General features: G+C 39.1%; 53 protein-coding genes and 1 tRNA gene (2 of these 54 cut by a window edge). 37 read left to right on the top strand and 17 right to left on the bottom strand.

What is annotated here, in order from left to right:
• From AC5NT5_RS11820 to AC5NT5_RS11790, 7 genes are all read right to left on the bottom strand, one after another.
• A protein-coding gene (locus AC5NT5_RS11820) for a sigma-70 family RNA polymerase sigma factor (RefSeq protein ID WP_032827217.1) crosses the window boundary here: on the bottom strand, positions 1-226 show its start. 332 nt of this gene lie to the left of the window's left edge; only the first 226 of its 558 coding nucleotides appear in the window; its start codon is at positions 224-226; its stop codon lies beyond the left edge, outside the window.
• 61 nt (positions 227-287) lie between these two features.
• Entirely contained in the window at positions 288-1,946 is a 1,659-nt protein-coding gene (locus tag AC5NT5_RS11815) for a BatD family protein (RefSeq protein ID WP_494514054.1), read from the bottom strand.
• Entirely contained in the window at positions 1,940-3,871 is a 1,932-nt protein-coding gene (locus AC5NT5_RS11810) for a VWA domain-containing protein (RefSeq protein ID WP_290174470.1), read from the bottom strand. The genes AC5NT5_RS11815 and AC5NT5_RS11810 overlap by 7 nt, the downstream gene beginning before the upstream one ends.
• Entirely contained in the window at positions 3,871-4,857 is a 987-nt protein-coding gene (locus AC5NT5_RS11805) for a vWA domain-containing protein (RefSeq protein WP_182712767.1), read from the bottom strand. Before AC5NT5_RS11805 ends, AC5NT5_RS11810 begins: the two co-directional genes overlap by 1 nt.
• Positions 4,850-5,284, bottom strand: coding sequence for a DUF4381 domain-containing protein (locus AC5NT5_RS11800; protein ID WP_494514055.1), 435 nt, complete (start codon positions 5,282-5,284; stop codon positions 4,850-4,852). The genes AC5NT5_RS11805 and AC5NT5_RS11800 overlap by 8 nt, the downstream gene beginning before the upstream one ends.
• 2 nt (positions 5,285-5,286) lie before the next feature.
• Positions 5,287-6,231: a DUF58 domain-containing protein gene (locus tag AC5NT5_RS11795; RefSeq protein WP_007377763.1), complete on the bottom strand. Its 945-nt coding sequence runs from the start codon at positions 6,229-6,231 to the stop codon at positions 5,287-5,289.
• Between the two features lie 3 nt (positions 6,232-6,234).
• Entirely contained in the window at positions 6,235-7,191 is a 957-nt protein-coding gene (locus AC5NT5_RS11790; RefSeq protein ID WP_007377762.1) for an AAA family ATPase, read from the bottom strand.
• Positions 7,192-7,497: 306 nt separating this feature from the next.
• On the opposite strand from AC5NT5_RS11790, the gene fadI reads away from it, so the two are divergent.
• The 3 genes from fadI (at position 7,498) to AC5NT5_RS11775 (ending at position 11,599) form a co-directional block, all read left to right on the top strand.
• Complete coding sequence (gene fadI / locus AC5NT5_RS11785; protein WP_004335629.1) at positions 7,498-8,808, top strand: acetyl-CoA C-acyltransferase FadI; 1,311 nt, start codon at positions 7,498-7,500, stop codon at positions 8,806-8,808.
• Positions 8,808-11,015: a fatty acid oxidation complex subunit alpha FadJ gene (gene fadJ / locus AC5NT5_RS11780; RefSeq protein WP_494514056.1), complete on the top strand. Its 2,208-nt coding sequence runs from the start codon at positions 8,808-8,810 to the stop codon at positions 11,013-11,015. Before fadI ends, fadJ begins: the two co-directional genes overlap by 1 nt.
• 74 nt (positions 11,016-11,089) lie before the next feature.
• Positions 11,090-11,599, top strand: coding sequence for a GNAT family N-acetyltransferase (locus AC5NT5_RS11775; protein WP_002962149.1), 510 nt, complete (start codon positions 11,090-11,092; stop codon positions 11,597-11,599).
• Between the two features lie 35 nt (positions 11,600-11,634).
• On the opposite strand, the gene AC5NT5_RS11770 is transcribed toward AC5NT5_RS11775, so the two are convergent.
• Positions 11,635-12,021 (bottom strand): MmcQ/YjbR family DNA-binding protein, encoded by a 387-nt coding sequence (locus AC5NT5_RS11770; protein WP_024596739.1) that lies wholly within the window; start codon positions 12,019-12,021, stop codon positions 11,635-11,637.
• A 194-nt stretch (positions 12,022-12,215) separates the two neighbouring features.
• Here AC5NT5_RS11770 and efpL point away from each other — a divergent pair, with 194 nt between their 5' ends.
• Complete coding sequence (gene efpL / locus AC5NT5_RS11765; RefSeq protein WP_002962153.1) at positions 12,216-12,788, top strand: elongation factor P-like protein EfpL; 573 nt, start codon at positions 12,216-12,218, stop codon at positions 12,786-12,788.
• A 139-nt stretch (positions 12,789-12,927) separates the two neighbouring features.
• The gene (locus AC5NT5_RS11760; protein WP_024604473.1) at positions 12,928-13,122 is read left to right on the top strand and encodes a hypothetical protein; all 195 of its coding nucleotides are present in this window, start codon (positions 12,928-12,930) and stop codon (positions 13,120-13,122) included.
• Here AC5NT5_RS11760 and AC5NT5_RS11755 read toward each other — a convergent pair.
• Both AC5NT5_RS11755 and AC5NT5_RS11750 read right to left on the bottom strand, forming a co-directional pair.
• Positions 13,119-15,371, bottom strand: coding sequence for a sensor domain-containing protein (locus AC5NT5_RS11755; RefSeq protein WP_494514057.1), 2,253 nt, complete (start codon positions 15,369-15,371; stop codon positions 13,119-13,121). The genes AC5NT5_RS11760 and AC5NT5_RS11755 overlap by 4 nt on opposite strands.
• 54 nt (positions 15,372-15,425) lie before the next feature.
• Positions 15,426-18,149, bottom strand: coding sequence for an insulinase family protein (locus AC5NT5_RS11750; RefSeq protein ID WP_494514058.1), 2,724 nt, complete (start codon positions 18,147-18,149; stop codon positions 15,426-15,428).
• 191 nt (positions 18,150-18,340) lie between these two features.
• On the opposite strand from AC5NT5_RS11750, the gene sixA reads away from it, so the two are divergent.
• From sixA to AC5NT5_RS11735, 3 genes are read left to right on the top strand one after another with little or no spacing between them, the layout of a single operon-like run.
• Positions 18,341-18,811 (top strand): phosphohistidine phosphatase SixA, encoded by a 471-nt coding sequence (sixA, locus tag AC5NT5_RS11745; protein WP_024593905.1) that lies wholly within the window; start codon positions 18,341-18,343, stop codon positions 18,809-18,811.
• Between the two features lie 18 nt (positions 18,812-18,829).
• Positions 18,830-19,183 carry a RidA family protein gene (locus tag AC5NT5_RS11740; protein WP_002962161.1) on the top strand — a complete coding sequence of 118 codons (354 nt, stop codon included), beginning with the start codon at positions 18,830-18,832 and terminating at the stop codon, positions 19,181-19,183.
• 8 nt (positions 19,184-19,191) lie between these two features.
• On the top strand, positions 19,192-19,929 hold the full coding sequence (locus AC5NT5_RS11735) for an SDR family oxidoreductase (protein WP_494514059.1): 738 nt from the start codon (positions 19,192-19,194) through the stop codon (positions 19,927-19,929).
• 1 nt (position 19,930) lies between these two features.
• Here AC5NT5_RS11735 and AC5NT5_RS11730 read toward each other — a convergent pair whose 3' ends face one another.
• Both AC5NT5_RS11730 and smrB read right to left on the bottom strand, forming a co-directional pair.
• Positions 19,931-20,860, bottom strand: a complete 930-nt coding sequence (locus AC5NT5_RS11730) for an AEC family transporter (RefSeq protein WP_494514060.1) — start codon at positions 20,858-20,860, stop codon at positions 19,931-19,933.
• 27 nt (positions 20,861-20,887) lie between these two features.
• On the bottom strand, positions 20,888-21,445 hold the full coding sequence (gene smrB / locus AC5NT5_RS11725) for an endonuclease SmrB (protein ID WP_494514061.1): 558 nt from the start codon (positions 21,443-21,445) through the stop codon (positions 20,888-20,890).
• Positions 21,446-21,597: 152 nt separating this feature from the next.
• On the opposite strand from smrB, the gene prmB reads away from it, so the two are divergent.
• From prmB to AC5NT5_RS11680, 9 genes are all read left to right on the top strand, one after another.
• Complete coding sequence (prmB, locus tag AC5NT5_RS11720) at positions 21,598-22,533, top strand: 50S ribosomal protein L3 N(5)-glutamine methyltransferase (RefSeq protein WP_007377743.1); 936 nt, start codon at positions 21,598-21,600, stop codon at positions 22,531-22,533.
• A gap of 64 nt (positions 22,534-22,597) precedes the next feature.
• Positions 22,598-23,695: a chorismate synthase gene (gene aroC, locus AC5NT5_RS11715; protein WP_008138551.1), complete on the top strand. Its 1,098-nt coding sequence runs from the start codon at positions 22,598-22,600 to the stop codon at positions 23,693-23,695.
• Positions 23,696-23,814: 119 nt separating this feature from the next.
• The gene (locus AC5NT5_RS11710; RefSeq protein ID WP_494514062.1) at positions 23,815-24,180 is read left to right on the top strand and encodes a DUF4112 domain-containing protein; all 366 of its coding nucleotides are present in this window, start codon (positions 23,815-23,817) and stop codon (positions 24,178-24,180) included.
• Positions 24,181-24,298: 118 nt separating this feature from the next.
• Positions 24,299-24,946 carry a glutathione S-transferase family protein gene (locus tag AC5NT5_RS11705; RefSeq protein WP_494514063.1) on the top strand — a complete coding sequence of 216 codons (648 nt, stop codon included), beginning with the start codon at positions 24,299-24,301 and terminating at the stop codon, positions 24,944-24,946.
• A gap of 61 nt (positions 24,947-25,007) precedes the next feature.
• Entirely contained in the window at positions 25,008-25,469 is a 462-nt protein-coding gene (locus AC5NT5_RS11700; protein ID WP_182673894.1) for a zinc-ribbon domain containing protein, read from the top strand.
• Between the two features lie 118 nt (positions 25,470-25,587).
• Positions 25,588-26,142: an elongation factor P hydroxylase gene (locus tag AC5NT5_RS11695; RefSeq protein ID WP_494514064.1), complete on the top strand. Its 555-nt coding sequence runs from the start codon at positions 25,588-25,590 to the stop codon at positions 26,140-26,142.
• A complete protein-coding gene (locus AC5NT5_RS11690) occupies positions 26,132-27,295 on the top strand; it encodes an ATP-NAD kinase family protein (protein ID WP_494514065.1) in 1,164 nt (387 codons plus the stop codon). Before AC5NT5_RS11695 ends, AC5NT5_RS11690 begins: the two co-directional genes overlap by 11 nt.
• Positions 27,292-27,567, top strand: coding sequence for a YfcL family protein (locus AC5NT5_RS11685; RefSeq protein WP_309168567.1), 276 nt, complete (start codon positions 27,292-27,294; stop codon positions 27,565-27,567). The genes AC5NT5_RS11690 and AC5NT5_RS11685 overlap by 4 nt, the downstream gene beginning before the upstream one ends.
• Before the next feature lie 143 nt (positions 27,568-27,710).
• A complete protein-coding gene (locus AC5NT5_RS11680; protein WP_494514066.1) occupies positions 27,711-29,264 on the top strand; it encodes an AbgT family transporter in 1,554 nt (517 codons plus the stop codon).
• A gap of 76 nt (positions 29,265-29,340) precedes the next feature.
• On the opposite strand, the gene AC5NT5_RS11675 is transcribed toward AC5NT5_RS11680, so the two are convergent.
• The 3 genes from AC5NT5_RS11675 to AC5NT5_RS11665 form a co-directional block, all read right to left on the bottom strand.
• Positions 29,341-29,931 (bottom strand): hypothetical protein, encoded by a 591-nt coding sequence (locus AC5NT5_RS11675; protein ID WP_494514067.1) that lies wholly within the window; start codon positions 29,929-29,931, stop codon positions 29,341-29,343.
• Positions 29,932-30,168: 237 nt separating this feature from the next.
• Positions 30,169-32,013, bottom strand: a complete 1,845-nt coding sequence (locus AC5NT5_RS11670; protein WP_024606656.1) for a DEAD/DEAH box helicase — start codon at positions 32,011-32,013, stop codon at positions 30,169-30,171.
• Positions 32,014-32,173: 160 nt separating this feature from the next.
• Positions 32,174-32,437: a GrxA family glutaredoxin gene (locus AC5NT5_RS11665; RefSeq protein WP_024605333.1), complete on the bottom strand. Its 264-nt coding sequence runs from the start codon at positions 32,435-32,437 to the stop codon at positions 32,174-32,176.
• A 258-nt stretch (positions 32,438-32,695) separates the two neighbouring features.
• Here AC5NT5_RS11665 and AC5NT5_RS11660 point away from each other — a divergent pair, with 258 nt between their 5' ends.
• The 9 genes from AC5NT5_RS11660 (at position 32,696) to AC5NT5_RS11620 (ending at position 42,565) form a co-directional block, all read left to right on the top strand.
• Positions 32,696-33,733: a response regulator gene (locus AC5NT5_RS11660; protein ID WP_223231600.1), complete on the top strand. Its 1,038-nt coding sequence runs from the start codon at positions 32,696-32,698 to the stop codon at positions 33,731-33,733.
• Between the two features lie 22 nt (positions 33,734-33,755).
• The gene (locus AC5NT5_RS11655; RefSeq protein ID WP_182682043.1) at positions 33,756-34,367 is read left to right on the top strand and encodes a cysteine hydrolase family protein; all 612 of its coding nucleotides are present in this window, start codon (positions 33,756-33,758) and stop codon (positions 34,365-34,367) included.
• The gene (locus tag AC5NT5_RS11650) at positions 34,360-37,170 is read left to right on the top strand and encodes a PAS domain S-box protein (RefSeq protein WP_494514068.1); all 2,811 of its coding nucleotides are present in this window, start codon (positions 34,360-34,362) and stop codon (positions 37,168-37,170) included. Before AC5NT5_RS11655 ends, AC5NT5_RS11650 begins: the two co-directional genes overlap by 8 nt.
• A 650-nt stretch (positions 37,171-37,820) precedes the next feature.
• Positions 37,821-38,111, top strand: a complete 291-nt coding sequence (locus AC5NT5_RS11645; protein ID WP_182695800.1) for a hypothetical protein — start codon at positions 37,821-37,823, stop codon at positions 38,109-38,111.
• A gap of 497 nt (positions 38,112-38,608) precedes the next feature.
• Positions 38,609-39,349, top strand: a complete 741-nt coding sequence (locus tag AC5NT5_RS11640; RefSeq protein WP_494514069.1) for a putative bifunctional diguanylate cyclase/phosphodiesterase — start codon at positions 38,609-38,611, stop codon at positions 39,347-39,349.
• Positions 39,350-39,457: 108 nt separating this feature from the next.
• Complete coding sequence (locus tag AC5NT5_RS11635; RefSeq protein WP_039489282.1) at positions 39,458-39,832, top strand: Hpt domain-containing protein; 375 nt, start codon at positions 39,458-39,460, stop codon at positions 39,830-39,832.
• Between the two features lie 9 nt (positions 39,833-39,841).
• A complete protein-coding gene (locus AC5NT5_RS11630) occupies positions 39,842-41,239 on the top strand; it encodes a sigma-54-dependent transcriptional regulator (RefSeq protein ID WP_494514070.1) in 1,398 nt (465 codons plus the stop codon).
• A gap of 113 nt (positions 41,240-41,352) precedes the next feature.
• Positions 41,353-41,883 carry a peroxiredoxin-like family protein gene (locus AC5NT5_RS11625; RefSeq protein ID WP_494514071.1) on the top strand — a complete coding sequence of 177 codons (531 nt, stop codon included), beginning with the start codon at positions 41,353-41,355 and terminating at the stop codon, positions 41,881-41,883.
• A gap of 235 nt (positions 41,884-42,118) precedes the next feature.
• Positions 42,119-42,565, top strand: a complete 447-nt coding sequence (locus AC5NT5_RS11620; protein ID WP_024595972.1) for an Hsp20 family protein — start codon at positions 42,119-42,121, stop codon at positions 42,563-42,565.
• Between the two features lie 60 nt (positions 42,566-42,625).
• Here the strand turns inward: AC5NT5_RS11620 and AC5NT5_RS11615 are convergent, their stop codons facing one another.
• Positions 42,626-44,182: a cryptochrome/photolyase family protein gene (locus tag AC5NT5_RS11615; RefSeq protein ID WP_494514072.1), complete on the bottom strand. Its 1,557-nt coding sequence runs from the start codon at positions 44,180-44,182 to the stop codon at positions 42,626-42,628.
• A gap of 289 nt (positions 44,183-44,471) precedes the next feature.
• On the bottom strand, positions 44,472-44,933 hold the full coding sequence (locus AC5NT5_RS11610) for a globin domain-containing protein (protein ID WP_494514073.1): 462 nt from the start codon (positions 44,931-44,933) through the stop codon (positions 44,472-44,474).
• 434 nt (positions 44,934-45,367) lie between these two features.
• On the opposite strand from AC5NT5_RS11610, the gene AC5NT5_RS11605 reads away from it, so the two are divergent.
• The 11 genes from AC5NT5_RS11605 to AC5NT5_RS11555 all read left to right on the top strand — a co-directional run.
• Positions 45,368-45,444: transfer RNA gene (locus AC5NT5_RS11605), tRNA-Met, on the top strand.
• A 281-nt stretch (positions 45,445-45,725) separates the two neighbouring features.
• On the top strand, positions 45,726-46,181 hold the full coding sequence (gene rimP / locus AC5NT5_RS11600) for a ribosome maturation factor RimP (RefSeq protein ID WP_002958482.1): 456 nt from the start codon (positions 45,726-45,728) through the stop codon (positions 46,179-46,181).
• A gap of 39 nt (positions 46,182-46,220) precedes the next feature.
• Positions 46,221-47,720: a transcription termination factor NusA gene (gene nusA, locus AC5NT5_RS11595; protein ID WP_182671311.1), complete on the top strand. Its 1,500-nt coding sequence runs from the start codon at positions 46,221-46,223 to the stop codon at positions 47,718-47,720.
• A 25-nt stretch (positions 47,721-47,745) separates the two neighbouring features.
• Entirely contained in the window at positions 47,746-50,406 is a 2,661-nt protein-coding gene (gene infB, locus AC5NT5_RS11590) for a translation initiation factor IF-2 (RefSeq protein ID WP_002958484.1), read from the top strand.
• Between the two features lie 109 nt (positions 50,407-50,515).
• A complete protein-coding gene (rbfA, locus tag AC5NT5_RS11585; protein WP_002958487.1) occupies positions 50,516-50,998 on the top strand; it encodes a 30S ribosome-binding factor RbfA in 483 nt (160 codons plus the stop codon).
• The gene (gene truB, locus AC5NT5_RS11580) at positions 50,982-51,941 is read left to right on the top strand and encodes a tRNA pseudouridine(55) synthase TruB (protein ID WP_002958489.1); all 960 of its coding nucleotides are present in this window, start codon (positions 50,982-50,984) and stop codon (positions 51,939-51,941) included. The genes rbfA and truB overlap by 17 nt, the downstream gene beginning before the upstream one ends.
• Before the next feature lie 153 nt (positions 51,942-52,094).
• Positions 52,095-52,364: a 30S ribosomal protein S15 gene (gene rpsO / locus AC5NT5_RS11575; RefSeq protein ID WP_002958490.1), complete on the top strand. Its 270-nt coding sequence runs from the start codon at positions 52,095-52,097 to the stop codon at positions 52,362-52,364.
• A gap of 527 nt (positions 52,365-52,891) precedes the next feature.
• Positions 52,892-55,018, top strand: a complete 2,127-nt coding sequence (pnp, locus tag AC5NT5_RS11570; protein ID WP_002958491.1) for a polyribonucleotide nucleotidyltransferase — start codon at positions 52,892-52,894, stop codon at positions 55,016-55,018.
• 141 nt (positions 55,019-55,159) lie between these two features.
• On the top strand, positions 55,160-56,038 hold the full coding sequence (nlpI, locus tag AC5NT5_RS11565) for a lipoprotein NlpI (RefSeq protein ID WP_494514074.1): 879 nt from the start codon (positions 55,160-55,162) through the stop codon (positions 56,036-56,038).
• A complete protein-coding gene (locus tag AC5NT5_RS11560; protein WP_494514105.1) occupies positions 56,025-57,200 on the top strand; it encodes a hypothetical protein in 1,176 nt (391 codons plus the stop codon). The genes nlpI and AC5NT5_RS11560 overlap by 14 nt, the downstream gene beginning before the upstream one ends.
• A gap of 215 nt (positions 57,201-57,415) precedes the next feature.
• A protein-coding gene (locus tag AC5NT5_RS11555; protein WP_024603510.1) for a monovalent cation/H+ antiporter subunit A crosses the window boundary here: on the top strand, positions 57,416-57,671 show its 5' end (the start). 2,537 nt of this gene lie beyond the right edge of the window; 256 of the gene's 2,793 nt are visible here — the first part of the coding sequence; it begins with the start codon at positions 57,416-57,418; its stop codon lies beyond the right edge, outside the window.

Here is a 57,671-nt window from a genome sequence, read left to right as displayed (position 1 = left end):
GCAGCCAAGGTTTAGCTGCCTTTTGATCAAGTAAAGAGTCGAGTGAACGCCATGCGCGTAAAAACGTTTCCTGTACTAAATCATCTGCTATGTGCGGATCACGGCATAACCAATAAGCAAAGCGATAAAGCTCTTTATTGTAAACGTGGACCAAGGCTTCATAACGCTTTTGTTTCTCTGCCATATCGATTAAGACCTGATTGTTTGATTTTTTCTTTCCAAGCATAAGCACTTTTTTAATTAAAAATTATTAGTTATTGCAAAAAAAGACCTAAGGTTCGTAGTTATTAATCATAAAGGTCTTTTAATACAGCTTGTTGCGACTTTGATGCCTGAGTTTGATAGTTCTCAAGAATTTTAATAATAGCATTAAGATCCGTGTTTGCGCCTTTATTACTATAAAGTTGTGCCTGCAATTGGCTAATGAGGCCATTAAGCTCGCTGCTGTTTACACGGATGCAGAGCTCATCAATCGCGCCAACATTTTTATGGGTCACCTTTACAGAAAAGTTATTTAATGCGGTGTAAAAGGCTTTCACATCGTGTGTTTTAGCTAATGCTTTAAGCTCATTTAAGCTTGGCTGAGAAGTACCACGGGTGTTTAGCTGTAATTTTTCAGTCGTATTTTTAGTAGAACGGTTTATTAAGTAAAAAATTACAGTACCAATCCATAAAATATACCCTAAAGCGGCAACAACTATTAACCAAAGAGAAGTATCACTTTTAGTTTCAATAGGTTGTGTGCCAGTTGCTTGATTCGATATATTTTCAAGAGTAGGTGAATTATTTGTGCTGGGTTGTGGGTTTGCTATGGCTGTATTAGGCGCGGTAGTACTTGGCGTTACTGTAATAGTACGCTTTGGTAATGTGGCTACGCTAATACGGTTCATTTTAGTATTAAACCAAGGCAGCTTTATTTCAGGCAAAGTATAAGTACCTGGTTTTTGCGGCAGTAAGGCATATGATGCCGTTTGCTGCGATACAACGCGTCCGTCTCGTACTGCATTGTTATTTTCTTTTTTATCAGGGTAACTGCGTATGCCATTAATAGTAGGCATAGAGATTTCAGGTAATTGCTCTTTTGTAACTCCAAGCGCGGTAAGTGTAATAGTACGTGTTATAGGCGTACCTACTTCTACTGTGTTGTCGTTAGGTTGCCATTCTTCATCAAGGTTAACCAATTCGCTTGGTAACCATGCACCTTTATAGTCACTCGGGATTGGCTTTATTTCTACTTGCTGATCGTCCCCAAGAGCAGATACCTCCAGTTGGCGGTAATTTTGCTGTACTCGCCCTTGAAAAGCGGGGCCTGCAATCGTGTAGGCACCACTTTTTTGTGGCTGAATCAAATACTCACGAGTAATAACAAGGTAGCGTTTGCCATCAACTAGCTCATAACTCTCAGTTTGTTTACCTAGTTGGGTTAGCTGAGCATCTTCCATACTTGGTGTGCTTAAGCTGCCATCAAGCAGTTCTTTGGCAAGGTAGAGCTTAACAGTGTAAACACCGGCTTCTTGCACAAATAATGAATTACTTGAGAGCGACGTTTTTAAAAATATTTCGTTATTTTTATCTGCATCAACTGAGCGTTTTGCCACTTTTAATTTAATAGGTTGTGAGGTTAACCCTGCAACGCTAAATGCCGGTATCGTGTAATCACCCTCTGTACGGGTCATTAGTTTAACTGACCACGTAGTTTGTTTATTAATACTGCCATTAATAATGTTGGTACGAGAGCTTAAGCTCGTCGGGCCTACAACAAAGTCTTTTAACAGCGATGAGGTGTCTGGTTGCTCGCCTTTAACTGTATCGTCTACCGATATATTAAGCATAAAAAATTCACCCGCTAATACAGGGTTTTTATCTATGCTGGCTTCTAATTTGGTGGCAGCCCACGAAGGCATCGTACTTAATAGCAATAAACAGCAAAATAATCGCATTACCATGATTTTTCGACTCCTGTAGGGCGACGTTTATATTGTCTTTTTTGGGCTTCTAATTGCATTTTATTCCGTAATAAAATAGCCGGATCGTCCGGGACTTTTCTAAGTAGTTGATTAAGCTGTTGTGCTTTTTCTTTTTCTTCATTAGTGAGCTCACTTGCTTGGGCTTGCATCGCTTGTTGCTGAGCACTTTGTTTTTGCTCATCAGTGGCAGGTTGCTCACTTATTGCTTGTGGCTTACTTTGTTGCTGCTCATCCTCTTTAGGCTGATCAGCGTCTTTATTTTGCCCTTGTTCGCTTTGTGGCTGGGCTTGCATATCAGGTTCATTTTGCTTATCTGATTGCTCGCCAGGCTCACCTTGTTGATCTTTTGATTGTTCAGATTCTTTATCTGATTTTTCATCGCTTGAGCTTTGACTTTCGTTTTCGCCTTTTTCAGAATCGCTTTTATCACCATTTTGTTGCTGATCCTGTTTTGACTCATCAGAATTTTGCCCTTGGTTTTGCTCATCTTTTTTCTGACTATCATCTTGGTCTTGAGAGTCGTCGCCGTCGCTTTGCTGATCTTGCTGGTTTTGTTGCTCTTGTTGATTTAGTAATTGCTCAACTAAGGCTTGGTTATCGGCTGCTTGTGTAAAGTCATCTTGTAAGGTTTGGGCCTGTTTGTACGCCTCAATTGCGTCCTCAAGTTTGCCAGCTTTGGCAAGGGCATTACCGTAGTTGTATAATCCGGTAGCCGACTTATCATTACTAAACTCATTAAGTGCAGCATCAAAATTACCTTGCTGGTAAAGCGCCGCGCCTTTCAACTCACTCGATTGCGCCTGTGTTGCTGCATCGTATTCTTTATTATTGTAAGCCTCTAATGCACGTTGATCTGCATTTTGCAAAAGAGTAGGGAGCTCTACGGCATACGCATTTTGTTGCGGTAAAAAACCAAAAGCTAAAAATGCGCCTAACAAGGCAGCGCGTCTAAATAAATACAAACCAAATGGCAGTAATAACAAGAGTCCGTAAATACCTGCATCTATTCGCCAAAGTGCGTGGCTTTGTTTTTCGTCTTTCAATAATTCACTCTGCGCATTTGGAGCAAACGTATTTATGTCGTTATTGCTAGGTTGGTAACTAGCAAATTTACCGCCGCTGCTTGATGCTAAATTTTTAAGCTGAGAGGCATTAATTGTAGGTACTACAATTTGGCCGTATCTGTCTTTCAAAAAGCCGCCTTCAGGTAACTTAATTGGTGCGCCTTGAGCGGTACCTACACCATAAATATTTAATCTATATTGGGTGTTACTGGTAAAGCTACTCACGTCGCTTTGTTCTTGTTGATCAATACCGTCGGTTACTAAAATAATGTCGCCATCAATATAACCCGCTTGCGTTAATAGCTCTTTGGCCATATCAAGACCGGCTAAAACGTTTGAGCCTTTGTCTGGCATTATTTCAGGGCTTAAGCTTGGAATTAAATTACTGAGTGTTGTGGCATCGTTTGTTAGTGGCGAAATTACATAGGCCGTGCCTGCGTAAGCTACAAGCGCGGTATCACCTTCTTTAAATAGCTCAATCATATCAAGCGCTTTAAAGCGTGATTGCATTAAACGATTTGGCAAAATATCGGTGCTGTACATTGAGTACGACATATCCATAACAATTACACGGGCACTTTTACTTTGAAATACAGGAACTTGTTTTTTCTCAAAGCTAGGCCCAGCACTAAATAAAATGCCAAGGCTGCAAAATAAAGCAACTAGCCAAAGTGGCTGGCTGGCTTTAGTGTTTGCTTCGCTCATTATAAATTGTGCTAAATGCGGTGCAATTAGCTGCTCACTGGTGGTTTTTTTATGCTTAATTAAGGCAACAAAAAATAATGCCACAGCAGGTATGAGTAACCATAAAAGAGCGGGGCGAATAAATTCAAAATCCATTAGTTTGGCTCCTTTAATGCACGCAGTGTACTAAGCATTACTTTTAAGCTAATAAGTAAAATAGCGATAAGTAACGGGTAGTAAAATAATGAGCTTTGTGGGCGAAATGTTTGTTCATCAGCGCTAATAGGTTCAAGCTTATCAAGCTCTGCGTAAATTTGTTGAAGGCCAGCTACATCTTTGGCTCTAAAGTATAACCCGCCAGTTTGCTCGGCAATCTTTTTAAGCAAGCTTTCATCTAAATTACTGCCACTAGAGCCTCCCACATTAAAGAGACTAAAGCCGCGCGGATTATCTGAGCCAACACCAATGGTGTACACTTTAATACCTTCTTCGCGAGCTAGCAGTAGGGCATCTTCTGGGTTTAAATTACCAGCGGTATTTTGTCCGTCGGTTAATAGCACCACAATTCGGTTACTTTCATCTTTATTGGCAAAGCGTTTTACCGAAAGACCCAATGCATCACCAATGGCTGTTGCGCGCCCCACTAAACCAATTTGGGCTTCGCTGAGCATTTTACTTACTGTTTTAACGTCGCGCGTGAGCGGGGTTTGTAAAAACGCGGTGTCGCCAAATAATATCAGCCCAAGCCTGTCGCCTTGACGTTGCTCTATAAAATCACTGAGTACAGCTTTTACCATGGTAAGGCGGTCAACATATTGGCCATTATAAGCCATGTCTTGTTCGGTCATCGAGCCTGATAAGTCAACTGCTAACATTATATCGCGTCCTTCATTTGGTAATGAAATTGGCTCATCTAACCATGTTGGATTGGCAGCAGCAGTAACAAGTAATAACCAAATTACCCACTCGAGGGGATTTAAACGTCGTGCGTGTGGCTCAATGCTTTGGCTGGTTAAATTGTGCTTTGCAAAACTGGGTATACGTAAACGCGTACTGGCATTACTTGCTGCGGGTTTTAATAGTAAAAGTAATAAAGGCAAGGGTAGTAATAAAAATAACCATGGCCAGCTAAATTCAAACATTTACTGACTCCTTTATTTTAAATTGCTTAATACCTTGGCGAAATTTTTCGCACAGTGTTGTATCTTTTTGACTGGGGTTATACAAGCTTAGTATTTCTTGTTCTGTAAAGCTTAAACCGGTGAGTGTATTAAGTGTTGTGCACCATTTAGAGGTAGATTGCGCAGCAAGTCGCTTGTCGTAATATTCAATCACTAAACGTTTCAAAATAATATGCAGTTGCTGAGGGTTTTGCTCACTTTGGCTCAATTGTATTGCGTAGTGTTTAGGCTTTTTAAATTTATGTTTTTTATAAAATATATAAATAGCTGCGCACAATGCTAAAAACAGCAGTGCAATAATAACCCACCAAGCAGGGGCGAGTGGCCACCAATTAACTTGGCTTGGCGCTATTATATCGTGCAGGCCATCGAGTGGATTGGTTTGCATGGTTATTTTCTCACTAATTGCAGCTCAAGCGGTGTTGCAGCATTGAATGATATTAAATTAAGACCCGATTTAGTTAGGCGATTAAAGCGTGCGCTAAATGCTTGCTCAGCATTTTTAGCAAAACGTTCTCTAAAGCTGTTATCCATTAATGGTAGGGCAAAGTCTTGACCATTTGCATTAACAGTAACGGCTTGCTTAAACGCAGGTAACTGATGCTCAAACGGATCGCTTATGTGGCAACCAATGAGCTCGCAGTGGCGGCTTAATATTTCAAGTTGCTTAAAGCTGGCATCATCCAGAGCATTAAAATCAGACACTAAATACACTAAGCTACCTGGTTTTGCTAAATGATTAAGGCGCTTTAGGTTATCGCTAAAGTTGTTAGGGGCTGTTTTATCAATATTGTTGAGCGCTTGCTGGTGGTTGTCGCATAAATTATGACAAAGCTTAAGGACTGCTTTTTCACGGGCGCTGGGTTTTAGCTCTAAATGCGAGTGCTGATTAAACACAATACCGCCAATTCTATCGCCGCGCTGACACGCCGACCATGCAACAAGGGCGCTTATATGCGCAGCTTGCACCGACTTTAACAGTAACTTTGAGCCAAACAGCATTGAGTTTGAAAAATCAGTAAATACAAACACAGGGCGCTCTTTTTCTTCTTGAAAGAGCTTTGTGTGAGTCTCGCCGGTACGCGCAGTAACTCGCCAATCAATAGAGCGAATATCGTCACCTTGCTGATAATGTCGCACTTCGGCAAATTCCATTCCTCGGCCTTTGTGCGGTGCAAGGTATTGTCCTGTTAAGGTATTTTTTATTTTTACCTTAGGGGCAAGTTCAAGCAATTGCGCTTTGGCTTTGTAATACATCAGCTCTTTGAGTGCTAAATTAACACCGTGGCTATGGCTCTGTTTGAGCCATGCTTGGGTTTCTAATTGTTTTTGCATAACTTATGGTACGGCTACAAGTTCAACTATACGGCTTATTACTTGATCTTTAGTAATGCCATCGGCTTGGGCTTCGTAACTTAAAATAATGCGATGACGCAGTACGTTATGCACAACAGCTTGAATGTCATCAGGTGCTACAAAGTCACGGCCTTGAAGCCATGCATGAGCACGAGCACATTTATCAAGTGCTATTGTTGCACGCGGGCTTGCACCAAACTCAATCCAGCTACCTAGTTGCGCATCTAATTTAGCGCCTTCACGGGTAGCAATAATAAGTTGTACTAAATATTGCTCAAGCGGCTCTGCTAAATAAAGGCCTAATATTTCTTTACGAGCTGCAAATAAGTCGCTTTGACTAATTTTTTGCATTACTGGTTGTTGCTCGTTAAGCGCTTCGCCACGTGTTAAACGCAGTATATCAAGCTCATGCTCTGCGCCAGGGTAGTCAATACTTAGGTGCAGTAAAAAGCGATCCAGCTGGGCTTCTGGTAACGGGTATGTGCCTTCTTGCTCTAGCGGGTTTTGCGTTGCCATAACTAAAAACAGCTCGCTAAGCGGATAGGTATTTTTACCCACGGTTACTTGTCGCTCTGCCATGGCTTCTAATAGTGCTGATTGTACTTTGGCTGGTGCACGGTTAATTTCGTCAGCTAAAATTAGGTTATGAAAAAGAGGGCCTTTTTCAAATACAAACTCGCTAGTTTGTTGGCGGTAAATATCGGTACCTGTTACATCAGCTGGTAATAAATCTGGCGTAAACTGTACGCGCTGAAATGAGCCTTCAATGCCTTTAGCAAGTGCATTAACTGCACGTGTTTTTGCAAGCCCAGGAGGGCCTTCTACTAATAAGTGACCATCAGCTAAAATAGCAATAAGTAGTGCTTGTGTAAGCTCTGGCTGGCCAATGATTTGTGTATCTAAGTACGTTTTTAATTGTGAAAATGCGTTAGCTGCCATAATAAGTGGACTGTCCTCGTCAGCTGGGTTTGTACCTAATAGTGTTAGGTGATAAATACTGACCTATTTATAAGGTTTATAATTGGGTAACTCAAGAGTTAGACTGTATTTTTTAAAATAGTTCGTTATTTTTTAACGATTTTTAGCGTACCACAAAACTTTGTAAATGCGTCTAAAAAAGCCTATTGTGATAGTCGTAATTAAACACTGTTTATATAAATTTGTGTTTATCTATTGGCTTTAGGGCACGGGTTGTTTAGAATCGAGGAAAACAAACAGGTCAGACCTGTCAGCGGGAGAGCATAAATGTCTGAGCAAAACATACTAAAAACACCAAAGGGCGACCGTATTGCCATAGTTAGCGGCTTACGTACACCTTTTGCAAAACAAGCAACAGCGTTTCACCATGTACCAGCACTTGATATGGGTAAATTGGTGGTTAACGAAATGCTTGAACGATTAAATTTCAATAAGTCAGAAATTGATCAACTTGTATTTGGTCAAGTAGTACAAATGCCAGAAGCGCCAAATATTGCACGTGAAATTGTATTGGGCACAGGTATGCCAGTATCGGTTGATGCATATTCTGTATCGCGCGCATGTGCTACCAGCTTTCAGGCTATTGCTAATGTAGCTGAGTCTATTATGGCGGGATCTGTAAGTGTAGGTATTGCAGGCGGCGCAGATTCGTCATCAGTACTACCAATTGGTGTTAGTAAAAAGCTAGCAGGCAGCTTAGTTGATTTAAATAAAGCGCGTACGCTTGGTCAACGCTTAAAAATATTTTCAAAACTGCGCTTAAAAGATTTATTACCAGTGCCTCCTGCAGTAGCAGAGTACTCAACAGGCCTTTCAATGGGGCAAACTGCTGAGCAAATGGCTAAAACACATAATATTAGCCGTGAAGATCAAGATGCGTTAGCGCATCGTTCTCACTCACTTGCAACGCAAGCATGGGCTGATGGTAAGTTAAAAGATGAAGTAATGACGGCGCATTTACCGCCATATAAAAGCTTTATTTCAGAAGACAACAACATTCGTAAAAACTCAACGGTTGAAGGCTACGCCAAGCTTAAACCTGTTTTTGACCGTCAGCACGGTACTGTTACCGCCGCAAATGCAACACCATTAACTGATGGTGCAGCGGCCGTACTTATGATGAGCGAAAGCAAAGCAAAAGCACTTGGCTATGAAATACTAGGTTACGTACGTAGCTTTGCATTTTCGGCAATTGGCGTAGAAAAAGACATGTTAATGGGCCCAGCTCATTCAACGCCTATTGCACTAGATAGAGCGGGTATTACGCTTGCTGATTTAGATTTAATTGAAATGCACGAAGCGTTTGCATCGCAAACACTTGCCAATATGAAAATGTTTGCCTCAGACAAATTTGCACAAGAGCATTTAGGTCGCAGCAAAGCAATTGGCGAAATTAACATGGATAAGTTTAACGTTAACGGCGGCTCTTTAGCATATGGTCACCCATTTGCAGCAACAGGTGCACGCTTAATTACGCAAAGCTTACACGAGCTTAAACGTCGTGGTGGCGGTTTGGCATTAACAACAGCGTGTGCTGCTGGTGGTTTAGGTGCAGCCTTTGTATTGGAGAGCGCGTAATGACTGATTCAGTATTTAATTTAGCGGTAGATGAAAACAAAATTGCCGTAGTAACGATTGATGTGCCAGGGGAGAAAATGAATACCCTGCGCAGTAGTTTTGCCGATGACTTAAAAGCATTATTAGAAGACGCTAAGTCGCAAAATGTAAAAGGCATGGTATTTATAAGCGGAAAAAGCGATAACTTTATCGCGGGCGCCGATGTAAAAATGCTCGATAGCGTTCAAAAGCGTGATGATGCTTTAGCTATTAGCGAACTATGTCATCAAGCATTTTTTGATATGACAAAACTGCCATACACAACAGTAAGCGCGATTCATGGCGCTGCATTAGGTGGTGGTTTAGAGTTTGCTTTAGCGTGTGACTACCGTGTTGGTACCGACAGCGATTTAACAAAAATTGGCTTACCAGAAGTGCAACTAGGTTTACTACCAGGTGGCGGCGGTACGCAGCGCTTAACTAAAATTGTTGGTATTCAAAAAGCACTTGAGTGGATGCTAACAGGTAAACAAATTCGCCCTAAGCAAGCTAAAAAAGCAGGCGTGCTTGATGACTGTGTACCACACAGTGTGCTGCTAAAAGTTGCAAAAGAATTTGCGACTAAGAAAAAGCCACAAGCAAAAGAGCCAAAGCTCGACAATATTAGTAAATTATTAGAGTCAAACCCGTTTGGTCGTAACTTTATCTTTAAAAAAGCCAAAGAAAACGTACTTAAAAAAACGGGCGGGCACTACCCAGCACCACTCGCTATTATTAAAGCTGTGCGTGCTAGTGTAGAGCTTGATGAGCTAAAAGCGTATAAAACAGAAGCTGAAAGCTTTGCAACACTTGTAATGAGTGACGAATCGAAAGCGCTTCGCGGTATTTTCTTTGCAACCACTGAAATGAAAAAAGAGTGGCGCAATGAAGGCGCACCAGTAATTAGCAAAACTGCTGTTTTAGGTGGTGGACTAATGGGCGCAGGAATTGCGCACGTAAGTGCTGTTAAAGCTAAAGTACCGGTACGTATTAAAGATGTAGCAGAGCAGGGCATTAGTAATGCAATGAGCTACACCTACAAAATTTTAGACAAGCGCCTTAAGCGCCGTATTATGTCTAAAGCTGATATGCAGTTAACAATGAACCGTATTACAGGTACAACAGACTACAGTGGCTTTAAACACATTGATTTAGTAATAGAAGCGGTGTTTGAAGATCTTGCGCTTAAGCAAGGTATGGTTGCCGACGTAGAGCAGCAATGCCAAGAAAATACAATTTTTGCTAGTAACACGTCATCATTACCAATTTCGCAAATTGCAGCGCAGGCAGCACGTCCTGAAAATGTAATTGGCTTACATTACTTTTCACCAGTAGAAAAAATGCCATTAGTGGAAATTATTCCACACGAAGGTACATCTAAAGAGACCATTGCTCGCGTTGTTAACTTTGCACGTAAGCAAGGTAAAACGCCAATTGTTGTAAAAGACATGGCCGGTTTTTACGTAAACCGTATTTTAGCGCCTTACTTAAATGAAGCTGCTAACTTAATGCTTGCGGGTGAGCCAATTGAAAAGATTGATGCAGCCCTAGTTGAGTTTGGCTTTCCGGTAGGACCGCTGGCTCTACTTGATGAAGTAGGGATTGATATTGGCTCTAAAATTGCTCCAATTCTTGAAAAAGAATTAGGTGAGCGTTTTAAAGGCCCAGATGCATTTACCCGTATGATTGACTCAAAACGCCTAGGCCGCAAAACGGGTCGTGGTTTTTACGAATACGATAAAAAAGGCAAAAAGGTTGATGAGTCAGTTTACGAACTATTGGGTGTTACCCCAGCTCCACGTTTAAACAAAAGCGAAATTGCTAAGCGATGTGTATCAAAAATGCTTAACGAAGCAGTACGCTGTTTAGATGATGGCATTATTGCAAGCCCACGTGATGGCGACATTGGTGCAATATTTGGTATTGGTTTCCCACCATTTTTAGGTGGCCCGTTTAGCTATATGGATAAATTAGGCGCAAGTAAAATAAGCTCTGATATGTCTACATTGGCTAACAGCGATGCTAATTTTGCTCCATGTGAGTCACTGGTAACAATGGCAAGCTCTGGTACTACTTTTTATAATGCAGCAACTGTTGAGGTTGTAGCTCCTGAAGTACAAAGTACTGAGCCACAAGAGCAAAGTGTCACTGAGCCTGAAGTTACTAAAGAGATTGAAACAAAAGAATAAAGTTTCTACTGTTTATAAAAACCGCATTTAGATGCGGTTTTTTTATGATTTTTAATATTTAAATGAGGAGCTTAATGACATTATTTACACAAAGATTGAGCATGTACCAAATAGAAGAGTCTGATTGGCCTCTTTTTCTTGCGCTTCATCGCGATCCTCAAGTCCTCAAGTATTGTTTTGATATGCCAATGGAGTCACTGATAAGAAACCGCTTTGAGATACGCTTACCTAAGTGGAATACTAAATCACGCCATCCACTGTGCTTACTCATTATTAATAATAAAACAAAACAACCAGTGGGTGTTACAGGCTTTGCCTATGACGGAGAAACCGCAGAGCTTGGTTATTTATTATTGCCAGAGTATTTTAATAAAGGCTACGCGACAGAGTCGTTAAGAGCTGTAATTGATTGGGCTTGGAAAGAATGTGGTATTAGGCAGTTTAAAGCAGTCGTAACGCGTGGCAATATTGGTTCTGAAAAGGTGCTTAGTAAGTGCGGCTTAACCCATACCGATACACTTTTTAAAGTGCATACAATAGGCGAAAAGTTATACGACGATTTAATTTATACGCTTAAGGTGTAAGGTTTTAATGGGCTAGTAGCCTAGCCCAAAAAGTGCTACAAGTGAAGTGCGATAGCTTTGCGGTCTTTTTCTGGCATGTTTTCTACGACTAAATTAAATGAGTTATCAATCATTCTCTCAATTTCACTTTGTGCAATTGTGCCGTCTAAAATTACTGTGTTCCATAAGCGTTTATTCATATGGTAACCAGGGATCACTGCCGGGAAAGTATCACGCAATGATATTGCTTCATCAGGATCGCACTTTAAGTTAAGCCACCAAATAACCTCACCATCATCATTAGTTTGACCGTCATTGCCAATAGCAAGAGTCGCAAACATTTTATGATTCACTTTATATACATCAACCTCTTGCGCAAATGGTTTTGTAACCTGAACAAGTGGTTTTTTAACTAAATACTCATGTACTTTTTTCTGGTCCATGATCCATTCCTTGAAGTCATACTCGGTAAAGCTACCATAGCAGTTTTTTTCACATTTGATTATATGTATTTTAGTATAAATTAAAATTTTACAAGCTAATACAACATGTAGCGTAAAACCAACGTAATTTTAGTTGAACAAAATCCAGTTCGTGGTATGTTTCTGCCAATCAAAAAAATAATAGGAATTCACATATGCCAAAGGCGAGTGATGTTAAAAAAGGTACTGCTATTGACTTCAATGGCCGCGTTTTAGTTGTAAAAGATATTGTGCGATCTGTGCCGCAAGGTCGTGCTGGTGGTAGTTTATACCGTATGCGTTTATACGATGTGGTAACCGGTGGTAAAGTTGACGAAACATTCAAAGACAGTGACATGCTAACGCTGGCTGATTTAACACGCCGTGAAGTAATGCTATCGTACATTGATGGCGACGAGTATGTGTTCATGGATAATGAAGATTACACGCCTTACAACTTAAACAAAGATGCTATTAGCGAAGAAATTTTATTTGTTAATGAAGAAACGCAAGGCGTACACGTCATTGTTATTGATGGCGCGCCAGTAGGACTTGATTTACCGTCAAGTGTTGAACTTGTTGTTGAAGAAACAGACCCATCTATCAAAGGTGCATCTGCAAGTGCTCGTTCAAAACCTGCACGTATGTCTACTGGCTTAAATATTTCTGTGCCAGAGCATATTTCAACAGGTGACCGTATCCGTATTAATACTGTTGAACACAAATTTATGGGTCGTGCTGAAAAGTAACTTGTAAATTATAATTTTAAAAGCCGAATCTGTATTTAACAGCTTCGGCTTTTTTGCGCGCGGGGATTTGTTGCTTTAAATTTAATCACGTTAGCGTTAGAATAAGCGCCGTATTTTTGAGCAACTTTAAGGGGTAGCTTTGTTTATAGTTTTACTAAGCAGTGCATTTATAGCTTTAATGTATTTAGAAACCATTAAAAAAGGCATGCCAATTAAACGATGGCTGATTTTAGGCGGTTTACTTGGACCTGTAGCCTGGTGCTTGTTTAATCTACATTATCGTCGTGCTTTAGTTAGAAATGTAGGAATAAATGCGTGTATATGGCGCCCTTAATTTATCGATGCCACATTTTTATTTTTTCTAATTAAGCTTGGGGCCGCTTTAGTTTGTTGCTGCTTTAAAAATTCAGTAAATTCACTTTTTGATAGTGGCTTAGAATAGTAATAACCTTGTACTGTTTCGCAATTAAGCTTTTTGAGTATATCAATTTGATGGGCTTGTTCTACACCTTCAGCCACTACATGTAAATCAAGGTTATGCGCAATAGTGACTATTGAGTCGACCATATTACGGCCACGTTCGTTGGTCATGTCATCTATAAATGCTTTATCTACTTTAAGTGTATTAAGCGGAAATTGCTTTAAATACGCTAATGATGAATAACCAGTACCAAAATCATCCATTGCTAAATGAATACCTCGGGCACTTAACGAACGCATAATTGCAATGGCTTCTTTAGGGTCATCCATTACAGTACCTTCTGTTATTTCAAGCTCTAAAAAGTAAGAAGGTAATTCATTTTTTTGCAAAATAACGTCAATACGAGAGGTTAAATCGGGGAGGCTAAATTGCTTTGCTGATAAGTTGACAGCTACTCGGCCGCTAAATAAACCGTTATCTAGCCATTCTTTTACGTCTCTGCAGGCTTTGTTTAATACCACCTCACCAATTTCAATTATTTGGCCCGTTTCCTCGGCTATAGGTATAAAAACTCCCGGACTAATAATGCCTTTTTTGGGTGTAATAAAGCGCACTAATGCTTCCATTCCGGTTAGCTTGCCTGTGCGAATATTCATTTTTGGTTGGTAGTACACTTCAAAATGGTCTTCTTTTAAACCAAAGCGCATGAGGTTTTCAATTTGCAGTCGTTTAACGGCTTGACGGTTCATCGTGTCGTTAAAAAATAAGTAGCTGTTACCTTTCTTTTTAGCATGATACATCGCGGTATCTGCATTTTTTAAAAGCAGTTCAGGTGTATTACCGTCTTCTGGGAATAATACAATACCTACACTTGAGGTGATTGCTAGTTCGTGGCCTGCCATTTTAAATGGTGTAGCAATGGCTGCTAAAAACTGTTTAGCCATGCGTGTAATTACATGTATGTCGTTAGTGTCAGACATTACCAGAGCAAACTCATCGCCGCCTAAACGATAAAACACATCATTTTCGCGGGTTAGTTTATTTAAGCGCATTGCTAGTTTAGCTAATAAGCTGTCACCTAGCTGATGTCCTAACGAGTCATTTATTTTTTTAAAGTTATCTAAATCGAATACAAGCAAGGCGTGATGCGAATTGAGTTTTACTAGTTTATGCAAATCAGTAAAAAATAAATTTCGGTTAGGCAGACTGGTTGTGCGATCTCGATTCGATAAGTTATGTAATTGCGATTCTGCTTTTTTACGCTCTGTTAAATCTGAATATACAACGACATAATTAGTTATTTGATTTTGATCGTTTTTAATTTCATCTATGGATATTTCTATCGGTAATAAAATACGCTCACTATTACGAAGCTTCACTTCTTGTTGAATATGTTCGCACTCTTTTACTATTTCAATAATTCTGTTTGTGTAGCTTGGCTCATACCCAGATAGGCTAAAATCTTTTCCTAAGTATTGTTCGCGTACGCCACCAAACAAGGTTAAAAAGCTAGGGTTTATATCAACTAGTTTAAAGTTTTTATCGTAAATTGCTAAGGCGTCAGTAAGCGACTCAACACATTTTGCAAAAAGGTTTAAGCGCTCTTCAGTTGATTTTAACTGTGATATATCGCGAACGGTACCTGTCATTCTAAGGGGGGATAAGTTGGCGTCTTTTTCAATTATTTTTCCGCGATCGAGCACCCAGTGCCAACGACCAAAAGTATCTTTGATTCGGTAGGTGGCTTCAAAAAAAGCAGACTGCTCTGCAAAGTGCACTTTTAGCAAGTGCTCAACGTTATTAATATCGTGAGGATGGATAAGGCCTTTATTTGGTGGAAACCCCATTAACGTAGTTGAGTCCATTAAATACTTATCGTTAATACGAATAACTTCGCCTGTTTTTATGTTCCAGTCCCAAAGTGTATCGCCGCTACCTTCTACAGTACTTTTAAGGCGTTTTTCCGAAAGTCGAAGTTGGCGGCGTGAACGTCTAAGTTTATGGATTACAAATAACAGGTACGGCAAAGCAAGCGCTATAATGGCGCTTGCTAGTATAAGTATATTGTCTGAGTTGTAATTAAGTGATGACTCAAAGGCAAAAAGCTCAAATGAGTAAGCAAGTACTACAAGCATGCTTAGTTTTATTATTGTTTTTATCATTTTTTGATTACTTCTAATTTACAAATGATAATTTAAAACAAGCTAAACCTAGAGTCAAAGAGATTGAGAGTAAACGGGCATATTTTGAGATTTACTGACTTTCGCCGAGCTTAAAAGCTCATATCTTGGTCTATTATCATCAAATAGGCTTAGTGCATAAACTTTTACTTCTCTTAGTGTTAGTGCGTTTAGGGCATCTAAAAGTCGCTGCTGCATATGAAATTCATGATCTCTGTTACCAATAGCAAGCCATAACCGTTGTGAGCGCAGGCGCAAGTTTTTATCTTTTTCTGCAATATGAGTACTAAGGCCATGTTTTTGCTGTTGCCAATCGTTTTCATCAAGTGCATCAATGTTATCAAGGTATTTTTTAATAAAGCTGTTATGGCGATGTAATAATGTTTTTGCATCAAACTTAGGTGACTGCACATAAAATGCTATTCCAGCACGAGTATTAAAAGGTGCATAACCTGCGCCAACTAAATAACCTAGCTGTTGTGTTGTTCGTAACTCGTTAAAGTAATCTTGATTAATTAAATGATTTAACGCCATCATTTTTACTTTTTCGGCCACGCAATCCGTTTGCGCCTGATAGTAAACTACCATGGCATGGTCGCTACAAGGAAGTTCTAACTCGTAGCGAGTTACTTTTTTAATTTCAAAAAGAGGGCGTCTTAAATCTTCAATTATGGCTGCGTTTTTTAGGTGTGCGGCGACCTTTTTTTGAAAGGCTAATGCATCACTTTGCTGCCAGTTACCATGTAAAAATGATTCAACATGTAGTGCTTTAAAAAAGTCTGTTCTGAACTCATTAAATTGCTGAAAACAGGTGTTTTTTAATGCCGATGCAAGCTCCCCAGGTTGAGGGTTCCAAGGCATTATTTTTGCGCCTAAAATACTAAACAACTCACTGACTGGTTTGTTTTGGTTGCTATTGCGCCAATGCCTTACAAGTTGTTTTTTATATTCAGCAAAGCGTTTTGCACAAATTTCTACATTAAATAAAGCATCTATTAATTGATCAACAAGCTCTAACTGGCTAGATGAAAGCCCTGCGGTATGTAGAGTTAACCCACCTTGATGCGAGGTTAAGTGATAGCTAAGCCCCGCAAGTTCTGCAGGATAAAATTGCTCGCCCACGCTATCCATAAATAAATCTGTAAATAAGCGGGTGAGTGCCATATGTTTTACATCTTTTACGGCAAAATCAGAATCCATGGCCAAATAAAAATGACCTTTAGCAACACGAAATGTGTTGTCTTGTTTAAACCAAAAATCAAAACCGGGTTCTTTTACTAATAACTCGGGTTTTGTTTGTGGTTTTATGACATCAAATAACACCACTTCTTTTGTTAAATAAGGATTAGCGGTAGGCAGCAGCATTTCGCTCAGCGGTTTATTTATCTCGCTAAGTGCATCAAGCCAACTAGGTGAAATATGTTCTACTTTATATGGTGTGTTGTACCATGCGGTTTTATGTTCAGGCTCTACATCTGGATGTATAAGTACGATGCGCATATTATGTGGCGTTAACCACTGCATGGCCATTTCGTGGGTCGCTTTTTTAAAGCCTTCCATTAAATAGTCGCCTTGCACGTAGTTTGCTTCATCGTAATGCTGCATATTAATGCTTAAATTACTGACCCAATCAATCAAGCGTGACTTTTCTTGGTTATCGAATGCTATTTGTAATAGATTTTTTTTATCTTGATATAAACGCGGCAATTTTTCGGTGTTATCGTTAATTAAGCAAATGTATTCAAACACCATTTCAATAATGTCTTCGAAGTATTCAATACCTTCATCGGTAAGCGCTAAACTAATATTAAAGTCTTTAAAGTTGCTGCCATTAATACCACCGCCAGCAGAAAGCGCGTTTATCCAGCCTTGCTCTTTTAAAATAGAATAAAGAGAACCCGCGCCTTCATAGCCAAGTAAATGGGCAATGAAACTCACTGTTTTGTGGCGATAAAAGTCGTCAATATTAGGCATAGCAAAACTTATGATAAGTTTTTGCATATGCTTATGCGGCTCAATATGGAGTATTTTTCCTATGTCTTGTTTGCGATAGAGAGGCTCACTGATCTCTGGCTTTTTGAGGTTTTTATTACCCTTAATTGCGCCAAAGTAAGTTTGTGCCCAGCTTTGTAGTGTGTCTAATGTTTCGTTTGCGCAAATAACTAAAGTCATCCACTGAGCTTGGTACTGGCTATTAAAAAAGTCGCGAAGCTCATCACTAATACAGCGCTCTCTGTCAGCTAAGGTTTGTAGGTTTCCTACAGAAAATTTAGCAAATGGATGAGCTGGATTTACCGTTTCTTTGTGGGCTTGATAAATACGGCGACCATCGTCTTTTATTTTTAGTTTAAACTCGGCTTCAATTGCGTTGCGTTCTTTTTCTGTTTCGGCTGAATTTAAAAGTGGCGCAATAAAAAAACGGCTAAATTGGGTAAGCGCCTGTTCAAATTCTTGGTTATTAATATCAAAAAAGTAACAGGTATGCTCTGTGCCAGTCCACGCATTAGTGTTCCCGCCAGCTTGCGAAACAAAATTATTAAAACTGCCTGAATCTGGGTATTGGTCTGTGCCTAAAAAAAGCATGTGCTCTAAAAAGTGTGCTAGGCCTTGCCTATCAAGAGGATCGTCAAAATGCCCGGCGTTAACTGCCATTGATGCTGCCGCTTTTGTAGAATCTTTATCTTGCACTAATAGTACTTTTAGACCATTGTCCAGTGTAAAGGCGCGGTATGCTCTGTTATCATTGCGGCTGATATTCAAATGATGCTCCTGAAACTAAACGTTTACTTGTTAACAACAGATGATGGCTTCAGGAAAGCGAAATACAGCTTAAAGATTTACCTGAATCTCATGAAAGAATTATTTAGAAATAAATAGATTTATGTTGTTAATATAGCTGACAAATGGGCAAACTGGCTACTGTTTTATATTCTTTAATCGGTTGATTTTTTATGAAAACAATCCTAATAATGCGCCACGGCGAAGCAACACCCATGCAGGCTGATGATGCAGGTAGAAATTTAACCCAAGCAGGGCACGATGAAGCTGAAAAAATGGGCCTTTGGCTCAGTAAAGCACATTGCCCTGATGCACTGTTAGTTAGTCCTTACATTCGTGCACAGCAAACAGCTGCAGGTGTGGCTAAAAATAACGTATTTAAATTTAGCGAAACCACATCCGATATTATCCCCGAAGGCAAACCTCAAATTGCTGCTGACTATCTTGAAACGCTTATTGCTACTCATCCCCAATGCAATACATGGCTTATAGTGGCACACATGCCTATTGTAAGTTATTTAGTGGATCAATTAAGCCCTGGTAATATGCCAATTTTTAATACAGGTGCTGTTGCTGTTATTAGTTATGATGAGCAAACCCAGCGTAGTAGTTATATAAGTATAAATGCCCCAGAAAACCTTTAAATAATTGAGAAAAGTATTATGACGATAGAACGCTTACAAACAGGTGCGCGCATGAGCCGCATAGTAAAACATAATGGCACTGTGTATTTATGTGGGCAGGTATGCGCCGACGCGCAAAAAGGTATTAAAGAGCAAACTCAAACTATGCTTGATAAAGTAGAGGCGCTGCTTGATGAAGCAGGGAGTTCAAAAGAACACATGCTTAGCGCGACTATTTATGTAAAGAGCATGGAATACTTTGCTGATATGAATGCAGTATGGGATGCATGGGTACCCGAGGGTTATGCGCCTGCACGTGCCTGCGTAGAAGCTAAAATGGCACGTGATGCACTACTTGTTGAAATTTCAGTAGTTGCAGCTTTAAAAGAATAATAGCTTTAATGAATCGCTCCCCCGTTGTACTTATCACAGGCTCTAGCCGAGGTATTGGCGCAGCTACCGCACTATATTTTGCAAAGCATGGTTATGATGTTTGCATTAATTATAAAGCTGATTTAGCTAGTGCGAAGCTAGTAGCCGATCAAGTAAGAAGCTTTGGCGTTAGAGCTCAAGTTATAAAAGCAGATGTATCGAAAGAGGCAGATGTTTTGGCGTTGTTTGATTTTATTGATAAAGAATTTAGCCAACTTGATGTACTAATAAATAACGCCGGTATTTTAAAACCACAAATGCCCTTGTTAGAAATGAGTGCTAAGCGCATAAACGAAGTTTTGACTACAAATATTACCAGTGCTTTTTTATGTAGCCGAGAGGCAATAAAGCGAATAGGAAATGGCGGTAGTATTGTTAATGTTTCATCGGGGGCCGCTAAAACGGGCTCTCCTAATGAGTACATTGATTATGCAGCATCTAAAGGTGCAATGGACACATTTACTATTGGCTTGGCAAAAGAGGTGGCAAGTAAAGGTATTCGAGTTAACTCGGTTAGACCTGGGCTTATTTACACTGATATACATAGCGATGGCGGTGAAAAAAATCGAGTCGATCGTCTTAAAAGTAAACTACCCCTTGGCAGAGGCGGTACACCCGAAGAGGTTGCTGCAGCAATTTACTTTTTAGCTTCCGAGCACGCTTCTTTTACATCGGGTAGCTTTGTTGATGTAGCCGGCGGTTTGTAAGCTAAAGTAGTAAAGCTAGCCAAAACGTAAAGCTAATAACACTTAAGATAGTAGAAAGTACGACAGCCCCAGCAAGAGTAGCTTCATGTTGCTTTATTTGAGTCGCAATAAGATAAGCATTTACGCCAACAGGGGACGCACTTAAAAATACCAATACATTAAGTATTTGCGTGTCTAGCTTAAACACATAAGTGCCTACCAATAAAACTAACGCAGGCAATAAAAATATTTTTAAAATTGATGCTATTAACGCCGGTTGCCAATTTGCAGCTATTTTATAAAAAGCTAAATTTGCACCAAGTACAAATAGCGCACAGGCAATTGCTGGTTTAGCTAATAGCTCCAAACTATTTGCTAAGTCGGTAAACAGTGTAACTCCTAATATGTTTAATATAAGCCCGCACCCAATACTTAGTACTATTGGGTTTAACACCATACTTTTTCCAAAGTGCGACCACGAAAATTTATCGCTACTACCTTTAGCGCCTATTAAAAAAGTAAGTGCAAATAACAATGTGCTATGAAAAGTAATGATCATAAATGCAATGGCTATCATCTCTTTGCCAAGCGAGGCAATAACAATAGGAATACCCACTAACACCATATTTGAATAGCTAGAAGCAAGTCCAAAGACACCGTGTTGTTGGTAATTTTTTAAATGTTTTTTACTTAAATAAAAGCGGTCAATTAAAATACCCACCCCAAATACACTCAGAACAGGTATGTAAAAGCTCAAAAATGCAAAAAGGCTAATGCTTTGCTGTAAGTTAATTTGCGACATATTTAATAATAAAAAAGCAGGCAAACTAATATAAAAAGTAAACTTACTCAGGCCTGCGATATGCTGCTTTTCGAAAAATTTTAATCGGCAACAGCTATAACCAAGCGCAACAATAAAAATGAGCGGAAAAATAATTGAAAAAATATGCACGTAGTTACATCCTAGTAATGGCTAAAGTTAGCGTCTAAATTCATCACTTTGCGGTAAATTAATTAAAATAAGTACAGCGCCTCTTCCACCATATTCGAGAGGGGCTTGGTGCATCGCTATTACGTCAGGGTGCTGTACTAAATACTGCGGTACTTTGTGCTTTAGTACACAGCCACCAATACCATGCACTACACATGCACAATAATAATGCTGCTTTTTACATTCGTGAATGAGTCCAGCGAGTTCGTCTTTAGCAAGTTCTTTATTTAAGCCGTGTAAATCTAGCGTCAAATCGGGTGCAAAGTCACCACGGCGAAGCTGTTTAGCTAGGAAAGTATCTTGGCCAGGTTTTACATATTTAACCGTGCCGTGGGTGTCTATATCGGGAATATAAACGTCTGAGAAGAAAAATTCAGATTGAGCCTGCTTTTTTTGCTGGGCAAATTGCTTAGCTTGTGACACCTTAGGCTTTGTATCAAAACGATGAGTATCTTGTTTAAATACTTTGGCGCCTGTGATCGTTTGACGAAATAAGCTTATGTCGTCATTGCTTAGGGACGAATGTGATGGAGTGTCTTTTTTCATAACTATTACCTAAACAAAAAAACGTAAAAACGCAGCGCAAAAGGCGGTACAATACTTAAATGAGGGGCAATTGTAATTTGCCCAGCGCAGATAGGCAATGCAATCGTCTTAAAGACTCAAAACAGTCAGTAAGCTAATACAGGTAAAAATATATGAGCGATTTACAAATAGAAGAAGCAACACTCGAAGAAGCCGTTGCAGAACTGTCAACTTTACATGACTGGTTACGTTGGACTACAAGCCAATTTGCAAGTAGTAGTATATTTTTTGGACACGGTACAGATAACGCATGGGATGAAGCTGTAAGCTTATTACTGCCTGCGCTTAGCTTGCCTGTTGATGCGCCAAAAGAATTAATGCACGCGCGTTTAACAAGCACAGAGAAAAATCGACTTGCTGGTCTTATTGCAGAACGTATTAACGACTGCACACCAGTACCTTACTTAACAAACATTGCATGGTTTGCGGGTATGCCGTTTTATGTGGATGAACGTGTACTTATACCTCGCTCACCATTTGCCGAGCTTATTAGTAACCGCTTTACGCCGTGGCTTGAAGAGCCACAATCTGTAAACCGTATATTAGATTTATGTACAGGTTCGGGTTGTATCGCAATTGCACTTGCGCAAGCTTTTGAGCAGGCACAAGTTGATGCGGTAGATATATCGTATGAAGCGCTTGAAGTGACAGACATTAACATTAACGATTACATGTTAAGTGATCGCGTGTTACCGATTCAGTCTGATGTATTTAGCGGTGTACCAGGTCAAAAATACGACCTAATAGTAGCAAACCCACCATATGTTGATGCAGAAGATATGGCTGACTTACCACGCGAATTTCATCATGAGCCAGAGCTTGGGCTTGCATCAGGCCACGATGGTTTAGATGTAACCCGTACTATATTGAGCGAAGCGAGTGAACATCTAACTGATAACGGTTTGTTATTTGTAGAAGTTGGTAACTCTATGGTACATATGGATGCACTGTATCCGGGCGCGCCGTTTGAATGGATTGAATTTGAACAAGGCGGCTTAGGTGTATTTGTAATTAGCAAAAAGCAGCTAGATGAGTATTTTGCAAAATAAGTAAAAAATGAATAGCCAAGCCCTGTGCTTGGCTATTGGTAGTCATTAGGAATGAGGAAAGTTAATGGCAGGTAATAGCATTGGGCAGTTATTTAAAGTGTCCACCTTTGGTGAGAGCCACGGCGTTGCATTAGGCGGCGTTGTTGATGGTACTCCCGCAGGTCTTGAAATCACAGAGGCCGACTTACAAATTGATTTAGATCGCCGAAAACCAGGCCAAAGCCGTTATACAACGCAGCGCCGTGAAAGCGATCAAATAAAAATATTAGCAGGCGTTTTTGAAGGTAAAACCACAGGTACCAGCATTGGTTTATTGATTGAAAATACCGATCAACGCTCGCAAGATTACGGTAAAATTAAAGATGTATTTCGCCCAGGTCATGGCGATTACACGTATTGGCATAAGTACGGCTTGCGCGATTATCGCGGTGGCGGTCGTTCATCTGCACGCGAAACCGCGATTCGCGTAGCGGCAGGTGCTATTGCTAAAAAATACTTAAAGCAATTTCATGGTATTGAAGTTAAAGCATGTTTAAGTCAGCTTGGCCCTATTAAGGCGGAAACGTTTGACTGGGATGAAGTGGAAAATAACTTATTTTTCTTCCCTGATGCAAGTAAGCTTGAAGCGCTTGACGAATATATGCGTGACCTTAAAAAGCAAGGTGACTCAGTTGGCGCTAAAGTAAAAGTAGTGGCAAGCAATGTACCTGTTGGTCTTGGAGAGCCAGTATTTGACCGTCTTGACGCCGAACTTGCGCACTCATTAATGAGTATTAACGCGGTTAAAGGCGTTGAAATTGGTGATGGCTTTGATGTGGTTGAGCAAAAAGGCTCTGAGCATCGTGATGAACTAACCCCTGAAGGTTTTACATCAAATCATGCAGGTGGCGTACTTGCGGGTATTTCGACAGGGCAAGATATTATTGCTTCTATTGCGCTTAAGCCAACGTCGAGTATTACTATTCCAGGTAATAGCATTAATACAAGCAACGAAGCGGTTGAGATGATCACTAAAGGTCGTCACGACCCGTGTGTAGGTATTCGTGCAATACCGATTGCAGAGGCAATGATGGCCATTACCTTAATGGACCACTTACTGCGTCAACGCGGACAAAATCCACATGTAAACCACGAACATGGGCCAATTAATGGCTCTGTGTAAGTATTTATAATTATAAAAAACGCGGATTACCGCGTTTTTTTATGTCTGTAATTTAGTTAGGAGCCTTTCAGGAGTTGTTCAAGTAGGTCCTATATACTGCGAGAAGGAGGGTAGTAATCATGAACGATAATATTAATGAACACTCACAAATAAAAGCCCAAGCTGCAATAGCCCGCTTAGAACGTTTCAGTAAGTTAACGGATAGCAGCATTGGTATTCCTTTTACTAAATTTAATATAGGTTTGGAGGCTGTGATTGGCTTAGTCCCTGTTATAGGTGATGCTGCAGGGCTAATTTTATCAAGCTATGTGCTTATAGAAGCGCAGCGCTTAGGTGTGAGTAAACGTATAAAGACTAAGATGATCATTAATATGCTCATAGATTTTGTGGGCGGCTTAGTGCCATTTTTTGGCGATATATTTGATGCGTTTTTTAAAGCTAACACGCGTAATACACAACTATTAAAAAAACATTTAAACAAGTAGTTAAGTGAGTAATTAATAGCTTTAAGTAACCGTTAGCAAAGAGACTTTAAACAAAATGTTGTTGGTTGTTTAATCACCTAGTAAGGTAGGAGCGTCTATTCACTTTGGTATTTACAATATGCAATTATTCATCGGTAATAAAAACTACTCCAGCTGGTCATTACGCGCATGGTATTTAATGAGTAGGTTTGATGTTGAGTTTAGTGAAACCCAGCTGGTACTCGACACCCCTGATTTTTACAATGAACTAAAAAAGACCTTTGCTGTGCAAAAAGTTCCAGCGTTAATCGATGGTGATTTACAGGTTTGGGATTCATTAGCAATTTGTGAATATATTAACGATGCTTACTTATCGGGCGCTGCATGGCCAAAATATATTACCCAAAGAGCTAAAGCGCGTGCGCTAAGCGCTGAAATGCATTCAGGCTTTATGGCGCTGCGCAGCGAAATGCCAATGAATATAAGAGCTACCCGTAAAGTAGACCTATCGAGCGAAGCATTAAAAGACATAGCCCGTATAGACGAGATATTTGCACAGCAACAAGATGTGTTTCCAAATGAGAGGTTTTTTGGTGACTTTAGTATTGCTGATGCTATGTACGTACCTATTGTATTGCGTTTAAAAACATATCAAATTACGTTATCGCCAGAGGCGCAACAATATTGTGACTTAGCTATGCGTTGCCCAGTATTACAAGTATGGATCACTCAGGCATTAACCGAAACCGATATTGTAGAGTGTGATGAAGCAGGAACGCCTGTATAATTATTGTTTTTCATATGGCATGTTCTATGCCTTAAAATCATAAGTTTAAACTAGGCAGCTCATGTATCTAAATCACCCAAGGTATGGCAATAAACCGATAACTACCAATACCTCAGTGACAATAGAGACGATAGAGAATGCGCACTGGCGTTACTCGAGGCTTAAATACTTCCCTGATACGGTAATATTGGCAGATATAAAAAAGCAAAACTATGCCATTGACCCTCGGGCACTTTATGTTGATATTGAAGAGAAGTGCGAAAGTTGCTCTAAGGCATTTATTTTTTTTGCTCAAGAGCAGCAATATTGGTTTGAGGTACTTGATTTTTGGGTTGATTCACACTGTACACGTTGTTTTGAATGCCGTAAGCATGCCAGATATATACTAACTCTACGTAAACGGTACGATATGTTAACTAGCTTAGCCAATAAAACCTCAAGTGAAAAAACACAGCGTAAAGAACTTGCCAATACGCTTTACTGTTTAGGTATTATTAAAAATATCAATAAAGTGAAAGATTAATCCGCTTATATTTTACTATCCCGCCTTATTTTTACTTTAGTTGTAAAAGCCCGTACAATTCGTCTCGTTTTTAGTGCGCTAATATGGCGCTGTAACCGAGACGAATTAATCAATTTTTATGCATCAAATAGCTGATCTAATTTCAATTTTTGAGCACACTTTTTATCAAAGTCACAATACACGACTGATAAAAGGCGATTGTGAGCCTGTGTATTTACCAGCAACAGAGCAGGTGCCATATCACCAAGTTGTATTCGCTCATGGTTTTTACGCGAGTGCACTGCATGAAATTGCACATTGGCTAGTAGCAGGCGATGCACGTCGTTTACAAGAAGACTACGGTTATTGGTACTGCCCCGATGGGCGCGACAAACAAAAACAAGCTGAGTTTGAAAAGGTAGAAGTAAAGCCCCAAGCCATCGAGTGGTTATTAAGCACCGCAGCAGGGTTTAATTTTAATGTGTCGGTGGATAACTTAAACGGCGAGCAAACATGTCGGTTTGATTTTCAGCAGCGAGTACATGCACAGGTATTATCGCTAATCGAAAATGGCTTTAACTCCCGTACAGAATCACTTTTAAAAGCACTGTGTGATTTTTACAATACACAGTGGCCATTAACAGCGCAGCAATTTAATTGGCAGCATCCAAAGGAGCTTTGTAATGGCGTTTAAATTAGGCTTAATTGTAAACCCTGTAGCAGGTTTAGGCGGCACAGTTGCCTTAAAAGGCAGTGATGGCGCACACACAGCCGCTAAAGCAATTGAATTAGGTGCAGAGCCAAAAGCAAATAGCCGGACAAAAGCAGCGCTTGAGGTGCTATTACCTTATAAAGAACGCTTAACTATTTACACTGTTAACGGTGACATGGGTGAGCAAACAGCAAAAGCTTTGGGCTTTAATGTAGAGGTTGTATACAACACTTCAGCAATAACAACCCCAGATGACACAGAACAAGCCGCAAAAATACTTAAAAACTCTGGTGTTGATTTAGTCTTATTTGCTGGAGGCGATGGTACAGCGCGTAATATTTGCCATGCAATAGAGGATACCATTCCCGTACTTGGTATTCCCGCAGGTTGTAAAATTCATTCTGGTGTTTACGCTATTACGCCAAAGGCTGCAGGGCGCGTAGTCGAAATGCTGGTTAAGGGGGAGTTAGTTACCTTAGCTGACGCAGATGTAATGGATATAGATGAAGATGCTTTCAGGCAAGGCACAGTAAAAGCCAAACGCTACGGCGAAATGCAAACACCTAGCGAAGTACGCTATATGCAAGCGGTTAAAAATGGCGGTAAAGAAACCGACGAACTCGTACTTGCCGACATTGCAGCGCATGTTGTATCGCAAATGGATGAAGACACATTTTATATTATGGGTAGCGGCTCAACGGTTGAAGCCATAATGGAAGAAATGGGGCTTGAAAATACGTTACTTGGTGTTGATTTAATAAAAGATCAAACCTTAGTTGCCCAAGATTTAACGGCTAAGCAATTGCTTGAGCTTACACATGATCAAAGTACTAAGTTAGTCATTACGCTCATTGGTGGGCAAGGGCATATATTTGGCCGTGGTAACCAGCAATTGAGTCCTGTGCTTATACGCGCAATTGGCAAAGAAAATATTATTGTAGTAGCAACTAAAACAAAACTACAAGCGCTTAATGGTCGCCCCCTTATTTGTGATACAGGCGATGGCGAATTAGATGATGAATTAACCGGTTATATTAAAGTAACCACCGGATTTAACGACCATATTATGTATGCAGTAGGGCACCACAACATTGAAAATACAGGTGCTTTGCAAAACCAGGAGATTAATAAATGAGTTTAGTGAACTATATCGATGCAGCCCAGCAGTACTTCGATGATTTAGTAATAAAAGCAACTGACGATGAGTTATTTGCTGGCGGCTATTTACGAGGTCATTTTGATCTTGCAGTTGGTTATGCCGAAGTAGAAAAGCTGACAATCAGTATAGATGAGCTAAACGAAACTGTAGAGCAAAGCTTAGTTAAAGCATATCGCAACGGCGAGCTTAACGAAGAAGACAAGGCATTAGTTGCACGCTTGTGGGAAGAAGTTAAAGCCCTCGCTTAACCCTAAGTGTTACAAAAAACACGATGTGTTTATCACTATCGTGTTTTTTTGTGCCCAAAACTTTTAAAGTAGATTTTCATGTTAATTTACTGTTTTGTTTTTATGCGATATTGTTACTAAAATAAATTTTAGGAACAATAAGAATGAATAATAATCAAGATGCTTTACCTTCAGGGGTTGTAGCGCGTTTTTTAAACTTTGTTGAGCGAGTAGGAAATAAGCTTCCAGATCCAGCCGTAATATTTCTGTTTGCAATGTTATTAATTTGGTTTTTGTCGTGGTGGTTTTCAAGCGTGAGTTTTGATGCAATTGACCCACGTACCGGTGAAGCGATTATTATTAATAATATGCTGGCAAGTGATTCGCTCGCTACTTTTTTATCCTCTATGGTAAAAACCTTTACTGGCTTCGCTCCCTTAGGTGTTGTTTTAGTAGCTATGTTAGGTGTCGGTGTTGCAGAGCATTCGGGCTTTATTAATACCGGTCTTAAGTTAATGCTTAAAGTGACTCCTAAAAAGCTATTAACGCCTTCAATCATTTTAGTGGCCATTGTGAGCCATACCGCTACTGACGCAGGTTATGTATTAGTTATTCCACTTGCTGGTGTTATATTTTATGCTGCAGGACGCCATCCACTTGCGGGTATTGCAGCTGCATTTGCAGGAGTCAGTGGTGGTTTTGGCGCTAACTTTATTCCATCAGGGATTGATCCATTACTACAAAGTTTTACCCAAAGTGCGGCGCAAATAATTAATCCTGCAATAACAATTAACCCGTTAAATAACTGGGCATTTGCTTCAGCATCTAGCTTATTTATTGTGGCATTAGGCTGGTACATTACCGATAAAATTATTGAACCACGTTTACAAAAAACAGCGATTGATGGTGCTAAAGAGGATTTACCTGTATTTGAAGATGCACGTAGTGATGAAAAACGGGCCTTTTATATAGCCAGTACCGTGATGATTGCAGGACTTGCGTTATTAGCATTTGTCTCTGCTCCAGACGATTCTGCAATGCGCAGTAGTGACGGATCCCTTACTAATTTTAGCTCTCCTTTAATGCAATCAATTGTGCCACTAATATTTTTACTTTTTTGGATTCCAGGCACTGTATATGGATTTACGGTAGGCACTTTTAAAACTTCAAAAGATATGATTGATGCTATGAGTAAAGCGATGAGCGGTATGGCATATTATATCGTCATGGCGTTTTTCTGTTCGCTGTTTATTGCTGCATTTAGTAAATCAAATTTAGGTGCACTGCTCGCAATTGAAGGTGCGCAGTTATTAAAGGCGATGGAATTGCCAAGTGCAGTAACGGTTGTAGGCATTATCTTTTTAACTGGCTTTGTTAACTTGTTTGTAGGTTCAAGTTCAGCAAAATGGGCGTTACTTGGCCCCATTTTTGTACCGATGTTAATGCAACTTGGCATTTCGCCAGACTTAACTCAAGCCGCTTATCGTGTAGGTGACTCAAGCTCTAATATTATTACACCGTTAATGCCATACTTCCCATTAGTGGTGGTGTACTGTCAAAAGTATGTCAAAGGCACAGGTATAGGCACTTTAATTGCTATTATGCTGCCGTTCTCAATTGCCTTTATGATTGGCTGGAGTATCTTTTTATTAGGTTACTGGGCACTTGGTATTCCTTTAGGTTTAGATGCAAGCTACATTTATCCAGCATTGCCTTAGCCTAAACCTTTATGAACCTCACTCACTTGAGTGAGGTTTTTAAATAAAAGTCCTGTAATGTAAAAGTAAGTCTAAGTTACCTTTCTAAATCTCTCACTATATAGCCAAATAAGCTGGCCTCTCCAACAATATACACATAATCATTTTTGTTGTTCATTATTGTAGACTTATCGTCATACCACCTAAAATCATGAATCTTATTCGTTTTAGGGTCTTTGAAGTATAAACGAGTACAGCTATCTTCATACTCAGTGCCACACTCTTGTACATCGGTCAGGATGTATTCTTTATACCAATAGTCGCCTTGCGTGTAGTGAGCCCATAATTTAATAGGATCAGAGATAAAAACATAGAGTATTCCAAAGATTAATAAAGGGGATAATGGGTACATAAAAATGGATGCTAATTTTATTTTAGTATCTGAGAAATTGTATTTAAGTGATTCTCTATATTTACTGCAGCGTTTATATTTATTGAAAATAAGTATATTTAAATAGATAAATAGTGCACAACAGATAATAGGGAGGGTTATAAAGAAAACAACGTCGTATAGTTCATTTGAGATGAATGGTGGATCTGTAAAGTCCATTAAAATAGGAAGAGTGATGCATAATAAAATGGGGAGTATTATTGCTACAAGGAGCAAGTTGTCGTAAATCTTTTTCAATTTTTAATTCGTCCGTGAACTATAGCCTTTGTCTAGTTTACAGAATTTTTGTTATTTTAAAAATCAGAGAAATGTATTTATAGGCATTAAGTAACCCGAACTCAGGCTAAAAAAACTATCTCAAGCCGCTATTGAATTGACGCGAAAGTTTACTTTGTTTTCACTGTAGCAGCAGCTTAAAAACAAAAAAACCTTGTCACTTTCGTGGCAAGGTTTTTTTTATTAAAGAGTCGTTGCTTATTTAGCTGTGAAGCTTACAGGGCGACGTTCTTTACGAGGACCGCTGCGCTTATCACCGCGTGCGCCGTCATCTTTATTAAAGCTACGTTTCTTATCACCAGCTGGACGCTCAGAGCGTTCGCCACGTGGTTCAGCAGGACCTTGATCAGTTGTAATTGTTAAGCCCATAGGGCGTTTACAAATAAACACTTTTTGGAAGTGATCAAGTACATCTTTAGGCATGTTTTGCGGTAATTGAACCGTGCTGTGATTGTCGTGTAGACGAATATCACCAATAAACTTGCTTGAGATGTCAGCTTCGTTAGCGATAGCGCCAACAATATTTTTAACCTGAACACCATGTTCACGACCTACTTCGATACGGTAAGTATCCATAGGACCTGCATCACGGCTGTTACGTTCGCGAGGTTTACGCTCAGCGCGTTCACCACCACGTTCGCCGCCACGTTCGTTACGACGTCCACGGTCACCACGATCGTTGCGTGAATTGCGGTCGTTACGCTCGTTACGTTCACGAGGTTGAATCTTAACTTCTTCAACTTTAATTGGCGACTGTTGCTGTGCTAAACACAGTAACGCACCCGCTAAGCTTTCAAGAGGAAGATCAAGTTTTTCAGCCATGTTAGTAGCTACTTCATTGAAGAACGTGATGTCTTTGTTTTCAAGCGCAATAGTTAATTTTGCTTGTAACGCTTCGATACGTTTTTCTTCAACAATTTTTGCTGTAGGTAATTCAACTTGAGCAATTTCAGACTTCGTATGACGAATGATATTTTTAAGTAAATAACGTTCGTTATGTTTTACGAATAAGATTGCTTTACCAGTACGACCAGCACGACCTGTACGGCCGATACGGTGAACGTAGGCTTCAGAATCTTGTGGGATATCGTAGTTGATAACTAAGCTTAAACGGTCAACATCTAGACCACGTGCCGCTACATCTGTTGCAATAACAATGTTTAGCATGCCACTTTTTAAGCGATCTACAGTGCGTTCACGTGCTTGCTGGTTCATGTCACCGTTAAGTGGAGCAGCAGAGAAACCTTCGCGCTCTAATAACTCAGCAAGTTGTACTGTATCGTTACGCGTACGTACGAAAACAATAGCACCTTCATATTGCTCAGCTTCTAAGAAGCGAACAATTGCTTTATTTTTATGTACGCTTGCATTCCAAAACACTTGCTCAACAGATGATACTGTAGAGTTACGCGCAGAAATATGAACCTGTTCAGGATTGTTCATATACTTGCTGCTGATGTTTTGAATTTGCTTAGGCATAGTCGCAGAGAAAAGACATGTTTGCTTTTCGCGCGGTGTTTTTTCCATGATGCTTTCTACATCATCGATAAAGCCCATACGTAACATTTCATCGGCTTCATCAAGTACAAGTGCTTGTAGAGCATCAAACTTGATAGTGCCACGGTTAATGTGATCGATTAAACGACCTGGAGTTGCAACAATAACCTGAGCGCCACGACGAAGTGCGCTTAATTGGATACTGTAGCTTTGGCCACCATATAGTGCCAATACTTCAATACCACGAACATGTTTAGCATATTGTTCGAATGCCTCAGCAACTTGGATCGCAAGCTCACGTGTTGGTGTGAGTACAAGGATCTGTGGCTGTTTCACAGACGGGTCAATATTATTTAGTAATGGCAGTGCAAATGCTGCGGTTTTACCTGTACCCGTTTGAGCTAGTCCCAGTACGTCCTTTCTTTCTAGCAATAACGGTATACATTGAGCTTGGATTTCAGATGGTGTCTTGTAACCCAACTCTTCAACTGCCTTCAAAATTGCAGGAGAAAGATTTAGAGATTCAAACGTGACTGGTTCTGACATTAATACGCCTCAACGAATTTAAAGAGGCGCGCATTATATAGGATTCGCGAGGCAAATGCTTGTATAAATTGAAACTAATTTCTATGTGTTTGATGTTGGTCGAAATTTAACCAGTTTAATTTGGGGTTTATTAAACTGGTTAACATATTTAATACAACGCTTATTTGTACAAGCCTAGGTTTTCTTTTGCGTAAGCTTCAAATTCTGTAAATCCACCGATGTGATTTTGATCCACAAAAATTTGTGGAACGGTAGGGCAAGGTTTACCAGCTGACTTTTCAAGATCGGCCTTACTAATGCCTTCTTTAATTATATCGATGTAACGAAATTTAAAGTCATCACGTTCATTTGATAGTTGCTGCGCAACATCTTTTGCACGAACACAATATGGACAACCTTCACGGCCAAAAATTACAGTTAACATAGCTTTCTCCTCAATTTGATTAAAATCAGTTTAAATGATTGAAAAATTATTTAAAGCAAAAAAAATCGATTACACCATTCTAATAAAAACCATAAATCATATATTGCACAGCAATATGATTCGCAAAATGCGAATGAGAAACTAAAGCGTTGTCTGACTAATACTTAAGTATATGAATGCAAGTGTGTTTACAAGAATTAATTTGTGGCACATAACTTGATGATTAAGAGGTATACATTGGGTTAACGAGAATACTTTATGAATATTAATAGTCACGTGTTAGAAATTATCCAAGGGGTAATCGGTAAATATTGTGAAACCCAAAATCGAAATTTTTCAGTTACTTTAATTAATAAGTTGCAATGTAACTACGTTTGTTTGCAAATCCCTCTTGAGCAAATGATTGCGCAATGCGAGGAATTTCTGATTCCAGCGCTAGCATCTGTTAAGCAGAGCTTTTTACTTAACCTAGAAGCAAATATACAAGGGGTTAGTCTTCATTATCAGATTGATGATTCTGAGCAAGTAAGCACGCTGGATTTTCATGGGCTTTTAGCAACAAAAGAGTCTGTTAGTTTGGCACTAGATATTAGCCAAAATATAGACGTTCTAACTGATTGTGAGGCGTTATTTAAAAGTTGTTTAATAACATCGGATAATACCCATGAGCGCTTTGGCTTAAATTTTAAATTATTCAATAGCACTTTTAAGGAAACGGTACAGATTGAAGATTTACGTCACCTTAGTGGTGATGCGCTAACTGATAAACTAAATGGTGACAGCATAAATAGACACATAAAGTTATGCACTATTAGCGACATTAGTGAGCTGAGCCAAGAGAATAAACTATCTAAAAAAATATTAGGTTGGCCATTTTTTGATACTGACCTAATTACTATTTTAACAACATTTCATACGCAAACACGTTTATCTGTATTAGTGGCGGATGACAGCTTACCAAGCCAAATTGCAACAAAAGTGATGCTCGAAATGCTGGGCTGCTTAGTAACATGTGCAGAAAATGGCGCTAGTGCCTTAACGCTTGCTCAAAATGAACCATTTGATTTACTGCTCTTAGATGAGCGCATGCCAGGAATGTTTGGCAGTGACGTAGCACAGCAATTGGTGCGTCAAAATACCCCTAATAATGATACACCCAAAGTTATTTTAACGGGGCTAACAGGGGATGAGCAGATAGCTGAGTTATTTGAAAAAGGTATTACGCACTATTTACAAAAACCAGTGACCAAAGCAGTGCTAGAAAAGTTTATTAAACCTTGGCAATTAGCTTCTTAAATTGGTTAATAAGGTGGCAATGATGCATGACTTTTCTAAAACAGCGCTTATTTTGATTGGTTTTCAAAATGATTACTTTTCACCAAAAGGTATTTTGTATGACGTGGTTGAAGAGTCGTCAAGAATTACTGGCGTGGTAGAAAATACACTCTCTTTATTGGCCGCCTGTGCAGAGCAATTTGCGTTAGTTGTTAATACACCCATTCATTTTACACAAAACTACAGTGAGCTTAAAAATCCGATTGGCATATTAAAAGCTATTGCTGATGTGGGCGCATTTAAAGCAGGTTCGTACGGCGCTCAAACCATTGAGCAGCTAGATTTTTTTAGCAATGTTATAGAAGTGGTGCCTGGGAAAAGAGGTTTAAATGCTTTTACACATACTGCTCTAGCGCAAAAGCTCAAAGAACATGGTGTCACTAATGTAATTTTAGCCGGTACGGTGACTTCTATTTGTATTGACTCAACTGCGCGTACGGCTGTTGAACTTGGTTTTAACGTCACTATTTTAAGTGACTGCACATCGAGTCGCACTCCTTTTGAACAAACTTTTTACTGTGAAGAGGTTTTTCCTCTTTATGCGCGAGTTTGTGATAGTAAAACTTTTATTAAGCATTGGAGAGAGCATGGATAACAACGATGAACTACAAGTGCAAATCCAATATGCATTGGTCGAAAAGCTCTCCAATAGTAATCGACGTCAAGCAAAGCTATTAGCTATTTTAGATGAATGTATTTTTGAGTGTGATAAACATTTAAATCTTACCTATATTAACGAAGCATGGGAGAAGAAACTAGGTTACTCAAGCGATTCATTAATTGGTTCTAATATCACTAAGTTAATGAATTGCGATGATATTATGCATTTTGTTGCATACAGTTGTTGTTTGCTTGAAGGAAAGCAGACTCCTAGTGTAGAAATACAAATAAAAAATAGTCATGGACTCTTAAACTGGTTTGAGTTGAGGCTAGTTTATGATGAAAAAAGCGGTTTTATAGGTTCACTCTATGACATTCAACGCCATAAAGATTCTCAATTTTTACTAACGCAACAGCAAAAATATGTAAAGCGCTTATCGCTTGTTGCGAGTCATACAAATAACTTAGTAATAATTACAGATAAATTTGGCGTAATTGAGTGGGTTAACAATAGTTTTGAAGTACTTACAGGTTACACCTGTGATGAGGTTATAGGCACCAGTCCTGGTCATTTACTGCAAGGGCCAAAAACATGTGAAAAAAGCCGTAAGGTCATGTCTCATGCCGTAAAAAATGGACTTCCTTTTCAAGTTGAAACTACAAATTACGATAAAAACGGTAATATTTATTGGGTTGCTATTGATGCAAACCCAGTGCGAGATAATGAAGGCCAAGTAAAGCACTTTATCGCTATAGAAACTAATATTACGCAGCGAGTTAAAGCCGAACAAGCAATGGCAGAGATAGAATATAATTATCACTCTGTCGTTGATAATATCCCTGATATTGTTTTACGCCTTGATACATTTGGCAATCTATTATTTATAAATCAAGCATGGCAGCGAGTTCTACACAGCAAAGTAGATGAGAGCCTTGGCTTACCTATAATTAAGTTTATAGCAAAAGAAGATGTAGAAAAAATTAGTAGCACTTTACTTGATTATAAACAAGGTAAGCGTGATATACGTCGCTTTGATATACGTTTAATTAATGCACAAGGTATAAATAACTGGGTCGAAATTACACTTACTCCAATTGTTGGTGGCTACGAAAGTGATTTATCATCAATTGCTGCGACACTTGTGGATATACAAGAGCGTATTGAAAGCGAGCAAATATTACTTGAAGCTAAACATCAGGCAGAAACCCTAGCGGAGTCAAAAAGCCGATTCATGGCAAATATTAGCCATGAAATTCGCACGCCATTAAATGCTGTGATTGGATCTGCAGATATTTTGCATCATACCGGTTTAACTTCTGAACAAATGCGCTATACACAAATGATTAAAACAAGTTCTGACGCGCTATTAAGTGTATTGGACGATGTATTAACGTACTCACGTTTTGAAGCACAAGCCATAACACTCAATAATCAGCCATTTAGTATTGATACGTGTATTGAAGAAGCAATAGATATAATTTCCCAAAGTGCTTTACAAAAAGGGCTTGAGGTTATTTTTGATTTTTATCCTGATGTACCAGCTCAAGTAATTGGTGATCATGCCCGTATAAGACAAATAGTCATAAATTTATTAGCCAATGCGATTAAGTTCACTCAACATGGTGTAATAACGGTTACTGTTAAGTGCACTCATATTGAAGGTAATAATTTAAACTTTTATATATCTGTAAAAGACACGGGTATGGGAATTGCAAAAAATAAAATTGACAGTATGTTTATGCCTTTTATTCAATCCGATAATTCAATTACTCGAAAGCATGGTGGCAGTGGCTTAGGGCTTGCGATATGTAGGCAAATTTGTGATGTGGTAGGTGGAGATATTTCGGTTAGTTCTGAGTTTAATAAAGGAAGCGAGTTTATAGTTAATTACCCGCTGCAAATAGACACAACTGACTCAATTTTAAGAGAAGGGTTTGCAGCACGAAGTAAAAAGCCAAAAGTATGGATAGTAGGAAGTCACGAAATTCTAAAAACAGCCTTGGAGCATACGCTCACTCGGTTTTCTATCACTTTTGAACACTACGAAGTATGCCCAGATATACCCAAGTACGATAGTTTTCCTGATGCAATTGTACTAACTGATCCTCAAATGTTAGCCCAAACACGCGAGCGTATAAATACATACAACTCCCTTAATTCACCGTGTTTACTCATCCTAGATTTGCTAGGTAAAAGCTTATTACCGCAAAATATTAACGACAGAGAGCTCAGGTTAAATGGCCCTTATAAAGTATCCCATGTACTACGGGCAATTAGTTTATTAGAAGAGCAGTTGTTTCATTTGGATATTATATTTACCAATCGTGAGCAAAAAGAAACTTTAGAAAGCCCCTTAGGGTTAACTCAGTTAAGCGGAACCAATGTATTGGTTGCTGAAGATAATACGAATAATCAAGTTGTAATTCGGCAGTTTTTAGAACAAAAAGGTTGCCGTGTGCATATTGTTAGTGATGGTCAAGAGGCAATAATAAAGGCGCAAAGCGGTGAAATTGATATTATTTTTATGGATATCCAAATGCCAATACTCGATGGGATTTCTGCAACTAAAGCAATCAGAAAGTTAGGTATAACCACTCCTATAATAGCACTCACTGCAAATGCGATTCATGGTGATAAAGAGCGATTTATAGACGCGGGGATGAATGACTATTTAGCTAAGCCAATTGTAAGTGAGACACTTTATTTATTACTTGATAAATATGCCCCAGAGCAGGTTATTGAATCTAAACATTTAAAGCTCTCTCGTTTAGCGCAAGTGTGGGAAAAGCTGAGTTGAGCAATGAAGGCTAGGGTTTGTTAAACGTTTAGGGTTAAATTTGTAGCAGTGTGGTTATTTTCCATAAATGGGCGATAACGTAGCATTAATGCCAAACAGGCGCTGCCCAAAGGGATCTTCCTAGGGGCTATTTACTCTTTGTTGCCAACATGGTTGTAGTTAAGGGGCGTGAGCAGGACGCAGAAGCTTTGCTCGGTTTTACATCGATGTAAGTCAGTAGGGTAACGCAGGAGCTGTTACAGAGCCCGCTGGGTTATAAACCTCGCGCCGGGATTAAACCGCCTGTAGTTTGAACGAATTTTATTCCGCAAAGATCAACAGACAATATAAAAAGTGAGTTTGTGTTGCATAAAACTTGATAAACGGAGAAATTAACCTAGTATTTTAGGAGTAAGTTAAATTTATTTTTTAGTAATTAACGAGTGTTTTTAGTGTGTTTTTTTAATTTGATTCGCAAATTGCAATTCAAAATAAAAATAAAATGTTATGAACTTTATTTAAATACTCAATCATACCTTTAATTTATTTTAACGACATGATTTTGTAAGGTTTTTACTTTTTTGTAAAGTTGTTATCTGGTTGGCACGACTTTCGCAATATATTAAATATCAAATCAAGACGAATTTAGTTAAATTTTTAAGGGGTGCAATATGCAAACAAACACAAAAGCCAAACAACAGCCTAAAGGTAACAATTGGGTACTAACACCTGAAATTATGGTTTTGTCAATTTTGCTTGTTGCCACTTTAGTAATAGGTATAACAGTTTTACGAGGTAGCGATTCGATTGAACCGTTGGCAGATATTCAGCCAATTACTTTTACACAGGCTGATGTTGAAAACGCGCAGTTGATGAGTAATACGTTTGACTCGCAAAATACCAACTATGCACAACATGTAACAGCTTCTAAAAACGAAAATAACGACACTCTTTCAAACTAGAGACTTTTGCGCAGGTAACTATTTATAGTTGCCTGCGTTTTTTTATGTTCCTACCACCAATTTAATTTTTTATCCCTCCCCATAAAATTATTTATTTTCTCTTAAATTTAGATGGTGCTTAACCTAAACAGGGTTTTATCAAAGCTTTCTCTTTTCTCATATACAATTGCTAATATTAGCTTTGGTCAGTATCTATTAACTGGCTTATCTGTGTTTTATAAGCTCGATTAAGCGCTCACTTGCCAATTTAGCTGCATTGCAAACTGAATTGCAAAATGCGAATGAAATGGGAGAAGTAAATCCATTTAATCTTCTAATTTAACTACCTGAATATATTGGTTTTTATTTCTGTTTTTTGTATTTAAAATGGCCTGTAAATTGCTCTTTATATAATAAGTCACTAAGAGTGAAACCGGAGCAAAATCATGAGTGCGTTTAAATACCTAGAATCGGAAAAACCAGTCAATCTAGCAAGATGGCATGAGTTAGAGAGAATCATGTCTGATTCAATGCAAAATAATTATTTTAAAATGGTTTATCAACCGCTTTTATCATTGGGATCTGGAAAGCTGGTCGGCTTTGAGTCGCTAGTAAGGTGCCAATCACCGCGCTTTGGCATTGTTGGCCCTGATGAGTTTATCCCTCATGTAGAGCAATCGGGAATGATTTTAGAATTAGGTGACTGGATTTTTGAGCAATGCTTGTCTGATTTAAAGCATATGCGGCAGTTTGGTATGACAGATATTGCTGTTTCATTAAATATTTCACCGTTACAAATCTTAGATGGTGATGTGTTTTCAAAAGTAATGTCTTTGCTAGAAAAGCACCAAATACCACCACAGGCTATTAAAGTCGAATTAACGGAAACAGCGCTCATTCATAGTCCTGATAAAATAGCTAAGGCGTTTGAAAACTTCCATAAAGAAGGCGTAAAGGTGTGGATTGATGATTTTGGCACTGGGTATGCCTCTTTAGGTTTACTTCGTCAATTTGATATTGATGGTTTAAAAATTGATCGCAGTTTTGTAAGTGGTATTGCAACTAATAATGAAGACTTTACGTTATGTAGCGCAATTATTGCGATGGCTCAACGATTGGGTTTACAAACGGTAGCAGAGGGTATTGAAGAGAATGAGCAATTACAAATATTAGAACAACTTGGTTGCGATATAGCTCAGGGGTACCTGCTAGATAAGCCGCAAACGTTAACTAAAAGTATTGATACTTGGACTTTGTAAATGTTTATATTCATTTTGATTTGCAAAATGCAAAAAACAAATTACTCTTAAACTACAACTCTTACATTTGATTAGTGTAAGAAGTTTTAACTTACACAAAGGTTATCTATGCCCATATCAGAGCAGTTTGTCGATAAAAGTATTACCGAGCTAAATGTATTAACTCAACTCGAAAAGGATGTTGGGACAACCGTGTTAGCTCGTTTAATTAAATTATTTATTGATGAATTAGTTACTATGGCTAACCAATTAGATACGGCAATTAGTAGTGAAGATACTATAAAAATTAAAGAAGTAATGCATGTCTTAAAAAATTCAGCAGCTTTATACGGTGCATCTGCTTTAGCCGCGTTAGCAACACAATTACACGATTCGCCACCGTCAACTACACAAGAAAACTTGCACGCAGCACTTGTTATTAAACACAACTTGGATAAAACCCGAGATGCGTATCAAATAATGAGTAATAGTATAGCTATTTAGGAGAAAGCTGTGTCAGATATAATTGATAAAGGTCTTGTTTATATTGTTGAAGATAGCATTGCCAGTGGTGCTTTATATGCAAGTCAGCTTGAGCAGGCTGGTTTCCAATGCAAACACTTTACAGATGGGTACTCTGCTTTAGTCGGTATTAAAGAAAAAATGCCAGCGGTCATAGTACAAGACGTATGCTTGCCAGATATAAGTGGGCTTGAGGTATTACAATTTGTAAATAAGCAGAAAGATCCTGCTAATGTAGTCATGATCACCTCAAACAGCTCTATTGATATTGCAGTGGAAGCAATGCGTTTAGGCGGTTTTGATTTTTTAGAAAAACCTTTCACAAGTCAACGACTCATTAGTTCTGTAGAAAGTGCCTTGACGCCAAAAGAGCAAGTTAAAGTTCAACCATTGGTTAAAAACAGGGATAAAAATCAAGATTTTGTTGGTGAATCTCTGGCAATGAAAACCGTTTTTAGATTACTTGATAGTGCAGCTAGAAGCAAAGCGTGTGTATTTATCACAGGTGAAAGTGGAACCGGTAAAGAAGTTTGCGCACAAACCCTTCATGATACAAGCCCGAGAAATACAGGACCATTTATTGCCATAAACTGTGCAGCTATTCCTGCTGAGCTATTTGAATCAGAATTTTTTGGTCATGTTAAAGGTGCGTTTAGTGGGGCATTAAGCGATCGAAAAGGGGCTGTTGAAGTGGCCAACGGCGGTACCTTATTTTTAGATGAATTATGTGAAATGGAACTTAACTTACAAGCAAAGTTATTACGCTTTTTACAAACAGGCATTTTTAGTAAGGTGGGTAGTAGTGAAGTATTACACAGCGATGTTCGTTTAGTCTGTGCAACAAACAGAAACCCAATCATAGAGGTTGCAGAAGGGCGTTTTAGAGAAGATTTATATTACCGTTTAAATGTTATCCCCGTAAAGCTCCCCCCTTTAAGAGAACGCGGAGGCGATATATTACTGCTTGCTGAGTATATTTTGAAACAAAAAAGCGATAGTAATGCAAAGCATTTCACTGGTTTTTCTGATGAAGTTAAGGCGCTTTTTTGTAATTACGATTGGCCAGGAAATATTCGCGAACTACAAAATGTAATTGAAAACACCGTTGTTATTAATGATGGCGATGTAATTGAAAAAGACATGCTACCAAGCTCATTTGGATTAGGCGCTGTGAAGCACTCGATATCCGCTAAGTCAGTTCACAATACAAACGAGCAGAGTGTTCAATTATCGCCTATGTCTGTTCATGATATAGAACCTTTGTGGCAAGTTGAAAAAAGGGCGATTGAAAATGCGATTAAAAGCTGTGAAGACAATATTCCTCTTGCTGCTGCTTATCTAGGGGTTAGTGCATCTACCATTTATAGAAAAATAAAGGGATGGTCTTAAAGTTATAATCGATTTTTAATTACACTTTTCAGATTGAATTAATAAAAGTTACCCTAAGCTCTATGGGTAAGAGCAAATTAACTTTTAATCTGAAACAGTAAAAGGAGATCGCAATGAGCAACACGAGTTTAAAACCTGCGGATATTATGCCATCACTAGTAGTGAGTGATGTTGATGAGAACAAGGTAGATTTAGTTGATAGAGTAAGTGACTCTCCTTGGAAAATGATTGTTGTTTATCGAGGCCAGCACTGCCCTAAATGTACTGCGCAACTTAACGAGCTTGCTAAAGTTCATAAAGACTTTAAAGATGCTGGTATTGAAGTGGTTGCGGTAAGTGGTGATAGCCATGAGCAGCTTGATAAACATCTTGAAAAAATAGATATTAACTTCCCAATTTACTATGGTTTAACAATCGAACAAATGACCGATTTAGGGCTACATATCAGCGAGCCTCGCAGTGATGCAGAAACTGATCATCCATTTGCTGAGCCAGGCATTTTTGTACTTAATCAAAAAAATCAGCTTCAAATGGTCGATATATCAAACAGCCCATTTGTTCGTCCTGATTTAGAGCAACTGCTAGGTGGAATTAAGTTTTCTAGAGAAAACGACTATCCAATCCGAGGCACATTTATTAAATAACATTCATTTTCATGGTTTCAAAAGGCACTTTTTAGTGCCTTTTTTATTTATTTTTAATTTTTTAAAATTAATCTCTTGAAAACAATTTTACCGTCCATATATAGTTTAGTAGGACGCCTGATGGGTCCTAAATTAAACTTAAATAATTGAAATTTATATTATTAATTAAACTTTGCTTGAGCTTGTTCAATAGAAAAGCACATGCAAAATATCGCTTAAATATGAGGATATTATTATGCGTACAGTAGATTTATCACCACTTTATCGTTCATTTATCGGCTTCGAACATTTAGCATCACTTATGGATGCGGCAGCTAATACAGATAAGCAGCCAAGTTTTCCTCCTTACAACATAGAAGCACTCGATAAAGACAAATACAGAATCACTATGGCCGTTGCCGGTTTTAGCGATAACGAATTAACCATTGAGTCAGAAAATAACACATTAAAAGTTACAGGTACTAAAGCAAATAAAGATGAAAACGCAGAGCGTAAATTTATTCATCAAGGTATTGCTGAGCGTAACTTTGAACGTAAATTCCAGTTAGGAGATCACGTAAAAGTACTCGGCGCAGATTTAGCCAATGGCTTACTAAGTATTGACTTAGAACGTGAAATCCCTGAAGCGCTAAAACCACGCAAAATTGAAATTGGTAATAGCAATCTAATAGAAGGTAAATAATCTTCTAAAGTACATATTTCCCTGATTACTTAGCCGCCTCATTCGAGGCGGCTTTTTTGTTTACAGCGCTTCTAAATTATTAAGGTAGTAGGTTGCTTGTTGCAGCGTTTGTTCTTGGAGTGTTTTTTCTTGTTTATCCCAGTTTTTATATACCATACCAATACGTGGGTTCTTTTCTAGTCTGTCTCTGTGTTTATTCATGAAATGCCAGTACAGGCTATTTAGCGGGCAAGCTTTATCACCTACTTTTTGTTTAACATCGTACTGACAGCTTTTGCAGTAATCGCTCATCTTATTAATGTAGTTACCGCTTGCAGCATAAGGTTTAGTCGCAATTATTCCATCATCGGCAAACTGGCTCATTCCTCGGGTGTTGGGCATCTCTACCCACTCTATGGCATCGATATAAACACCTAGGTACCAGTTATCTACGTCATCAGGGTTTATTCCTGTAAGCATGCAAAAGTTTCCAATAACCATTAGGCGTTGAATATGGTGGGCATAAGCGGTTTCAAGGCTTTGTTTTAATGAGTGGCTTAGGCAATTCATTTTTGTTGAGCTGTTCCAAAAATAAGATGGTAGTGTGTTTTTGGCTTGTAATTGATTTTTAACAGCGTAGTCGGGCATGTTAATCCAATAAATGGCACGTACATATTCTCTCCAACCTAATATTTGCCTAGTAAAGCCCTCTACTTGCGAGGGGGATATTTCACTTGGTCTTTGTTCGTATTCTCTTATTACACGTTTGATTACATATAACGGGTGGAGTATTTTTGCGTTTAGGGCAAACGATAATCGGCTATGGTACAAGCTGGTATTATTTTTACTTTGATCTGTCATCGCATCTTGAAAGTGACCAAAGCAACTAAGTAAATGCTCGCAAAAGTATTCTAGAGATTCAATAGCTTGTTTACGCGTTGTTGGCCACTCTAGTCTCTGATCGGCTATTTCGCCAAAGTAAACGATCTTGTGCTTATTTAAGCGAGAAATGATGCTCTTGACATTATTATTGAATAGCTTAGGTTTTGGTATACACGCTAAGTCAGCTTTGGAAAATTTATTACGATTATTACTGTCAAAATTCCATTTGCCACCGGTTGGCTTAGTATCATCAACTAATATATTAAACTGCTTACGCATAGCACGATAGAAGTGCTCCATTGTCACATGCTTGTTTTTTGTAAAGCGTGTTTTTATATCGGTGAACGGTAATAAAAAATGTTCAGTATCTGTGGCAATTACATCAAATGAGCCATCACTTTTAAACTTAGCTAATTGAGACTTAAGCCTAAACTCATCAGGATATTGATATTCAATAGTTTCGCATTGGTATTTATCGGCAATTCGCTTAAGTAATTCAATTAAGTCTTTGTCGTCAGAGGTATCGTCAAGTGTCAAATGCAAAACATTAAAACCTGCCGTTTTTAATGCAGTTGCAAAGTTTTCCATAGCATTAAAAAAAGCACACAGTTTTTGAATGTGATGCTTAACGTAGTCGGTTTCTTGTTTTAATTCTGCGATGAGATAAAGCGTGTCGTCGTCTTTTTGTTTATACCATGAATGAGATGGGTTTAGCTGATCGCCTAGTATTAATCTAAGTGTTTTATGATGGGTCATAGTAAAGCCAAATTTTTTTATACGGGCATAGTTAATTAAACGATCGTTTTAATATTTTACAACAAGCAAATAGGAGTAATTAAGTGCATAAAGACAATAGTTTGCTGTTTTTAATGCTGGGGATTAGTTGTTTCTTGAGTTTAATAATAGATTAGTAAAACGAATAGAGGCGGTAAATAACGCAACACATTGTGCTGTTAGCAATAGGGCAAAAAAGTTTAACCGCATATCAAGGCGTTCCTGATTAAGGGGAGATTAAGTAAATTAAGTCTCCCCCCCAATTGAATATCTAAATTTTATTACTTTGCTTTTGCTGCATTCTTTGTTGTAACGAAACCACATTGGTAACGTTGAAAAGAACATTGCTTGCAAAGCTTTCAAAGTACCTAAGCGCTTCTTTCCAAGCGAGCTGACTCTCAGTAGTAAAATGTTTACCAAGGTGCTCTTCAAGGGTTTCGTAAAAAGCGTTAGATAAAAGGGCAATGTCACTGTGTGAAGCGCCGCTTTTTTTTAGATACATTAAATGGTGAGCTAAAAAAGGAGCTACCGATGCTGGTTTATCTAAATGCTTAACAATTCGTTCTAATACGCAAAAGAGGGTAAAGCTCTTTTCGTTAAACTGTAAGGCCGTCGGGTAATTCATCTCAATACTAGATTGGGCTAATTTACTATGAAATTTAGCCGTAAACGCATGAAAGTTAGGCTTAATAATTGTTAAGTTATTTAATAATGCTGATTGTTGTTGATTCATTTTTATCTCGTTGCAGTGAGTAATAACTATTATTATCAAGTAGGAATAATGTTGATTATAGCGGGCAGTTCAAATTCTGCACGTTTTTTAGTGTGAAAGTATGGCTTTTTGTTATATCTATTTACTTTCTGGTAATTAGTGAGCCTTTAAAACGTATTTTAAGAGTTATTAAACTTCAGTTTATCTGATTTTTTTCCTGAAATAATAAGCTACTACATTTTATGACTCATGTATGGGCATTTTATAAAGTTGGCTGATTACTTATGTTACTTACATATACATTAAATTAGCATCTTGACGAATTGCAAATTTTATAAACTAATTGCGTATTATAGTTGCTAATTATCCTGTACATCCTTATAATAGCGGCCATTGTTTAGCGTGTTGTATAACAGCTAACAGCGATATTAAATTTAAGGTTTGATATCTATTGGCGCGGGATGGAGCAGTCTGGTAGCTCGTCGGGCTCATAACCCGAAGGTCGTCGGTTCAAATCCGGCTCCCGCAACCAATTCTACTAGTAGGTATTACCTTACTAATTTATATCGCGCATTCTAAGTAATGCGCGTTTTGCGTTTTAGGCTATGTAGTTTAATTAGGTCAGTTTACTGACTCGCAACCAAGCTTGGCCCTCGGCCACACAGTTTTATGCTTTATTGGTGTGACGCCCCGCTTGGTTCGGGGCGTTGTTGTATCTGCACCTTACGATTTGTGGCAATTGCTATCAAATTAAAATTTAAACTCAGTATTTTAGGGCTATAAGCCCTTTTTTTGTTTGTATGGAGGATTTTCGTGACAAAACTTGAACAAGATTTAGTAACCATGTTAACGCCTGCGGTAGAAATGTTAGGCTTTGAGTTGCATGGTCTTGAATTTGTACAAGCGGGTCGCCATTCTACCTTAAGAGTATATATTGCTCATGAGGATGGGATCTCAGTTGATAACTGTGCGGATGCCAGTCGCCAAATTAGTGCGATTTTAGACGTCGAAGACCCAATTACAAATGAATATGATTTGGAAGTATCGTCTCCTGGTGTTGATCGTCTATTATTCAAACAAGATCACTACGAGCAGGCGCAAGGAGAGGAAGTACGCGTGCGTACTAAACTTCCACAGGATGGTCGTCGTAATTTTAAAGGCGACTTAGTAGCAGTTAGCAGCGATATGATCACACTATCTAGCGATGGTGCAGAGCATCTGATCATGCTTAGTAACATCGAACGTGCGAATTTAATCGCGAAGTTTTAAATTCGAGTGCGAAGGAATAGGGCAAGCGAGGCATTACCCATGGCAAAAGAGATATTATTGGTTGCTGAAGCCGTTTCCAATGAGAAAGCGGTTCCAAAAGAAAAGATTTTTGAAGCTCTAGAGTTCGCTCTAGCGACAGCGACAAAGAAAAAACACGATGGCGAAATTGAAGTACGTGTAGCAATTGACCGTAAAACCGGTGATTACGATACGTTCCGTCGCTGGCAAATTGCCGCTGTATTAGAAGATGGTTCTTTAGAGAACCCATACAGCGAAATCACTCTAGAAGCAGCACAGGTTGAAGAACCTGATTTGCAAATGGGTGATTATGTTGAAGAGCAAATTGACTCAATCAAATTTGACCGTATTACAACACAAATGGCTAAGCAAGTTATCGTACAAAAAGTACGTGAAGCTGAGCGCGCTTTAGTTGTTGAAGCATACAAAGATCAAGAAGGCGAGCTGGTAACGGGTGTTGTTAAAAAAGCAACTCGCGATGCAATCGTACTTGATTTAGGTAACAACGCAGAAGCGGTAATTTACCGTGATGACATGTTGCCACGTGAAAACTTCCGCCCGGGTGATCGAATCCGTGGTCTTTTATATGAAGTTAAACCTGAAGCACGCGGTGCACAATTATTTGTAACGCGCTCTAAACCTGAAATGCTAATGGAATTATTCCGCATTGAGGTGCCAGAAATTGGCGAAGAGATGATTGAGTTACGTGCAGCTGCACGTGATCCAGGTTCACGCGCTAAAATTGCTGTTAAATCTAACGACAAACGCATTGATCCAATTGGTGCATGTGTTGGTATGCGTGGCGCACGAGTTCAAGCTGTATCGTCTGAGCTTGGTGGTGAGCGTGTTGATATCGTACTTTACGATGACAACCCAGCACAATTTGTTATCAATGCAATGGCGCCAGCAGAAGTTGCTTCAATCGTAATGGATGAAGACACTCACTCAATGGATATCGCTGTAGAAGCCGATAACCTAGCACAAGCAATTGGTCGTAATGGTCAGAATGTTCGTTTAGCAAGCCAATTAACTGGCTGGGAACTGAACGTAATGACTGTTGAAGACATGCGTACTAAAAATGAAGCTGAATCTGATAAGTTACTTAACTTATTCACTGAAAATTTAGATATAGATGATGAGTTTGCATCATTACTTATTAACGAAGGTTTCTCGACACTTGAAGAAGTGGCGTATGTACCTGCGTCTGAATTTTTAGAAATTGATGGTCTTGATGAAGATACTGTAGATTTATTGCGTTCACGCGCAAAAGATGCATTGACAACTAAAGCACTTAAAACGGAAGAAAGCTTAGATGGCGCAGAGCCTGCTGAAGACTTACTTGCGCTTGAAGGCTTAGAGCGTCACTTAGCATTTGTTATGGCAAGCAAAGGTGTTGTTACACTTGAAGACTTGGCAGAGCAAGGTATTGACGAATTAGTTGATATCACAGAACTTTCATCTGAAAAAGCGGGTGAACTGATTATGGCTGCACGAAACATTTGTTGGTTTGCAGACGAGTAATTTATTAACGGAGGTATTACACACTATGGCAGAAGTAAATGTTGAAAAACTAGCCGGCGATATAGGTACAACTGTTGATAAATTGCTACAGCAGTTTTCACAAGCAGGTATCACTAAGCAAGCAACTGATAACGTAACAGAAGCTGAAAAAGCAACGTTACTTGATCATTTAAGCAAGCATCATGGTGGTACAGGTTCAGATGGCCCAGCGCGTATGACTTTACAACGTAAGAGCAAAAGCACATTAAGTGTGACTGGTTCTACGGGTAAAGCTAAAGATGTTCAAGTTGAAGTTCGCAAAACACGTACCTACGTGAAGAAAAGCGCAATGGAACAAGAACAAGAGCAAGCACGCTTAGCCGCTGAAGAAAAAGCCCGTCTTGAACAGCAACAAAAAGCTGAACAAGAAGCCGCAGAATTAAAAGCGAAACAAGAGGCAGAACGTAAAGCGAAAGAAGAAGCTGACCGTAAAGCCAAAGAAGAAGCTAAACGCAAAGCTGATGCAGAGCGTAAAGCGAAACAAAAGCAGATGACCCCAGAGCAAAGTGCTAAGTCTGAGAAAGATCGCATAGAAGCTGAGCGTCTGCAAAAAGAAGCAGAAGAGGCCGCATTGAAGAAAGCTGAAGAAGAAGCGAAACGTCAAGCAGAAGAGGCAAGAAAGCTAGCTGAAGAGAATTCAGCACGCTGGAAGAAAGAAGAAGAAGAACGTAAGAAACGCGAAGAAACAGCGGATCACCATCTTACGACTTCAACTTATGCACGTGAAGCAGAAGATGTTGCCGATGCTCGTGATGAGCAAGGCACTCGCCGTGCTAAGAAAAAGAAAAAAGCGCCAGCAAAAGATAAATTTGCAGCGTCAAGAGGCCGTAACAAGTCTAAATTAAAAGCACCAGCATCGCTGCAGCATGGTTTCCAAAAACCAACTGTTGATGTTAAAAATGAAGTGCGTATTAGCGAAACAATTACAGTAGCTGAGCTTGCATCACGCATGGCTGTTAAAGGCGCTGAAGTTGTTAAAACAATGATGAAAATGGGTGACATGGTTACTATTAACCAAGTGATCGACCAAGAAGCTGCACAACTAGTTGCAGAAGAAATGGGTCACAAGGTTATCATTGTTAAAGAAAACGAATTAGAGCAAACAGTACTTAACGACCGCCATGAAGATGGTAAGTCAGAGCCTCGTGCTCCAGTAGTAACTGTAATGGGTCACGTTGACCATGGTAAAACATCGACTCTAGATTACATTCGTTCTGCGAAGGTTGCTTCTGGCGAAGCCGGTGGTATTACACAGCATATTGGTGCATACCATGTTGATGTAAACGGCAATATGATTACCTTCTTAGATACTCCAGGACATGCTGCATTTACATCAATGCGTGCTCGTGGTGCTAAAGCGACAGATATCGTAATCTTAGTGGTTGCAGCAGATGATGGCGTTATGCCACAAACCAAAGAAGCGGTACAGCATGCACGTGCAGCTGGCGTTCCTTTAATCATTGCTGTAAACAAAATGGATAAAGAAGGCGCAGATCCAGATCGCGTTAAAAATGAACTAGCTCAGCTAGACGTTATCCCTGAAGAATGGGGCGGCGATACGCAGTACGTTCATATCTCAGCTAAAACTGGTCTAGGTATTGATGACCTTCTTGAAGCCGTACTTATGCAATCTGAGCTTTTAGAGCTTTCAGCCCCTACCGAAGGTATGGCTGCAGGTGTTGTAATTGAATCTCGTCTTGATAAAGGCCGTGGTCCAGTTGCATCAGTACTTGTTCAATCTGGTACGCTTAACCAAGGTGACATTGTATTATGTGGTCTTGAGTATGGCCGTGTTCGTGCAATGCGCGATGAAAACGGTAAAGATATCAAGTCGGCAGGTCCATCTATTCCAGTGGAAATTTTAGGTCTTTCTGGTATTCCAGCTGCGGGCGACGAAGCAACTGTAGTTAAAGATGAGCGTAAAGCGCGTGAAGTTGCTTTATACCGTCAAGGTAAGTTCCGCGATGTTAAACTAGCACGTCAACAAAAAGCTAAGCTTGAAAACATGTTTACTAACATGACTGAAGGTGATGTTTCTGAAGTTAACGTGGTACTTAAAGCAGACGTTCAAGGTTCTATCGAAGCAATCTCTGATTCACTAACTAAACTTTCTACTGATGAAGTAAAAGTGAAGATTGTAGGCTCTGGTGTTGGTGGTATTACTGAGACTGATGCGACACTAGCTGCAGCGTCTAACGCAATTGTAGTTGGCTTTAACGTTCGTGCTGATGCTTCTGCTCGTAAAGTGATTGATACTGAAAACTTAGACCTTCGTTATTACAGCGTAATTTATGCTTTAATCGAAGAAGTTAAGCAAGCAATGTCAGGCATGCTAGCACCTGAGTTTAAACAAGAAATCATTGGTCTTGCGCAAGTTCGTGACGTATTCAAGTCTCCAAAAATTGGCGCAATTGCTGGTTGTATGGTTACTGAAGGTGTTATTAAACGTAGCGCTCCAATCCGTGTACTACGTGAAAACGTGGTTATCTATGAAGGTGAACTTGAGTCACTTCGTCGCTTTAAAGACGATGTTGCTGATGTTCGTAACGGCATGGAATGTGGTATCGGCGTTAAGAACTACAATGACGTACGTGTTGGTGACCAAATCGAAGTATTTGAAACAGTTGAAGTACAACGTACTCTTTAATTGTTAGCTCGCTAAACTAATAAATGGGGGCTTAGCCCCCATTTGTGTATCCATTATTTAATTAGCTTATTATTAAATTTCAATAAGTTATGATTTTAGGACAAATGCAATGAGAGAATTTTCTCGCACTGATCGTGTTGCACAGCAAATCCAAAAAGAAATTGCTGTAATTTTACAACGCGAAATTAAAGATCCCCGCTTAGGTATGGTGACAGTGTCAGCGGTAGAAGTATCGCGTGATTTATCTTATGCCAAAATCTTCATCACTGTGTTTAACACACAAGACGAAGATGCAGCAAAGCAAAGCGCAAAAGTACTTAATGAAGCAACGGGTTATATTCGCTCGTTACTTGGTAAGCGTATTCGTGCTCGTATAATGCCTGAGTTAAAGTTTGTAGTTGATAATTCACTGATGGAAGGTATGCGTATTTCTAATTTAGTGGATTCTATTATCCGCGAAGATAACGCAAAGCATGTCGATGAAGATGTAGAAAGTGTTGATGCTGATATTTCAGATAGTGAACAAAGTACTAAGCACGTAGAAGATACAGATAGCGAAGAAGGCACTGATACAGATGGCAAAGCGCAGTAAAGGCCGTGCAGTTGACGGTATTTTGTTGTTAAACAAACCGCAAGGCATTTCATCAAATAAAGCATTACAGCAAGCGAAAGGTGTTTATTTTGCACAAAAAGCTGGCCACACTGGGGCTTTAGACCCGCTTGCTACAGGTATGCTGCCAATTTGTTTTGGTGAGGCGACTAAGTTTACGCAGTTTCTACTCGATACAGATAAAACTTATATCGTTCGTGCAAAACTGGGTGAGCGTACAACGACATCAGATTCTGATGGCGAAATCGTAAGCACGAAAGATGTGAATGTGACGCGTGAGCAGTTAACAAAAGAAATTGCAGCTTTTGTTGGAGAGTCAGATCAATATCCATCAATGTACTCAGCACTTAAGTATCAAGGTAGACCATTATATAAGTACGCACGAGAGGGTATTGAAGTCCCTCGTAAATGCAGAAAAATAAATGTGTTTAGCTTATCGTTTGACGAATTTGATGAACAAAACAACGTATTACAAATGACGGCTCATGTATCAAAAGGGACGTATATTCGTACAATCGTTGATGATTTGGGCGAAAACCTAGGGTGTGGCGCACACGTTATAATGCTTCACAGAACTGCTGTTGGTCAGTATCCGGCAGATAAAATGGTTTCGCTTGATGAAATTGAAGCGTTGCTTGCTAAAGCGAAAGCAGAAGAGCTTGCGCCTTCTACTTATTTAGACTCGTTGTTATTACCTATAGACACTGCTTTAACTGATTTACCTGTTATTGAAATTTCGAAAGAGCAGGGCAAAGTATTTAGTCATGGGCAAGCAGTCGAGTTACCTGAAGCTTTACCTGAGGGGGCAATTAAAGTTGTTGCGGATGGTGTGTTTATTGGTACTGGCGAGCGCAACTCAAGTGGCCATTTAAAGGTTAAACGTGGTCTTGCTAGCCAGCAAGATGATTACGTAAAGCCTGAATAAGCAATTAGTGTGCCCAGCAGTGGCTTATTAGTTGTAGATGGGAATAATTAACTTGTAGTTATTCCCACAGTTGGTAGAATACGCCGGCTTAATCGTTTTGGCTGAATTAGTGATCGGCTAAGACACCTTTTAAATTTAATTTTTGGAGTTACTATGTCACTAAGCAATCAAGAAAAAATCGATATCATTGCTAAATTTGCACGTGCAGAAGGCGATACAGGTTCATCAGAAGTACAAGTAGCATTACTTACTTATGATATCAACAAGCTTCAAGGTCACTTTGCTGATCACAAGCATGACTTCCACTCACGTCGTGGTCTGCTTCGTAAAGTAAGCACTCGCCGTAAACTACTTGATTACCTTAAAGGTAAAGATATCACTAGTTATACTGCACTAATCAAAGAACTTGGCCTACGTCGTTAAGAACTAGATTATAGAAATGGGAGCTTTTTAGCTCCTTTTTTTGTGCCTAAAATTTGTGTTTGAAAATAAAACAAATTTATAAACTTATTGAATTATATTGTAAAACTCCTATTTCATAGCTTATCAAGCATCGTTGTATTTACCCACTCATTAGCCCAGCTTAAATCTAGTAGCTAGTGTGTGTTGACCTTTCGTGATTAATTTTGCAGCTGTATGTTTGGTCTTTAGGCAAGGCAGCGCCTATGTAGTGTGGTTATTCCCCATAAATAGGCGATAACGCAGCATAAATGCCAAACATGCGCTGCCCTAGGATGAACAAATTTCAATCCACAAAGAACAACACACCCTAGACTCGCATTTTGAAGTAGCTTTGGTATATACTATGCGCGTAGGTAAAAGGGTTTATCTGCAATTATTCACATCATTGCCAATTGTAGTACTTAATTGATTTCCAACTGAATACAATTATGTACTGTAATTGGTACTTTGATGACAACTTATTAGAATACATTTAAGGAATATTTTAAGTGCAAGCAATTATTAAAGAATTCAAACTAGGTCAACATACAGTGACTCTAGAAACTGGTGCAATCGCTCGTCAAGCAGACGGCGCTGTACTTGCAAGCATTGGCGACACTTCAGTTTTAGTAACTGTTGTTGGTAAGCGTGAAGCACAACCTGGTCAAGACTTTTTCCCACTAACAGTAAACTACCAAGAGCGTATGTACGCTGCTGGTCGTATCCCTGGTGGTTTCTTAAAGCGTGAAGGCCGTCCTAACGATGGCGAAACTCTTATTGCACGTCTTATTGACCGTCCAATTCGTCCACTTTTCCCAAGCGGCTTCGTAAACGAAGTACAAGTTATTGCTACTGTTGTTTCTGTTAACCCTGAAATCCAACCTGATATGGTTGCGATGATTGGTACTTCAGCAGCACTTGCTATCTCTGGTATCCCATTCAGTGGTCCAATTGGTGCATCTCGTGTTGGTTACATCAACGGCGAATACGTACTTAACCCTACATTAAAAGAGCTTGAAGAAAGCCAACTTGATTTAGTGGTAGCCGGTACTGATAAAGCGGTACTTATGGTTGAATCAGAAGCTAACGTACTTGCAGAAGACGTAATGCTTGGCGCTGTTGTATATGGTCATGAGCAATCTCAAGCGATCATTACTGCAATCGAAGAATTTAAAGCGCAAGCAGGCAAGCCTACTTGGGATTGGACTGCACCTGAGAAAAATGTTGCACTAGAAGATAAAGTAGCAACTATTGCTGCTGAAAAAGTAGGCGCAGCTTACTTAATCACTGATAAAGTAGCGCGTAAAGAAGCTCTTGGTGAAGCTAAAGATGAAGTTGTTGCAGTATTAACAGCTGAACTTGCTGAAGGCGAGTCTTTAGACAAGCAAGAAATTGGCAAAATCTTCGGTTCACTTGAGAAGAAAATCGTTCGTGGCCGTATCGCTGCTGGCGAAAAACGTATCGATGGTCGTGAACCAGATATGATTCGTGCACTAGACGTAATGACTGGCGTATTACCGCGTACTCACGGTTCTGCTATCTTTACACGTGGTGAAACTCAAGCGTTAGTAACAGCGACACTTGGTACAGAACGTGATTCACAGTTAATCGACGATTTAACTGGTACTCATAAAAACCACTTTATGCTTAACTACAACTTCCCTCCATTCTGTGTAGGTGAAACTGGTTTTGTTGGTTCTCCTAAGCGTCGTGAAATCGGCCATGGTAACCTTGCTAAGCGTGGTATTTCAGCTGTAATGCCTACACTTACTGAGTTCCCTTACTCAATCCGTGTAGTATCTGAAATTACTGAATCAAACGGTTCTTCTTCAATGGCGTCTGTTTGTGGTACTTCTCTAGCACTTATGAACGCGGGTGTACCAATTAAAGCATCTGTTGCCGGTATTGCGATGGGTCTAGTTAAAGAAGACGATAAATTCGTTGTTCTTTCTGACATTTTAGGTGATGAAGATCACTTAGGTGACATGGACTTTAAAGTTGCCGGTACTGCTGCGGGTATTACTGCACTTCAAATGGATATCAAAATCGAAGGTATCACTCAAGAAATCATGCAAATTGCGCTTAAACAAGCAAAAGCTGCACGTTTACATATCTTAGAAGTGATGGATGAAGCGATTTCTGCTCCTTCTGAAGAGCTATCAATGTTTGCTCCTCGCATATACACAATGAAAATCCCACAGAAGAAAATCGCTGAAGTTATTGGTAAAGGTGGCGCAACTATTCGTCAGCTTACTGAAGAAACTGGTACAACGATTGAAATCGGTGACGACGGTACAATTAAAATTGCCGCTACAGATGGCGAAAGTGCAGCTAATGCAATTAGCCGTATTGAGCAATTAACAGCTGAACTTGAAGTAGGTACTATCTACGAAGGTAAAGTTGTACGTATCGTAGACTTCGGTGCGTTTGTAAACATTCTTCCTGGCAAAGATGGTCTAGTACATATTTCTCAAATTAGTACTGAGCGCGTTAATAACGTGGCTGATCACCTTTCTGAAGGTCAAGAAGTTAAAGTTAAAGTACTAGAAGTAGATCGCCAAGGCCGTGTACGTCTAAGTATTAAAGAAGCAATGGAATCAGCAGCACCTGCAGCTGACGCGCCAACTGACGCGTAATTGCTAACTTATTAATCTAGTTATATTAGCTAGATAGTAAAAAAGGGGCTGTTTAGCCCCTTTTTTTATGCTTTAATGAAACCTTATTGGACAAGGTCTGTCTTATATTAATCGCGATATATCTTGGTATTAAGGATTTTAATGATACTCAAACATTTAGCTTTGGCATCTTTTGCTATTTTGTCTTTAAGCGCTTGCCAAACTACAACAGAATCAGAACCAACCCCGATTGTTAATGTGCCATTTACTGCACCTTTAGCTTCTGACTTTAGAAGTGAAATTGCTATTGCACGCTACTCAGAGCTATTAAATAGAGCCGACTTAAGCGAAGAACAACAAGCTAAGCTTTATTACGACCGTGGTGTACTTTTTGATAGTCTAGGTATGACAACTCTTTCGCGTATTGATTTTAATCGCGCAGTAAAGCTTAAGCCTGATTTAGCTGAAGTGTATAATTTTTTAGGTATTCAACATACGCTTATGCAGCAGTATGAAAAAGCCTATGAGTTTTTCGATTCTGCCCTAGAACTTGATGAAGAGCATGAATACGCCTATTTAAATCGTGGTATCGCACTGTATTACGGCGACAGAGCAGGCCTTGCTAAAAATGATTTTAATGAATTTTTAGCTCGCTCTCCAAAAGATCCGTACCGAGTTTTATGGGTTTATTTAGCACAAGCACAAGAGGATAAAGCCGTTGCGCTTGATGCACTTAAACAAAATGCCACTGCGCTTGATGAGTCACAATGGGCGTACCAGTTAATTTCTCTTTATACGGGGGATATGAGTGAACATGCATTTTTATCTGGCATTAGTGATGGTGTTAGAACTGAGCAAGAATATGCGCAGCGTTTATGCGAAGCTTATTTTTATTTAGCTAAAATACATCAAGCAGCAGGTGAGCTGTATTTAGCATCAGACTACTTTAGGCTTGCGCTAGCAACTAATGTACACGAGTTTATTGAGTACAAATATGCGCGTTTAGAGCTTGAGTTGATGCAAGGTGTTGACGCAAGTTAAGCGTTTTAAATTAATAGGTGTATTACTATGTTGTTTGTTAATTACAGGCTCGAGTAATCACCTAGGCGCTATTGGCTTTTGGCATGTTTTAAACGCAAAAGCTAATGTGCTACAAAGTTATTGGAAATCACCTGGTTATTTTTCTGATCACTTAGAGCAGTTACCAAATACCTCTTTAGCTATACTCGCCCGCAGTAAAATTTCTTCAGCCCAATATATGTATTCTCTTAAGCTTATTAAAAACAGTCAGAGCGATACTGCAAAACAATTTTGGCTCAGAGCATTAAATGATTTAACAATCCCAGAGCGTAAAATATTAGCAGCAAAGTTACTTGAGCACTCACGTTGGAGCGATTTAAAGTTACTCGCTAGTAAAAACAAATTACCAGCTGGGGATGTGCTAAATCATCTAAAGCTTCAGTTAAAAACACCACAGAGTAAAGTATCTAGTGAGTTTATCCACGCTCTCGGTTTTTCATCTTTAATAAATATAAGTAAACCTAATAAGCAATGTATGTTTAACGTGCTGACTATGAGCGATCATCGCAGTGGCTTATATAAACTCACCGAGTTTATTAATGCTTATAATAAACAGCCAGAGCCCCGTGAAAATATTTTTTGCTTTTCAAAACCTGTTTACGTTGCAGGTATGCTTGAGTGTAAAAGTAGCACTAATCAAATAGCAAAGTGTGACTGGCAATCAGCTAAACTCAATAACCAGCTTCCTAACAATTTTGATTTTATAGTAATGATGCCAAAAGATGGAACGGCTAATGTTACTAAAGGAACAATGCTAATAAACTCAAAAGCAAAATACAGTGTGTTTTTGCATGAGTTGATGCATTTTAACGGTTTTGAAGATGAATATGCTTTGCCTAAAACTAAACAAGCATGGTTGTGTGCAAAAACAGGTTTTGTGGCACCTAATTTATTTATTTCTCATGATGAGTCGCCCCCAATAGGCTGGCATAAAGCAAAGAGTTGCCAGATAGGTGGTGTTGCATATAAACCTAGTGAAAATTGGTCTATTATGCAATATCAGCAGTTAGGGCTCTCGGCGCAGTATAGAGAGATTTGGTTGAAGCATTTAGATATGACCAATGGTAATTCTTATCGCCACTCCAGCGCGCTTACATTTGCAAATAAGGCCATATTAAATTAACAATTATCAGTATTAATTAATTGTTTTTGTAGGCTTAATAAATTGTTAGTTCATGTTTAAAAAACACCCATACAGAACCGCTTTTTATAGACAAAATCAGTGTTTTTCAGTATAACTATAGTCATTAATGTCGTTTAAAAACAGGCAGTAAAAGCATCCCTTAGTATTAAAAAGAGATGCCCTGATAAACTTATGATAATAAAAGGCCCTACATTATGACTTTGCTCTGGATACCCTTGTTATCCTTAATTGGCAGTGTTATTTCTGCATGCACAGGTAAGTTATCCCGCAATTTAAGCACTAGTTTAACGGCTCTTGCGCCTTTAACGGCTTTGGGAATAACTTTATACCATGCACCTGCAGTTTTAGCGGGCGAAACCATTCGTTACTCTTTCGCTTGGATCCCGTCAATAGGGCTCGACCTATCTCTGCGGTTAGACGGCCTCAGTTTATTGTTTATGTTTATGATTT

This window comes from Pseudoalteromonas sp. J2K-J599, assembly GCF_059295115.2.
The sequence above is the reverse complement of the archived record's forward strand: the minus strand, read 5'-3'. Positions and strand labels throughout refer to the sequence as shown.

Excerpts from the sequence above, each read along its gene's own strand:
- rbfA (WP_002958487.1), top strand. The coding sequence starts at position 50,516 with ATGAGAGAATTTTCTCGCACTGATCGTGTTGCACAGCAAATCCAAAAA.
- rpsO (WP_002958490.1), top strand. The coding sequence starts at position 52,095 with ATGTCACTAAGCAATCAAGAAAAAATCGATATCATTGCTAAATTTGCA.
- AC5NT5_RS11705 (WP_494514063.1), top strand. The coding sequence starts at position 24,299 with ATGCAATTATTCATCGGTAATAAAAACTACTCCAGCTGGTCATTACGC.
- nlpI (WP_494514074.1), top strand. The coding sequence starts at position 55,160 with ATGATACTCAAACATTTAGCTTTGGCATCTTTTGCTATTTTGTCTTTA.
- AC5NT5_RS11610 (WP_494514073.1), bottom strand. The coding sequence starts at position 44,933 with ATGAATCAACAACAATCAGCATTATTAAATAACTTAACAATTATTAAG.
- sixA (WP_024593905.1), top strand. The coding sequence starts at position 18,341 with ATGAAAACAATCCTAATAATGCGCCACGGCGAAGCAACACCCATGCAG.
- AC5NT5_RS11690 (WP_494514065.1), top strand. The coding sequence starts at position 26,132 with ATGGCGTTTAAATTAGGCTTAATTGTAAACCCTGTAGCAGGTTTAGGC.
- truB (WP_002958489.1), top strand. The coding sequence starts at position 50,982 with ATGGCAAAGCGCAGTAAAGGCCGTGCAGTTGACGGTATTTTGTTGTTA.
- aroC (WP_008138551.1), top strand. The coding sequence starts at position 22,598 with ATGGCAGGTAATAGCATTGGGCAGTTATTTAAAGTGTCCACCTTTGGT.
- nusA (WP_182671311.1), top strand. The coding sequence starts at position 46,221 with ATGGCAAAAGAGATATTATTGGTTGCTGAAGCCGTTTCCAATGAGAAA.
- AC5NT5_RS11655 (WP_182682043.1), top strand. The coding sequence starts at position 33,756 with ATGCATGACTTTTCTAAAACAGCGCTTATTTTGATTGGTTTTCAAAAT.
- AC5NT5_RS11755 (WP_494514057.1), bottom strand. The coding sequence starts at position 15,371 with ATGATAAAAACAATAATAAAACTAAGCATGCTTGTAGTACTTGCTTAC.
- AC5NT5_RS11740 (WP_002962161.1), top strand. The coding sequence starts at position 18,830 with ATGACGATAGAACGCTTACAAACAGGTGCGCGCATGAGCCGCATAGTA.
- AC5NT5_RS11695 (WP_494514064.1), top strand. The coding sequence starts at position 25,588 with ATGCATCAAATAGCTGATCTAATTTCAATTTTTGAGCACACTTTTTAT.
- prmB (WP_007377743.1), top strand. The coding sequence starts at position 21,598 with ATGAGCGATTTACAAATAGAAGAAGCAACACTCGAAGAAGCCGTTGCA.
- AC5NT5_RS11680 (WP_494514066.1), top strand. The coding sequence starts at position 27,711 with ATGAATAATAATCAAGATGCTTTACCTTCAGGGGTTGTAGCGCGTTTT.
- smrB (WP_494514061.1), bottom strand. The coding sequence starts at position 21,445 with ATGAAAAAAGACACTCCATCACATTCGTCCCTAAGCAATGACGACATA.
- AC5NT5_RS11735 (WP_494514059.1), top strand. The coding sequence starts at position 19,192 with ATGAATCGCTCCCCCGTTGTACTTATCACAGGCTCTAGCCGAGGTATT.
- AC5NT5_RS11775 (WP_002962149.1), top strand. The coding sequence starts at position 11,090 with ATGACATTATTTACACAAAGATTGAGCATGTACCAAATAGAAGAGTCT.
- AC5NT5_RS11810 (WP_290174470.1), bottom strand. The coding sequence starts at position 3,871 with ATGGATTTTGAATTTATTCGCCCCGCTCTTTTATGGTTACTCATACCT.
- AC5NT5_RS11625 (WP_494514071.1), top strand. The coding sequence starts at position 41,353 with ATGAGCAACACGAGTTTAAAACCTGCGGATATTATGCCATCACTAGTA.
- AC5NT5_RS11670 (WP_024606656.1), bottom strand. The coding sequence starts at position 32,013 with ATGTCAGAACCAGTCACGTTTGAATCTCTAAATCTTTCTCCTGCAATT.
- efpL (WP_002962153.1), top strand. The coding sequence starts at position 12,216 with ATGCCAAAGGCGAGTGATGTTAAAAAAGGTACTGCTATTGACTTCAAT.
- AC5NT5_RS11635 (WP_039489282.1), top strand. The coding sequence starts at position 39,458 with ATGCCCATATCAGAGCAGTTTGTCGATAAAAGTATTACCGAGCTAAAT.
- AC5NT5_RS11645 (WP_182695800.1), top strand. The coding sequence starts at position 37,821 with ATGCAAACAAACACAAAAGCCAAACAACAGCCTAAAGGTAACAATTGG.
- AC5NT5_RS11795 (WP_007377763.1), bottom strand. The coding sequence starts at position 6,231 with ATGCAAAAACAATTAGAAACCCAAGCATGGCTCAAACAGAGCCATAGC.
- fadI (WP_004335629.1), top strand. The coding sequence starts at position 7,498 with ATGTCTGAGCAAAACATACTAAAAACACCAAAGGGCGACCGTATTGCC.
- AC5NT5_RS11615 (WP_494514072.1), bottom strand. The coding sequence starts at position 44,182 with ATGACCCATCATAAAACACTTAGATTAATACTAGGCGATCAGCTAAAC.
- AC5NT5_RS11700 (WP_182673894.1), top strand. The coding sequence starts at position 25,008 with ATGTATCTAAATCACCCAAGGTATGGCAATAAACCGATAACTACCAAT.
- AC5NT5_RS11805 (WP_182712767.1), bottom strand. The coding sequence starts at position 4,857 with ATGTTTGAATTTAGCTGGCCATGGTTATTTTTATTACTACCCTTGCCT.
- AC5NT5_RS11770 (WP_024596739.1), bottom strand. The coding sequence starts at position 12,021 with ATGGACCAGAAAAAAGTACATGAGTATTTAGTTAAAAAACCACTTGTT.
- AC5NT5_RS11660 (WP_223231600.1), top strand. The coding sequence starts at position 32,696 with ATGAATATTAATAGTCACGTGTTAGAAATTATCCAAGGGGTAATCGGT.
- infB (WP_002958484.1), top strand. The coding sequence starts at position 47,746 with ATGGCAGAAGTAAATGTTGAAAAACTAGCCGGCGATATAGGTACAACT.
- AC5NT5_RS11790 (WP_007377762.1), bottom strand. The coding sequence starts at position 7,191 with ATGGCAGCTAACGCATTTTCACAATTAAAAACGTACTTAGATACACAA.
- AC5NT5_RS11710 (WP_494514062.1), top strand. The coding sequence starts at position 23,815 with ATGAACGATAATATTAATGAACACTCACAAATAAAAGCCCAAGCTGCA.
- AC5NT5_RS11650 (WP_494514068.1), top strand. The coding sequence starts at position 34,360 with ATGGATAACAACGATGAACTACAAGTGCAAATCCAATATGCATTGGTC.
- AC5NT5_RS11815 (WP_494514054.1), bottom strand. The coding sequence starts at position 1,946 with ATGGTAATGCGATTATTTTGCTGTTTATTGCTATTAAGTACGATGCCT.
- AC5NT5_RS11620 (WP_024595972.1), top strand. The coding sequence starts at position 42,119 with ATGCGTACAGTAGATTTATCACCACTTTATCGTTCATTTATCGGCTTC.
- AC5NT5_RS11640 (WP_494514069.1), top strand. The coding sequence starts at position 38,609 with ATGTCTGATTCAATGCAAAATAATTATTTTAAAATGGTTTATCAACCG.
- AC5NT5_RS11800 (WP_494514055.1), bottom strand. The coding sequence starts at position 5,284 with ATGCAAACCAATCCACTCGATGGCCTGCACGATATAATAGCGCCAAGC.
- AC5NT5_RS11665 (WP_024605333.1), bottom strand. The coding sequence starts at position 32,437 with ATGTTAACTGTAATTTTTGGCCGTGAAGGTTGTCCATATTGTGTTCGT.
- fadJ (WP_494514056.1), top strand. The coding sequence starts at position 8,808 with ATGACTGATTCAGTATTTAATTTAGCGGTAGATGAAAACAAAATTGCC.
- AC5NT5_RS11685 (WP_309168567.1), top strand. The coding sequence starts at position 27,292 with ATGAGTTTAGTGAACTATATCGATGCAGCCCAGCAGTACTTCGATGAT.